Annotated in this window: 80 protein-coding genes and 1 pseudogene (2 of these 81 cut by a window edge); 79 read left to right on the plus strand and 2 right to left on the minus strand. The window is 66.5% G+C overall.

The features are described from left to right. The 14 genes and pseudogenes from EJK15_RS03385 to EJK15_RS03450 form a co-directional block, all read left to right on the plus strand. Positions 1–91, plus strand: the 3' end of a protein-coding gene (locus tag EJK15_RS03385; protein WP_138708863.1) for a DNA cytosine methyltransferase. Its footprint begins 1,067 nt before the window's first position; only the last 91 of its 1,158 coding nucleotides appear in the window; the start codon falls outside the window, past its left edge; it ends in the stop codon at positions 89–91. Further along, on the plus strand, positions 88–531 hold the full coding sequence (locus EJK15_RS03390; protein WP_138708864.1) for a hypothetical protein: 444 nt from the start codon (positions 88–90) through the stop codon (positions 529–531). Before EJK15_RS03385 ends, EJK15_RS03390 begins: the two co-directional genes overlap by 4 nt. 8 nt (positions 532–539) lie before the next feature. Then, the gene (locus EJK15_RS03395) at positions 540–752 is read left to right on the plus strand and encodes a hypothetical protein (protein ID WP_138708865.1); all 213 of its coding nucleotides are present in this window, start codon (positions 540–542) and stop codon (positions 750–752) included. Continuing rightward, positions 745–1,521 (plus strand): DNA-methyltransferase, encoded by a 777-nt coding sequence (locus EJK15_RS03400; RefSeq protein WP_138708866.1) that lies wholly within the window; start codon positions 745–747, stop codon positions 1,519–1,521. Before EJK15_RS03395 ends, EJK15_RS03400 begins: the two co-directional genes overlap by 8 nt. A gap of 53 nt (positions 1,522–1,574) precedes the next feature. Then, positions 1,575–1,841 (plus strand): annotated as a pseudogene (locus tag EJK15_RS77095) (WhiB family transcriptional regulator); the annotation flags it as partial. A 301-nt stretch (positions 1,842–2,142) separates the two neighbouring features. Then, positions 2,143–3,294, plus strand: coding sequence for an HNH endonuclease (locus EJK15_RS03410; protein ID WP_138708868.1), 1,152 nt, complete (start codon positions 2,143–2,145; stop codon positions 3,292–3,294). 66 nt (positions 3,295–3,360) lie between these two features. Further along, positions 3,361–4,278: a hypothetical protein gene (locus tag EJK15_RS03415; protein WP_138708869.1), complete on the plus strand. Its 918-nt coding sequence runs from the start codon at positions 3,361–3,363 to the stop codon at positions 4,276–4,278. Then, a complete protein-coding gene (locus EJK15_RS03420; protein ID WP_138708870.1) occupies positions 4,275–4,583 on the plus strand; it encodes a hypothetical protein in 309 nt (102 codons plus the stop codon). Before EJK15_RS03415 ends, EJK15_RS03420 begins: the two co-directional genes overlap by 4 nt. Next, on the plus strand, positions 4,580–4,882 hold the full coding sequence (locus EJK15_RS03425; protein ID WP_138708871.1) for a hypothetical protein: 303 nt from the start codon (positions 4,580–4,582) through the stop codon (positions 4,880–4,882). The genes EJK15_RS03420 and EJK15_RS03425 overlap by 4 nt, the downstream gene beginning before the upstream one ends. A gap of 172 nt (positions 4,883–5,054) precedes the next feature. Next, complete coding sequence (locus tag EJK15_RS03430) at positions 5,055–5,558, plus strand: hypothetical protein (protein WP_138708872.1); 504 nt, start codon at positions 5,055–5,057, stop codon at positions 5,556–5,558. Continuing rightward, a complete protein-coding gene (locus EJK15_RS03435; protein WP_138708873.1) occupies positions 5,555–7,024 on the plus strand; it encodes a DUF5131 family protein in 1,470 nt (489 codons plus the stop codon). The genes EJK15_RS03430 and EJK15_RS03435 overlap by 4 nt, the downstream gene beginning before the upstream one ends. Then, positions 7,017–7,313 (plus strand): hypothetical protein, encoded by a 297-nt coding sequence (locus tag EJK15_RS03440; protein ID WP_138708874.1) that lies wholly within the window; start codon positions 7,017–7,019, stop codon positions 7,311–7,313. The genes EJK15_RS03435 and EJK15_RS03440 overlap by 8 nt, the downstream gene beginning before the upstream one ends. Further along, positions 7,310–7,726, plus strand: coding sequence for a DUF397 domain-containing protein (locus EJK15_RS03445; RefSeq protein WP_138708875.1), 417 nt, complete (start codon positions 7,310–7,312; stop codon positions 7,724–7,726). The genes EJK15_RS03440 and EJK15_RS03445 overlap by 4 nt, the downstream gene beginning before the upstream one ends. A 124-nt stretch (positions 7,727–7,850) precedes the next feature. Then, positions 7,851–8,216, plus strand: a complete 366-nt coding sequence (locus tag EJK15_RS03450) for a hypothetical protein (RefSeq protein ID WP_138708876.1) — start codon at positions 7,851–7,853, stop codon at positions 8,214–8,216. A gap of 18 nt (positions 8,217–8,234) precedes the next feature. Here the strand turns inward: EJK15_RS03450 and EJK15_RS03455 are convergent, their stop codons facing one another. After that, positions 8,235–8,546 carry a hypothetical protein gene (locus tag EJK15_RS03455; RefSeq protein WP_138708877.1) on the minus strand — a complete coding sequence of 104 codons (312 nt, stop codon included), beginning with the start codon at positions 8,544–8,546 and terminating at the stop codon, positions 8,235–8,237. Positions 8,547–8,655: 109 nt separating this feature from the next. Here EJK15_RS03455 and EJK15_RS03460 point away from each other — a divergent pair, with 109 nt between their 5' ends. The 61 genes from EJK15_RS03460 (at position 8,656) to EJK15_RS03725 (ending at position 46,151) form a co-directional block, all read left to right on the plus strand. Then, a complete protein-coding gene (locus EJK15_RS03460; RefSeq protein ID WP_138708878.1) occupies positions 8,656–8,835 on the plus strand; it encodes a hypothetical protein in 180 nt (59 codons plus the stop codon). A gap of 112 nt (positions 8,836–8,947) precedes the next feature. Further along, complete coding sequence (locus EJK15_RS03465; RefSeq protein ID WP_138708879.1) at positions 8,948–9,475, plus strand: hypothetical protein; 528 nt, start codon at positions 8,948–8,950, stop codon at positions 9,473–9,475. Between the two features lie 69 nt (positions 9,476–9,544). Further along, complete coding sequence (locus tag EJK15_RS03470) at positions 9,545–10,120, plus strand: hypothetical protein (protein WP_138708880.1); 576 nt, start codon at positions 9,545–9,547, stop codon at positions 10,118–10,120. A 59-nt stretch (positions 10,121–10,179) separates the two neighbouring features. Further along, a complete protein-coding gene (locus EJK15_RS03475) occupies positions 10,180–10,386 on the plus strand; it encodes a DUF7167 family protein (RefSeq protein ID WP_138708881.1) in 207 nt (68 codons plus the stop codon). Between the two features lie 98 nt (positions 10,387–10,484). Beyond that, complete coding sequence (locus EJK15_RS76140; RefSeq protein WP_276615355.1) at positions 10,485–10,613, plus strand: hypothetical protein; 129 nt, start codon at positions 10,485–10,487, stop codon at positions 10,611–10,613. Between the two features lies 1 nt (position 10,614). Next, positions 10,615–10,839 (plus strand): hypothetical protein, encoded by a 225-nt coding sequence (locus EJK15_RS03480; RefSeq protein WP_138708882.1) that lies wholly within the window; start codon positions 10,615–10,617, stop codon positions 10,837–10,839. A gap of 2 nt (positions 10,840–10,841) precedes the next feature. After that, complete coding sequence (locus EJK15_RS03485) at positions 10,842–11,147, plus strand: hypothetical protein (RefSeq protein WP_138708883.1); 306 nt, start codon at positions 10,842–10,844, stop codon at positions 11,145–11,147. A gap of 3 nt (positions 11,148–11,150) precedes the next feature. Beyond that, on the plus strand, positions 11,151–11,492 hold the full coding sequence (locus EJK15_RS03490; protein WP_138708884.1) for a hypothetical protein: 342 nt from the start codon (positions 11,151–11,153) through the stop codon (positions 11,490–11,492). Further along, complete coding sequence (locus tag EJK15_RS03495; RefSeq protein WP_138708885.1) at positions 11,485–11,823, plus strand: hypothetical protein; 339 nt, start codon at positions 11,485–11,487, stop codon at positions 11,821–11,823. The genes EJK15_RS03490 and EJK15_RS03495 overlap by 8 nt, the downstream gene beginning before the upstream one ends. Positions 11,824–11,964: 141 nt before the next feature. Next, entirely contained in the window at positions 11,965–12,186 is a 222-nt protein-coding gene (locus tag EJK15_RS03500) for a hypothetical protein (RefSeq protein WP_138708886.1), read from the plus strand. Further along, positions 12,179–12,520: a hypothetical protein gene (locus tag EJK15_RS03505; protein WP_138708887.1), complete on the plus strand. Its 342-nt coding sequence runs from the start codon at positions 12,179–12,181 to the stop codon at positions 12,518–12,520. Before EJK15_RS03500 ends, EJK15_RS03505 begins: the two co-directional genes overlap by 8 nt. Then, positions 12,513–12,896 carry a hypothetical protein gene (locus EJK15_RS03510; protein WP_138708888.1) on the plus strand — a complete coding sequence of 128 codons (384 nt, stop codon included), beginning with the start codon at positions 12,513–12,515 and terminating at the stop codon, positions 12,894–12,896. Before EJK15_RS03505 ends, EJK15_RS03510 begins: the two co-directional genes overlap by 8 nt. Then, positions 12,883–13,185, plus strand: coding sequence for a hypothetical protein (locus EJK15_RS03515; protein ID WP_138708889.1), 303 nt, complete (start codon positions 12,883–12,885; stop codon positions 13,183–13,185). The genes EJK15_RS03510 and EJK15_RS03515 overlap by 14 nt, the downstream gene beginning before the upstream one ends. Further along, positions 13,175–13,456 carry a hypothetical protein gene (locus tag EJK15_RS03520; protein WP_138708890.1) on the plus strand — a complete coding sequence of 94 codons (282 nt, stop codon included), beginning with the start codon at positions 13,175–13,177 and terminating at the stop codon, positions 13,454–13,456. Before EJK15_RS03515 ends, EJK15_RS03520 begins: the two co-directional genes overlap by 11 nt. After that, positions 13,446–13,934, plus strand: a complete 489-nt coding sequence (locus EJK15_RS03525) for a hypothetical protein (RefSeq protein WP_138708891.1) — start codon at positions 13,446–13,448, stop codon at positions 13,932–13,934. The genes EJK15_RS03520 and EJK15_RS03525 overlap by 11 nt, the downstream gene beginning before the upstream one ends. Then, positions 13,927–14,214 (plus strand): hypothetical protein, encoded by a 288-nt coding sequence (locus EJK15_RS03530; RefSeq protein WP_138708892.1) that lies wholly within the window; start codon positions 13,927–13,929, stop codon positions 14,212–14,214. The genes EJK15_RS03525 and EJK15_RS03530 overlap by 8 nt, the downstream gene beginning before the upstream one ends. Further along, positions 14,211–14,471: a hypothetical protein gene (locus tag EJK15_RS03535; RefSeq protein WP_138708893.1), complete on the plus strand. Its 261-nt coding sequence runs from the start codon at positions 14,211–14,213 to the stop codon at positions 14,469–14,471. The genes EJK15_RS03530 and EJK15_RS03535 overlap by 4 nt, the downstream gene beginning before the upstream one ends. Continuing rightward, the gene (locus tag EJK15_RS70105) at positions 14,468–14,644 is read left to right on the plus strand and encodes a hypothetical protein (protein WP_171074085.1); all 177 of its coding nucleotides are present in this window, start codon (positions 14,468–14,470) and stop codon (positions 14,642–14,644) included. The genes EJK15_RS03535 and EJK15_RS70105 overlap by 4 nt, the downstream gene beginning before the upstream one ends. A 181-nt stretch (positions 14,645–14,825) precedes the next feature. Further along, positions 14,826–15,581: a hypothetical protein gene (locus EJK15_RS03540; protein ID WP_138708894.1), complete on the plus strand. Its 756-nt coding sequence runs from the start codon at positions 14,826–14,828 to the stop codon at positions 15,579–15,581. Positions 15,582–15,628: 47 nt separating this feature from the next. Further along, positions 15,629–15,775 (plus strand): hypothetical protein, encoded by a 147-nt coding sequence (locus EJK15_RS70110; protein ID WP_171074086.1) that lies wholly within the window; start codon positions 15,629–15,631, stop codon positions 15,773–15,775. Next, positions 15,772–16,266: a hypothetical protein gene (locus tag EJK15_RS03545; RefSeq protein WP_138708895.1), complete on the plus strand. Its 495-nt coding sequence runs from the start codon at positions 15,772–15,774 to the stop codon at positions 16,264–16,266. Before EJK15_RS70110 ends, EJK15_RS03545 begins: the two co-directional genes overlap by 4 nt. Further along, the gene (locus EJK15_RS03550) at positions 16,253–16,822 is read left to right on the plus strand and encodes an RNA ligase 1 family protein (protein WP_206060635.1); all 570 of its coding nucleotides are present in this window, start codon (positions 16,253–16,255) and stop codon (positions 16,820–16,822) included. The genes EJK15_RS03545 and EJK15_RS03550 overlap by 14 nt, the downstream gene beginning before the upstream one ends. Next, on the plus strand, positions 16,819–16,992 hold the full coding sequence (locus EJK15_RS70115; protein ID WP_171074087.1) for a hypothetical protein: 174 nt from the start codon (positions 16,819–16,821) through the stop codon (positions 16,990–16,992). Before EJK15_RS03550 ends, EJK15_RS70115 begins: the two co-directional genes overlap by 4 nt. Positions 16,993–17,130: 138 nt before the next feature. Then, complete coding sequence (locus EJK15_RS03555; protein WP_138708896.1) at positions 17,131–17,385, plus strand: MerR family transcriptional regulator; 255 nt, start codon at positions 17,131–17,133, stop codon at positions 17,383–17,385. Positions 17,386–17,675: 290 nt separating this feature from the next. Further along, positions 17,676–18,083, plus strand: a complete 408-nt coding sequence (locus EJK15_RS03560; protein ID WP_138708897.1) for a hypothetical protein — start codon at positions 17,676–17,678, stop codon at positions 18,081–18,083. Between the two features lie 3 nt (positions 18,084–18,086). Continuing rightward, complete coding sequence (locus tag EJK15_RS03565; RefSeq protein ID WP_138708898.1) at positions 18,087–18,794, plus strand: hypothetical protein; 708 nt, start codon at positions 18,087–18,089, stop codon at positions 18,792–18,794. Positions 18,795–18,817: 23 nt separating this feature from the next. After that, positions 18,818–19,474, plus strand: coding sequence for a hypothetical protein (locus EJK15_RS03570; protein WP_138708899.1), 657 nt, complete (start codon positions 18,818–18,820; stop codon positions 19,472–19,474). Positions 19,475–19,480: 6 nt separating this feature from the next. After that, complete coding sequence (locus EJK15_RS03575) at positions 19,481–20,497, plus strand: hypothetical protein (protein WP_138708900.1); 1,017 nt, start codon at positions 19,481–19,483, stop codon at positions 20,495–20,497. Positions 20,498–20,522: 25 nt separating this feature from the next. Then, entirely contained in the window at positions 20,523–21,014 is a 492-nt protein-coding gene (locus EJK15_RS03580) for a hypothetical protein (protein ID WP_138708901.1), read from the plus strand. A 646-nt stretch (positions 21,015–21,660) separates the two neighbouring features. Then, positions 21,661–22,272, plus strand: coding sequence for a hypothetical protein (locus EJK15_RS03585; protein WP_171074088.1), 612 nt, complete (start codon positions 21,661–21,663; stop codon positions 22,270–22,272). After that, a complete protein-coding gene (locus tag EJK15_RS03590) occupies positions 22,273–22,551 on the plus strand; it encodes a hypothetical protein (protein ID WP_138708903.1) in 279 nt (92 codons plus the stop codon). It abuts the gene before it with no gap. Continuing rightward, positions 22,551–23,069, plus strand: a complete 519-nt coding sequence (locus EJK15_RS70120; RefSeq protein WP_171074089.1) for a hypothetical protein — start codon at positions 22,551–22,553, stop codon at positions 23,067–23,069. Before EJK15_RS03590 ends, EJK15_RS70120 begins: the two co-directional genes overlap by 1 nt. 8 nt (positions 23,070–23,077) lie before the next feature. Next, complete coding sequence (locus EJK15_RS03595) at positions 23,078–24,244, plus strand: LamG domain-containing protein (RefSeq protein WP_171074090.1); 1,167 nt, start codon at positions 23,078–23,080, stop codon at positions 24,242–24,244. A 10-nt stretch (positions 24,245–24,254) separates the two neighbouring features. Beyond that, complete coding sequence (locus EJK15_RS03600) at positions 24,255–24,542, plus strand: hypothetical protein (RefSeq protein ID WP_138708905.1); 288 nt, start codon at positions 24,255–24,257, stop codon at positions 24,540–24,542. Between the two features lie 40 nt (positions 24,543–24,582). Continuing rightward, complete coding sequence (locus EJK15_RS03605) at positions 24,583–25,266, plus strand: hypothetical protein (protein ID WP_138708906.1); 684 nt, start codon at positions 24,583–24,585, stop codon at positions 25,264–25,266. Beyond that, entirely contained in the window at positions 25,263–25,817 is a 555-nt protein-coding gene (locus EJK15_RS03610; RefSeq protein WP_138708907.1) for a class I SAM-dependent methyltransferase, read from the plus strand. The genes EJK15_RS03605 and EJK15_RS03610 overlap by 4 nt, the downstream gene beginning before the upstream one ends. Further along, entirely contained in the window at positions 25,808–26,389 is a 582-nt protein-coding gene (locus tag EJK15_RS72590) for a methyltransferase domain-containing protein (RefSeq protein WP_206060636.1), read from the plus strand. The genes EJK15_RS03610 and EJK15_RS72590 overlap by 10 nt, the downstream gene beginning before the upstream one ends. After that, the gene (locus EJK15_RS03615; RefSeq protein WP_206060637.1) at positions 26,386–27,267 is read left to right on the plus strand and encodes an NAD-dependent epimerase/dehydratase family protein; all 882 of its coding nucleotides are present in this window, start codon (positions 26,386–26,388) and stop codon (positions 27,265–27,267) included. Before EJK15_RS72590 ends, EJK15_RS03615 begins: the two co-directional genes overlap by 4 nt. Then, positions 27,267–27,632 carry a hypothetical protein gene (locus EJK15_RS03620; RefSeq protein WP_138708909.1) on the plus strand — a complete coding sequence of 122 codons (366 nt, stop codon included), beginning with the start codon at positions 27,267–27,269 and terminating at the stop codon, positions 27,630–27,632. The genes EJK15_RS03615 and EJK15_RS03620 overlap by 1 nt, the downstream gene beginning before the upstream one ends. 3 nt (positions 27,633–27,635) lie before the next feature. Then, a complete protein-coding gene (locus tag EJK15_RS03625) occupies positions 27,636–27,863 on the plus strand; it encodes a hypothetical protein (RefSeq protein WP_206060638.1) in 228 nt (75 codons plus the stop codon). Positions 27,864–27,969: 106 nt separating this feature from the next. Further along, a complete protein-coding gene (locus EJK15_RS03630; protein ID WP_138708911.1) occupies positions 27,970–28,440 on the plus strand; it encodes a DUF6221 family protein in 471 nt (156 codons plus the stop codon). Continuing rightward, positions 28,440–29,081 (plus strand): hypothetical protein, encoded by a 642-nt coding sequence (locus EJK15_RS03635; RefSeq protein WP_138708912.1) that lies wholly within the window; start codon positions 28,440–28,442, stop codon positions 29,079–29,081. The genes EJK15_RS03630 and EJK15_RS03635 overlap by 1 nt, the downstream gene beginning before the upstream one ends. Continuing rightward, complete coding sequence (locus EJK15_RS70125) at positions 29,078–29,254, plus strand: hypothetical protein (protein ID WP_171074091.1); 177 nt, start codon at positions 29,078–29,080, stop codon at positions 29,252–29,254. Before EJK15_RS03635 ends, EJK15_RS70125 begins: the two co-directional genes overlap by 4 nt. Before the next feature lie 427 nt (positions 29,255–29,681). Continuing rightward, positions 29,682–29,825 (plus strand): hypothetical protein, encoded by a 144-nt coding sequence (locus EJK15_RS70130; protein ID WP_171074092.1) that lies wholly within the window; start codon positions 29,682–29,684, stop codon positions 29,823–29,825. Positions 29,826–30,359: 534 nt separating this feature from the next. Next, positions 30,360–30,764, plus strand: a complete 405-nt coding sequence (locus EJK15_RS03645) for a phage terminase small subunit (protein ID WP_138708914.1) — start codon at positions 30,360–30,362, stop codon at positions 30,762–30,764. Continuing rightward, a complete protein-coding gene (locus EJK15_RS03650) occupies positions 30,736–32,385 on the plus strand; it encodes a terminase (RefSeq protein WP_138708915.1) in 1,650 nt (549 codons plus the stop codon). Before EJK15_RS03645 ends, EJK15_RS03650 begins: the two co-directional genes overlap by 29 nt. Positions 32,386–32,395: 10 nt before the next feature. Next, entirely contained in the window at positions 32,396–33,799 is a 1,404-nt protein-coding gene (locus EJK15_RS03655) for a phage portal protein (protein ID WP_138708916.1), read from the plus strand. Next, a complete protein-coding gene (locus tag EJK15_RS03660) occupies positions 33,780–34,520 on the plus strand; it encodes a VG15 protein (protein WP_138708917.1) in 741 nt (246 codons plus the stop codon). Before EJK15_RS03655 ends, EJK15_RS03660 begins: the two co-directional genes overlap by 20 nt. Before the next feature lie 2 nt (positions 34,521–34,522). Next, positions 34,523–34,792, plus strand: a complete 270-nt coding sequence (locus EJK15_RS03665) for a polysaccharide biosynthesis/export family protein (RefSeq protein ID WP_138708918.1) — start codon at positions 34,523–34,525, stop codon at positions 34,790–34,792. 99 nt (positions 34,793–34,891) lie between these two features. Next, the gene (locus EJK15_RS03670; RefSeq protein ID WP_138708919.1) at positions 34,892–35,449 is read left to right on the plus strand and encodes a capsid assembly scaffolding protein Gp46 family protein; all 558 of its coding nucleotides are present in this window, start codon (positions 34,892–34,894) and stop codon (positions 35,447–35,449) included. Between the two features lie 75 nt (positions 35,450–35,524). Continuing rightward, positions 35,525–36,469, plus strand: coding sequence for a phage major capsid protein (locus EJK15_RS03675; RefSeq protein ID WP_138708920.1), 945 nt, complete (start codon positions 35,525–35,527; stop codon positions 36,467–36,469). Between the two features lie 55 nt (positions 36,470–36,524). Beyond that, positions 36,525–37,520, plus strand: a complete 996-nt coding sequence (locus EJK15_RS03680; protein ID WP_138708921.1) for a glycosyltransferase family 4 protein — start codon at positions 36,525–36,527, stop codon at positions 37,518–37,520. A 3-nt stretch (positions 37,521–37,523) separates the two neighbouring features. Next, complete coding sequence (locus EJK15_RS03685) at positions 37,524–38,144, plus strand: hypothetical protein (protein WP_138708922.1); 621 nt, start codon at positions 37,524–37,526, stop codon at positions 38,142–38,144. Beyond that, the gene (locus EJK15_RS03690; RefSeq protein ID WP_138708923.1) at positions 38,141–38,479 is read left to right on the plus strand and encodes a hypothetical protein; all 339 of its coding nucleotides are present in this window, start codon (positions 38,141–38,143) and stop codon (positions 38,477–38,479) included. The genes EJK15_RS03685 and EJK15_RS03690 overlap by 4 nt, the downstream gene beginning before the upstream one ends. Further along, positions 38,479–38,754 (plus strand): hypothetical protein, encoded by a 276-nt coding sequence (locus EJK15_RS03695; RefSeq protein WP_138708924.1) that lies wholly within the window; start codon positions 38,479–38,481, stop codon positions 38,752–38,754. The genes EJK15_RS03690 and EJK15_RS03695 overlap by 1 nt, the downstream gene beginning before the upstream one ends. After that, complete coding sequence (locus tag EJK15_RS03700) at positions 38,754–39,128, plus strand: hypothetical protein (protein ID WP_138708925.1); 375 nt, start codon at positions 38,754–38,756, stop codon at positions 39,126–39,128. The genes EJK15_RS03695 and EJK15_RS03700 overlap by 1 nt, the downstream gene beginning before the upstream one ends. A 67-nt stretch (positions 39,129–39,195) precedes the next feature. After that, positions 39,196–39,747 (plus strand): phage tail tube protein, encoded by a 552-nt coding sequence (locus EJK15_RS03705; protein WP_138708926.1) that lies wholly within the window; start codon positions 39,196–39,198, stop codon positions 39,745–39,747. 97 nt (positions 39,748–39,844) lie between these two features. Next, entirely contained in the window at positions 39,845–40,189 is a 345-nt protein-coding gene (locus EJK15_RS03710; RefSeq protein ID WP_138708927.1) for a hypothetical protein, read from the plus strand. Beyond that, positions 40,132–40,566: a hypothetical protein gene (locus EJK15_RS03715; RefSeq protein ID WP_138708928.1), complete on the plus strand. Its 435-nt coding sequence runs from the start codon at positions 40,132–40,134 to the stop codon at positions 40,564–40,566. Before EJK15_RS03710 ends, EJK15_RS03715 begins: the two co-directional genes overlap by 58 nt. 24 nt (positions 40,567–40,590) lie before the next feature. Then, positions 40,591–44,976, plus strand: coding sequence for a phage tail protein (locus EJK15_RS03720; protein WP_138708929.1), 4,386 nt, complete (start codon positions 40,591–40,593; stop codon positions 44,974–44,976). Beyond that, the gene (locus EJK15_RS03725; RefSeq protein WP_138708930.1) at positions 44,973–46,151 is read left to right on the plus strand and encodes a hypothetical protein; all 1,179 of its coding nucleotides are present in this window, start codon (positions 44,973–44,975) and stop codon (positions 46,149–46,151) included. Before EJK15_RS03720 ends, EJK15_RS03725 begins: the two co-directional genes overlap by 4 nt. Here EJK15_RS03725 and EJK15_RS03730 read toward each other — a convergent pair. Next, on the minus strand, positions 46,148–46,642 hold the full coding sequence (locus EJK15_RS03730) for a hypothetical protein (protein WP_138708931.1): 495 nt from the start codon (positions 46,640–46,642) through the stop codon (positions 46,148–46,150). The two genes, EJK15_RS03725 and EJK15_RS03730, sit on opposite strands and share 4 nt — an antisense overlap. 101 nt (positions 46,643–46,743) lie before the next feature. On the opposite strand from EJK15_RS03730, the gene EJK15_RS03735 reads away from it, so the two are divergent. The 4 genes from EJK15_RS03735 to EJK15_RS03750 form a co-directional block, all read left to right on the plus strand. After that, on the plus strand, positions 46,744–49,803 hold the full coding sequence (locus EJK15_RS03735) for a phage tail protein (protein WP_138708932.1): 3,060 nt from the start codon (positions 46,744–46,746) through the stop codon (positions 49,801–49,803). Beyond that, entirely contained in the window at positions 49,796–49,987 is a 192-nt protein-coding gene (locus EJK15_RS03740; RefSeq protein WP_138708933.1) for a hypothetical protein, read from the plus strand. The genes EJK15_RS03735 and EJK15_RS03740 overlap by 8 nt, the downstream gene beginning before the upstream one ends. Positions 49,988–50,373: 386 nt before the next feature. Further along, on the plus strand, positions 50,374–50,649 hold the full coding sequence (locus EJK15_RS03745) for a hypothetical protein (protein WP_138708934.1): 276 nt from the start codon (positions 50,374–50,376) through the stop codon (positions 50,647–50,649). Then, positions 50,649–51,299, plus strand: partial view of a hypothetical protein gene (locus EJK15_RS03750; protein WP_138708935.1) — the 5' portion only. 3 nt of this gene lie beyond the right edge of the window; only the first 651 of its 654 coding nucleotides appear in the window; the start codon lies at positions 50,649–50,651; its stop codon lies off the right edge, out of view. The genes EJK15_RS03745 and EJK15_RS03750 overlap by 1 nt, the downstream gene beginning before the upstream one ends.

Here is a 51,299-nt window from a genome sequence, read left to right on the forward strand (position 1 = left end):
CGCCGTCCCGCCTCTCCTGGCCGCTCACGTCGTGGCCGCTGCCACCGGTCTTCCCCTGCCTGCCCACATCCGTCAGGAGGCAGCGGCATGACCTCTCCCACCCCGCGCACGTGGACCATCACCCTGCCCGCCGGCGTCAAGCTGCTCAACGCCAACGACCGGCTGCATTGGGCCGCCGAAGCGCGGATCACGAAGGACCTGCGGACGCTCGGCCACGTGCTCGCCCTGAAGGCGAAGATCCCGCACCTGGAACGCGCCCACATCGTGTGCGTCTACCAGCCGCCCGACCGGCGGGCGCGAGACTCCGCGAACCTGCACCCCACGGTGAAAGCGCTGGTCGACGGCATGGTGTCGGACGCCAAAATCCTGCCCGACGATTCCAGCCGCTACCTGTCGGGGCCGCTAGTGGAGATCGGCGAGGTGTACCCGAAGGGCCGCATGGTCCTTCACATCGCCGAGGTTCTCCCGCCTGAGCCGGACGGCCTGTTTCCCGCCCCTGACCAGACCCACGAGAGAGGGCCGCTGCTGTGAAGCTCCGATTGAGCTCTACCGAGTGGACGGAGATCCGCCTCATCGGCTCCCAGAGGGCCGTTGAGGGCGCGGTGCGGATCCTCGCCGAGTGCGGTGCTGAGATCCGCTCCGACACGGGCACCAAGCCCGCTCAGAAGGGCAAGGACGGCAAGGTCCGCCGGTATCTCGTGGCTCGCCTCGCCGCGGCTCTTCCCGTACAGGAGGAGACCCGCGATGCCTGAACCGTATTTCAAGAGCGACGGCGTTGAGCTGTACCTCGGCGACTGCCGCGAGGTGCTGCCCGCGCTCGGCGTCAAGGCCGATCTAGTGCTGGCGGATCCTCCGTACGAGGAAACCTCGTTGAAGTGGGATCGCTGGCCGGACGGCTGGCTCGAGGTAGCCGCGAGCGTCAGCAAGAGCCTCTGGTGCTTCGGTTCCATCCGCATGTTCCTCGAGCACCATGGCGAGTTCGACGCCGCGTGCTGGCGACTGGCACAAGACATCGTGTGGGAGAAGCACAACGGAAGCGGCTTCCAAACGGACCGGTTCAAACGCGTCCATGAACACGCGCTCCACTGGTATCGGGGCGAGTGGCGCGACCAGCACCTGGACGTTCCCCGCATCGCCTCAGCCGACCCTAGCGACCTGCGCACCCGCAAGCCGCGTGTCAGCAACGCCCCACACATGGGGGCGATCACCTCCACCGAGCACACCCGCCGGGACGGCACCCGGTTGATGCGGTCGGTCATTCAGGTGAAGTCGATGAAGGGAAAGGCCCTGCACCCCACCGAGAAGCCGCTGGGGATCTTGGAGCCGCTACTCCGGTATTCCTGCCCGCTTGGCGGTCTCGTTGTCGATCCGTTCGCCGGGTCCGCCTCCACGTTGGTCGCTGCTCGCCTGTCGGGCCGTCGCGCGATCGGCGTGGAGGGCTGGGAGCCCTACGCCGAGAAGGCCGCTCTCCGCCTGTCTCAAGCCCCTTTGGACCTGTTCTCGGAGGTCTCCGATGCCTAACCCGACGATCTTGGTTCCCTCCCGGAGAGGAGCAGACCATGGCGAGTAGCCGTATGAAGCTTGCCCGCCCACGCCCGAGCTGGGCGTGGCAGGACGACAGCGCGTGCAGGGGCGAGGACCTTGTCCTGTTCTTCGGCCCCGACGGCGAACGCCAGCCTGAACGTGACGTGCGAGAGCGCAAGGCCAAGGCGGTCTGCTCCCAGTGCCCGGTCCGCGCTGCTTGCTTGGACTACGCGCTGTCCCGCAACGAGAAGACAGGTCTTTGGGGAGGACTCTCTGAGGACGAGCGGGCATCTGAGCGGCGCCGGCGGATGCGCCGCGGCGCCTCGCTGGCGGAGGTTTCCGTCCTTCCCGGGTTCAAGCGGTGCCGCGCCTGCCGTGAGACCAAGTCCGTGAAGGAGTTCAGCCGCAACGCCAAGCACTTCGACGGGCTGAGCATGCGGTGCCGTGCGTGCATCCAGAAGTCACGCAAGCCGACGTGGGCGCGATCGGATGAGCAAGAGCTGGAGGCGTCATGAGGACGTCACCTCGCAAAAGCCGCAATGGATCTGCCGCCAAACCTGATGAACAGAGCGGTAGGACCGTTTGGTCCTGCTTTCGCCTGCTCACTCAGGAGTCCCCATGGCCGTAAGCAAGCGCCTCCGTGCCGAGATCTTCCGCCGCGACAACCACACTTGTCAGAGTTGCGGGGCTACGGCCCCAGACGTGAAGCTCGAGCCCGACCACGTCATTCCCGTGACGCTAGGCGGCTCCGACGACCCGTCCAACCTGCAGACCCTCTGCGAGAGCTGCAACGCGGGCAAGTCGGCCACGCCGCCCGACGCGGCTGTTGTGGCACAGGTCTCCGAGCAGGCACTTCGATGGGTGGCGGCTCAATCGCAGGCCGCCAAGACGATGCTCGCAGACCTGCAGACTGTCAAAGCGAGGCGCAAGCGGTTCCGCGAGGAGTGGAACCTGTGGACCTGTGGCGACGAACACCGGCAATTCGACCTTCCGCCTGCGTGGGAGGACAGCGTAGACCGCCTGTTCGCGGCTGGTGTGCCTGAGGAAATTCTCTATGAGTGCATGGCCGCCGCCATGCGCAGCGACATGGTCAAGGCGGAAAACAAGTTCCGCTACATGGCGGGCGCCGCCTGGAAACGGGTCGAGGCTCTTCAAGAGCACACGTACGGACTGCTGGGGACTTCCGCGCCACAAGGGGGCCAGGATGCCCCGGACCAGAGCTGTGATGTCCGGTGGGCGCTCACGTACCTCTTGAAGGCCGAGCCGGACAACACGTACGAGCACTACAGGGTCATCGCGACGGAATATCTCGACGTCATGCATCAGGAGTATTCCGAGGACCACGTGTTGGTTCACATGGCGCTCTTCCTCGTTCAGACGCGCGAGGCCGAGGCGTATCTGGCATCGCTTGATTCAGAGGAAGCCGCGGAGTGGACACGGGTCGCCAGGGCTGCGTACAGCCGCACCTGTCCGCCAGAAAAGAAGATCGTGCTTGCGGCCGGCGGGTGGGCTAAGGCGTGGAAAGAGCATCGGGTTGTCCAGCCCGGTATGTGCAGCTCGGCGGGTGACCACGGCGCGTCCTGTCCACGGCGCCGAAGCTTCGAGGTGACCTACGAGAACTGTCCTGGCTGTACGGAGAAGGGCCACGCCTGTGCGGGCGGTCATCCCCTCTGTGAAGAGCACATGGAACTGCTTCTCGCGGGCGATCTTCGCAGCCTGCGGAACGGTGAACTCCTTGTGGCCAGCGACTTCTCCCCAATGGAGGGCTAATGGCTCAAAGACCTACGCGCTTCTCCTCGTCCTTCTAATCCCCGCTCCAAGGAAAGGCACGCTCTCGTGGCACGAATCCGCAGCATCAAGCCGGAGTTCTGGTCGGACCGGTCGATGGCCCGTGTCTCCCGTGATGCTCGGCTGCTCTATATCGCGCTGTGGAACCAGGCCGACGAGCACGGCCGGCTTCATGGCGATGCTCGCTGGATAAAAGGGCATTGCCTGCCGTACGAGGATGACCTCGATTTGGCGGATATCGACCGCCTGCTTGATGAGTTGGCCAAGGCGGGCAAGGTCCAGCGGTACATCACGGAGGAGGACCCTTACGTCTTCCTGCCGAACTTGAGCAAGCATCAGCGTCTCGAAGCTGGCAAGGTGCCAAGCCGTCTCCCGGACCCGCCCGAGCCGGACGACGATCCGTCTGCGCGCGGCGCGGACAAGTCTGCGCGAGACTCGGATATCCACAACGGTGGAGAACTCGATTCTGATGCATCGAAGCACGTCAGACCTAGTGCGCAGATCGGCGCGGACAAGTCTGCGCGAGACTCGGACGAATCGGAGCCGATTGTCGCTCTGCATGTAGCAGGTAGCAGGTTGCATGCAGCAGGCAGCAGCGACGCGCGTGCCCGCGCACGCGAAGAGCCGCCGCCGCTGCCGCATGAACTTTCAGAACCCGTCCGCCGCCTTCGGCGTCAACTCGAAGACGCCCGGCTCCTCGTCCGCTGGGACAAGCTCGACAGCGATCAGGTTGCTGAGATCACCGTCCTCGTGGAAATCCACGGCATGGAGCGCCTGGTCAAGGCGGCTCTGGCGGCGTACCAGCCCAACCGGCCGCCCGCATTCGCTCAGGCATGGCTCGCTACGTGGCGGGCCTTGCCATCTCCGACCGAGCGCCTCCGTGTGGTCGCGGATACCTGCTCGGCTCATTTCCTTCCGACGCCGTGCCGTGGCTGCGCGGCGGATGTTCTGGCAGGTGAAGCGTGACCAGCACCGATTTGGACCAGGCCACCCGCGAGGCGGTGGCCGCCCTCGTACACCGGATCCGGGAGCGCGACTTCGCCTCGGAGGAGGACAAGCCCGACGCGGAGCCGTTCGCGCTGGAGTTCGTGATGGCGATGAGGTTCCGCGGCTGGCGCCCGACGCCGGCGCAGGCCGCGGTGTCGTGGCCTCCGCCCGTGGGCCGCGGCGCCGACCCGGCCAAGCACGCCGACGCGCTGGCCGAAGCCCGTATCGACTGCGCCAACGCCGCGGCCAAGTTGCGGTCCGACGAGAGCGAGAGGACTCCATGAGCGCCGACCTAGACGAGCTCGTCGACCAGATGCTTGGCCCGGCCACCCGGCTGGTGTGCGCGGTTCAGGACTTCGACCCCGAGGAGTCCCACGCGATCCTCGAACCGCTCGACGCGGTCGAGCTTCGCAGCTTGGCTGTGGCTTTGGCCGCGCTGGTTCCGGACGACATGGCCCTTGAGGTGCTGCTCGCCTGGTCCCGCAACGAGGGGCCGATATCGCCGCGAAAGGCGCGCGTGAACCGCCGGCGGCTTGAGTCCGAGGTTGCCGAGCACGAGCAGCGCAAGCGGAGCGCCGCTTGACCCGGCTCTCCGACCCGATCGGGGAGGAGCCGGCGCTCCTCCCAGGACCCGACACGAGCGGGGAGCGCGGATGAATCGGACACATCGTCCACAACCTGTGCAAATAGCTGTGGACGGGGGCGCATGAGTTGTTCACCGGACAGACATGACAACGACCCGAAGGAGAACCGTAATGGCTGACACCAAGATCGACACCCGCATCCCATGCGGCAACGAGGACCACGAGGAGCGCACGCCTGCCGTCGCTCGGCTGTCGTGGCCGGACGGCCGGTTCCGCCCGACGACGGCCTGCCGGGAGGACCTGGAGGACACGTTCTTGGAGGCAATCGATGAGCGGCTGACGCTGCTGATCGAGCCGATCAAGCCCGAAGGCGAGCGCAAGGGCTCGAAGGACTACACCGAGGCGATCCGCGAAGTGGAGAGGGCTTACCGCAACTCCTACTCGGAGCCGGTGCGGGCGATCCTCCTGGAGGCGCAGGACATGCCGGGCTACGACATGCTGCCCGACACGCTGGAGGAGCGGCAGCAACTCCCGGCCCGCTTCCACGTCCCCAGGTGGGACGGCGTGGGAGAGCCGAACCTGTGGCTGTGTGCGGTCTGCTGGGACGAGGGCACCGTGACGCAGTGGCCGTGCAAGGCCGCTTCGGAGCACGGGGGCGAGGTGTTCGCCCGATGAGCGACAAGACGGGCATCTCCTGGAGCGATGCCACGTGGAACCCGATCATCGGCTGCACGAAGGTCAGCCCCGGCTGCGATCACTGCTACCCGATCCCGCTGTCCCGCATCCGGGAGAAGAACCCCAACCCGAAGGTGGCCGCCGCGTTCGCTGGGGTCGTCGAGCAGACCGAGAGCGGGCTGGACTGGACTGGTCGCGTCAACCTTCTGCCGGAGCGTCTGGACCAGCCGTTGCGGTGGCGCAAGCCGCGCCGCGTCTTCGTCAACAGCCTCGCCGATCTCTTCCATGAGGCCGTGCCAGACCAGTTCATCGCCAAGGTGTTCGCGGTCATGGCGCTGGCTCCGCAGCATTCCTTCCAGGTCCTCAGCAAGCGGCATGCCCGGATGCGCAGCCTCCTGGCCAACCCCGAGTTCCCTCACGCGGTGGCGCGGGCAATGGACGCCGTGCAGGTCGATCTGGAGCACGACCCTGCGGAGTTGTGGAAACCCATCCCGGGCTTAGAGGGGTACGAGGCGTCCTCTCACGGGCGCGTGCGGGGCGAGACCGGTTTATTGGCAACCTGCATAAATCCACGGTCCGGACGGGAGACAGTGACGCTGTGGAACCGAGGAGAGCCGAAGACCCTTACGGTTCACCGCCTGGTTCTCACGGCTCACTCTGCTGATGACCAGCCAGGCGCAGAAGTGTGTCACCGCAACGGAGACAAGCGAGACAACAGACTCGCCAACCTCCGGTGGGGAACCCGGTCGGAGAACCAGCGGGAGAAGGTCCGACACGGATCACGAGGAGGTCCCCAGAAACTCACGCCCGCAGAGGTCGAGGAGATCCGGGCGGCACGTCGAACCGGGCTCACTCAGCAGGCGCTAGCAGACCGGTTCGGCATTTCCAGGTCCCTCGTGAGCCTGATCGAGAGCGGCCGGGTTTGGAGCGGCCCCGACATCCCATGGCCGCTCCCGAACGTCTGGATCGGCGTATCTTGCGAGAACCAGCAGTGGGCGGACATCCGAATCCCGGCACTCTTGGAGACGCCCGCTGCCGTCCGGTGGATCTCCGCTGAGCCTCTACTTGGACCTATCATCCTGCGCGATGACTGGCTCGGCGCTGACCCGTACCGGCGTGACGAGCCGTCGCTCAACTGGGTCGTGGCCGGGGGTGAGTCCGGACCTGGAGCGCGGCCGATGCACCCGAAATGGGTCAAGGACCTGCGCGACCAATGCCAGCAGGCAGGCGTCGCCTATCACTTCAAACAGTGGGGCGAGTGGCGTCCACAGCCCCGCTACTCGACCGACGACCGCCATCACCTGGTGATGCTGAACGGCATGGACCGGGGCACGCCGTGGCCCGGGTGGGGACTCGACCAGCCCGAGGCAGAGGTGATGGAGCGCGTCGGTAAGAAGCGCGCCGGCCGCGAGCTGGATGGGCGGACTTGGGACGAGTTCCCGCAGGAGGTGGCCGTCCATGGCTGACACCAAGACAGAGAAGACCGTCGCCTCCGAGCTCCTCACCGCCGCCACTCGGCTCCGCTGCACCACCCACTCTTTCCCGCGCAACGCGATCAGCGAGAGTCCCTGCGAGCGCTGCGGCATCTCGGCCCACAACGCGTGGATCACCGTCGTCAATCCAGCCCTGGCTGAGCCTCTCGCCTCCTGGCTGGAGTCCTGGGACGGGGTCGAACTCCGCGAGGACGGCCCGCTACCGGCTGATTTCGAGTTCGCCCTGAGGATCGCCCGGGTCTTGAACGGGACCACCTCGTGAGCGGCCCGTGGCGTAAGTCGACCTTCTGCAACGGCGCTGACGCCTGCGTCCTGGTGGCGCACGTCGATGGCCTGGTGATGGTGCGGGACTCCAAAGAGCAGGACGGCCCGGTGCTCAAGGTGACGGCCGAGGACTGGCAGGCGTTCGTTGAGGCGATCGCGTTCCGTTCGCGCGGCGACGTCGGCCCGCTCCGGCTCTCTCGCGAAGGCGACAACGTGTGGGCGATGACCTACCAGGACTCGCCTGGGGCGCTGCTGTTCGGGGACTCGGAGGTCGCGGCGTTCGTCGCTGGCGTCAAGGACGGCGAGTTCGACTTGGCCGCGCTCGCATCCGGGTCGCTCGGTTCGGACGGGGATGACCGCAGCGGGCCCCACAATGCGCCTACGGCTGGCGTTGGGGTCAAGAACGGGTAATGCCTAGGGCGGCCCGCCGGTCGGGTCTCAGGGGCCTCTACAGCCTCGCGGGTCGCTCACCAGTCCGAGAAAGATCACAGATCAAGCTCGTCAAGATCGATATTCGACTTAGAAAGGGAACGCCATGGGCGTCAGCATGTACCCCGGTAGGGCCTCGTGGAGCTACTCCGGGTTCGGTTCCTTCAGGGATCGGCTCGCGCAAGCCGAGGGCTTCGACCTGCGTGAGATGGCAGGCTTCGCGCCGTTCGATGCACCCGAGGACTGGACGGGCAAGCCCTGGGACACCGTGCACACCACGCTGGAGCCGCTACTCAACCACTCCGACTGTGACGGCTACCTCGACGCCTACGAGTGCGAGCAAGTCATCCCGCGCCTACGCCAGATCATCGCGACCTGGCCGGAGTCCGACTACGACCGGCAGCACGGCGAGGCCCTGATTAAAGGCATGGAGCACTGCGTAGAGCACGGCTGCTCCATGCGGTTCGCGTAGTGGAGTCCGGGTGAACGGCTACTCGCCGGCGGGCTGCTGCACCTCCCGGCCGACAGTGGGCGGACGCAGGCGTTCGACACCCTCAGCGCGAGCGATGCGGCGGAACACCTCGTCGGTGAGCCCGGTCAGCTTGGCGAGTTGGCCGACGCTGGCGCCCTCCTTCAGTGCGTGGGCGGCCAAATCCTTGACCTCGGGCAGCAATGCCTTCTGTGCCTCGTAATGGCGCTTGAAGCGGGCGAAGGTCTGCGCCTCGCGGTCGTCGGGAGTGTAGTCGCTCTTGCTCATGGCACCCATGGTCGCATACATGGTGGCCACCGTGAAGGCCACCATGTTGGGCTCACGGAAGAATCATGAAGAACAACACGTTGGCCTATTGACGGCCAACGCATAGGCCAATAGATTGGGTTCATCAGCAAGAGCGAGACACAGGGAGAACGAGATGACCGCCACCGAGATCGCCACCCTCACCGACGAGGCCCGCGCGCAGCTCCGCAAGACCCAGCAGCGTGTCGGCGCTCCCTGCGCCCACACCAGCTACACGGCGTGCCGCTGCGCCGACGGGCTGCGCGAGGACATCGCGTACTGGGAGTCGCGTCTCGACGCGTTGGCGGCTTGCTGACCTTCTCGGCCCCGGGTTACCCGGGGCCATCACCCAGTCCGACCAGCAGTCACCCGGTGTGCGAGACCCGGGACGGACACAAGATCACAGCCCTTCAACGAAGGAGATACACGTGACCATGACCGCCACCCGTAGCAGCCTGACCGGCCACACCCTCACCGTCGAGCGGATCCTCGACGTCCCCGAACTGGAGGGCACCCGGCTCCGCGAGCGCGCCGAGTCCAACACGTTCGACGCCCCCGTCTGGGTGTTCGTGGAGCGCCGCGACGGCGCGTTCGTCTGCGACCACGGCACCAACGACCGCCGCGACCTGAACCCGAACAACCACGTGTGGGACAACGCCCGATTCCTCGCCGAGCGCCTGTCGGGGCGGGCGGGCGAGCATGAGGACCTGCGCTACGTCGGCCCTGGCCGTGACGGCGACTGGCAGGCCGCCTACGTCCGCGAGGGCTGGCACGTCCGCCTCACCCCGCGCGGCGAGTGGCTGCGCGTCGTCGAGGTCGTCCAGCACGTCAACCTGGCGACGCTGCGCCGCACCGGCCAGGTCCGCTACCGGACCGTGACCCTCGTGCTGGAGGACGGCAGGACCGTCGTCCGCAAGAACGCCGCCTACCTGACCGCCCGCCCCACCTGCCGCTGACCTTCCTCCGTCCCCGGGAGAGACACCTCCCGGGGCATCCCAACCCCCTCGACGACCAAGGAGCCCAGCGTGACCCTCACCACCGACGTCTACGTGTTAGACGAGATCGCGCACAAGGACGTGTTCCTCAAGTGCAACCAACTCGTTGGCGCGACGGAGGCGACCCGCTTCCGCGACGAGCAGCTCACCTCCTGGCGTAAGGGCGCCCGCACCCCGGACCCCGGCAAGCCGTGGAACATCGGCAACCAGGTCGATCAGGGCCTGTGTGCCCTGCTGGACATCTACTACCGGCCAGGTGGGCCACTCAGAGCCGAGGACAACGGCTGTGAGTGGTACTGCGACTCGGGCTGCGACAACGGCGAGCACGAGAACCCTGCCTGCTGGCTGGAAGTGTCGTTCGACACGGCGTACGGCTACCGGGATGAGCAGGGTCGACGCTGTGGCGACCTGCACGCGTCTCTCGTGGCCGACCTTGGTCGTTGGCTCGACGAGCGTGGCGTGCGCTGGCTCTGGTATGCCGACACCTTGGCGGAGGTCTACTCCGGGTACGAGCCGCTGACCCGCCTGTGTACGGCTGGGGCTGAGGCTGCTGACTGGTTCCGCACGAGCGTGCTGCCTGCGATCGAGGCCCACGCCCACACCTGATCTTGTGGTCCGGTCTTCCCTGCCGGGCCACCCACCTACCCCCTGAACGGAGAACCGAGATGAGCGACGGAGAGACGATCCAACTCAAGGTCGACCTGAGCATCGGCCTCGCCAACGCCAAGCAGGAAGACGTCATCGACAGCGGCATCCTCAAAGCCGACTGGGATGCCATGACCGCCGAAAAGCGCGACGAAGCCGCCCGCGAGGTCTGGGAGGAGTGGGCCTGGGAGTACATCGAAGGCGGCTGGGACGTCGTCGAAGAGTGACCCGCGCCCGGCCCTCTTCCTCCCGGTACTGGCCGGGACACCGCTTCGGAAGCAGGAGAGGGCGCTACCCAAGACCCCATCAACGACAAGGACCCGACATGGACTTGACCACCATGAAGACCGGCGCGCTCATCCTGGCGATAGACGGCCATGACGAGACCGTCTGCGACTGCGAGCACTGCGCCGAGTGGAACCGGCGACGCTCGCTCGACTCCGAGGAGGGCTGACATGGACAAGCCGCCCACGAACAAGTGGCGGGTCTATGTGGGCCGCGTAGCCCCGGACCTACACAAGGGCTTCCGTAGCCAGAACAAGGCGTACGAGTACGTCCGGGAGCGGATCTCGCTCGGCCACCGGATCACCGTGCAGTGCTGGGAGAACGGACACTGGCGACTGTTCGAAGTGCTCAACGAGGAGCAGGCCGCATCCCCAGACTCCGCCGAGGAGGACTAGCGATGGCCTCGATCAAGGTCCGCTTAGCCGTCCGGGATGTGTTCCTCGCACGTCTCGCCGAGGTCGGCAAGCACCGTGACGAACGCTGGGACGAGGTGCCTGGCCTGTACGGCCCCGAGCCCGGCTGGGTCATCTACGAGGCGGAGCAGATGTTGGCGCTCGTCAACGAGATCCGCTCTGGGGACGGTCTGCCACTGGCGACTCTGGAGCAGGTCCTGCGGATTGAACGCTCAGCGTCTGGCCACTCTGACTACCCCGACAAGTACGCCCTACGCTGCGCCTTCCTGGCGCTCGGAGAGGAGGACTGACCCATGGCTGACATCGACCGCGAGCAGATCGGATGGCAGTTACGTGCCGTCCGCCTGATCGAGAAGCTCCTCCTAGCCCAACTCAAAGACGCCTCCCTGCCGGTGCTGCGGTGGACGCTGGACTCGGCAGGGTGCGGCATCGTCGCCGAACCTGGAGCAACCGGCAGGGACGCCCGCGAGCATGCGGTACGAGCGTGGGCCGACCACCTGAACCTGCCCGTCAAGGAGGGCCGGCCAGCCGAAGGCGTCACCAATCTGGTAGCTCACGGCCCTGTGGGAGACGTGTACCGGGTCGTCATCCACACCACCCTGTACGACGACGAGGAGGAGGGCGAGCGTGGCTAAGATCCCGGCGCAGGCTGTGCAAGCAGCGGCCGAGGCGCTCGCGGCGCACTTCAATCCAACCTGCGCGAAGTCGTGGGAGGCGGAGACCCGGGCTGATTTGGCCGAGTCTTGGGAGACGGAAGCCCGCGTCGCACTGATGGCCGCGCTGCCGCACCTCCAGCCCGTCCGCAAGCCGCGCATGGCCTGTCCCGTCTGCCGTAAGGACGTAGTCCGCCGCGACGACGGCAAGCCGATCACCCACTACGCGAAGAACAACAACCCGAAGTTCACCTGCAAGGGCGACATGTTCAGCCACTGCCGAGGAGGGTGCAGATGCGCGAAGCACCGCTGATCTCAGAGAAGACACAGAACCCGACGACGTACATCCATTTCATCCTCGCCTGCGCTGTCCCTGACCCGTCGAGGCATGACGGTATCTGCGGGGAGTTCATCGAGTCCGAAGATTGCGTCTATCACGGAACGAGCGCAGCCGATGCCTGACCCCATCCCGGCAGAAGCCGCCCCGCTCACCTGCCAGTGGTGCCGCAACAGGCCTGCCGCTCAACTGATCGTCGTCGATTGGTCAGCAATCGGGCGGCACACCTCGCTCGTCTGTGACCCGTGCGGAGATGAGCGTGTGCCCGGCACGCGCCAGATCGATGCGATGGTGTGGCGCTACCGCCTCGCTCCGATCAAGGAGTCCGCCGATGCCTGACCTTCCCGAGGAAGCCGTACAAGCCGCAGCCGACGACTTGGAGGAGGCGTTCAAGAACACCCCGTACCGGTTCTGGACGTGCATCAACAAGACGCACAAGTACGTCACCTGGACTGGCGACGTAGCGTCCTGCGACACATGCGGGCTCACGTCGGAGATGACCGGAAAGCGGGATGTGCTGGTCCGTGCCGACGAACGCCGCAAGACCGCCGAGGAGATCGCCGCCGCGATCGAGGCTCGCCGCTGCCCTATGGACCGGAAGTTCTGCACCGACTGCGTGTGCCGTCCTGAGGACGCTGCTCTCGCCCGCCAGCTAGGAGAAGCCCGTGCCTGACTACGAGTCCGCTATGAGGAGGCTCGCCAAACTCTGCCAAGCGAACCCGTACCACCGGGTGTACGAGTGGCGGCAGATCCTCGACAAGATCTGGCGGGAAGGGTTCGACGCCGGATACACCGCAGGCCGCAGGGACGCGGAGATCTCCGAGCAGATGGCCGAGCAGGAGAAGGACCTCGCGGCGCCGCCCGAGGAGGTCGCCGATGCTGAGCGGACCCGGATCGCCGCCGTCTTCGGCGACATGGTGGTCATCCGTGAGCAGAGGAGACGCTTCGAGGACCGCCACGCGCAACACCTGAGCAACGGCGTCACGGTCCACGGCCTGCTGTCTGCCGTCGTTGACGAGATCAAGGGGATGGCCCGTGACTCCCGCTGAGGTGCTCGCCAAGGCTCGTCTAGCCGCTCACGAGTCCCGATGGGGTGAGGGATCGGGCAGCTTGGACACGTTCCGGGAGCAGGCCGCCCGGGATGTCGCTGCTCTCGCCGAACAGGGACAGGTCATCGTCTCAGCTGAGGACGTGCAGCTTCTGGAACGGGACGTACGCCGCCTCCTGTCCATCAATCGACGCTTGGAGGTGCGCCTGGCCTCGGCGCGCAACCTGTGCGCTCGGTCCCCGCTCTGCGTCCCCGCCGCCCTTCCCGAGGAGACCACCGATGAGCACTGAGCCCGCCGCCGTTTACATCGCTGAAGTGATCTGGTTCAGCGAGAACCCTGTAGATGGACGCAAGCGCATCGCAGTGGGTGCCAGCCTAGAAGCGGCCCTGAACGCCCTCCGTAGCGACGACATCCATGGTGGCGACCTGGTTGCCACGGAGACCACGAGCGCTCTCGGCACCGACGACGCGCGCACCTGGGCGGTGCACGAGCGAGGCGAAGAGCCTTCCGACGAGGGCTGCCTGTGGATCACCAGCGAGCAGGTGCGCCATGCCGGATGACCTCCGCCACTACTACACCTTCGAGGGCTCTCACTGCGGCACCTGCTGCATGCCTCGCAGTACGCCTGTTACGGAATGCGATGAGCACGACGCGCTGGCCTCAGCGACTGCCGAGCGCGACCGCGAGCAGCAGCGTCTCGCCTACAACGCCGCCAACGCCATGGCAGGCGTCCACAAGCTCCACGCCGACCGGCTGAAGGCCGAGCTGGAGCACGCGAAAGGCGCCCTCGCAGGCGACAGCGAGGCCATGGCAGCGTTCATGGCCGACCACGCCAAGGTGGTGGAACGCCTCCGCGAACGGAACAGCATGTCCCAGCGAGCGGTCGATAGGGCAGAAGCGGCTATAGATCGGGTCCACGCCCTAGCGGAGCGCTTGGGCCGTGAACCGCACCCCACCCACGACCACCTCTGTCCTGACGACCTTCGCCGGGAGCTCCTCGCCGCTCTCGACGACTCCCAGGAGGCCGACCGTGGATGAGGGAATCCTCGTCATCGACCTCGACGCCCATTTCGCCGGCTACGAGAGCGTCAATGAGTGGTATTTCGGCGAGCGAGACGATCACATCTACAGGACATGCCCCGCATTGACCCGGTCCCGGCCGCCGATCAATCGCGGGCAGGGCAGGCTGTACCCGGAGGCTGGCGATGTGTGCGGCTGGTGCGTCCGAGTGTGGAGAGCGCGCAAGGCCAAGAGCGACTCCCAGAGCCCTACCTTGGAGCCTGAGGTGTCAGCCCTATCAGAGCAGGAGACAGGGTGAGAGCGTTCGTCAAGGACTATGCCTGGGGTGAGCCGTACCACATCAATGTCGAAGGTGAAGCGGACTTCCACATCGAAGCGGACCAGGCGGTCTATGATCTGCCGCCTGCCCTGGTGGAGCGGTTCCGGGCAGCGCAACGTGAGATGCGAGCTGCCGCCGATGCGATCACCGCCCATCTGAAGCGGACAGGACAGCCCAAGCCGTGGGGAATGCCTGAGGACGACTGGGCAGCCCTACCCCAGGAGGAGACGCAGTGATCACTGTCGAGTTGAGGCTGAAGGACGACGACGACGGCAGCCAGACCCTGAACCACGCTCCCATCAAGTCCTCCAAGGAGACCGAGGTGGAAGTCGTCGTCTCAGGAGGCGACAGGGACGCGTTCCTGGCCCTGTGCGGGCAGGTGTGGGACCGGCATCACAACCAGATGTGACAGCATGTGATCGGACGAACAGGCGATATCACGCGTTGTGCACGTACCCGCTCGTGGCCGACGTCCATAATGTCCTGAAACGCGAAGAGCGGCCCTCCACCGTCCATGGAGGACCGCCCCGGAATCCAACCCTCGACCCGTCACTGGTCTCCCACAGCGTACGACTCTCGGGGGAGACACCGTGCCCATCAGCTCCGACTCGTGCAATGGTCCCTGCAACACAGGCGCGAGGCGCGCTATCGCCGCCTATGAGCAGGCACTGGACGCCCACATCATCGAAGTGGACGCCTGGATCGCCGCCGGCCAGCAGGGCGAATGCCCGCCCGCTCCCGCAGAACCGGTCATCGAGAGCATTCCGGGAGACCCGTTGTGGTGCTCCCGCTGTAAGTCCCTGGTCCGGGCGGCACTCTTGGACCTCGACGTCCTCGCTTCCGAACTCGCAGCTCGGGCCGACGGCCACCGCGGGGTGGTTGCGGAAGGGCGTGTGAGCGGCTCCAAGGGGGCGCCGAGCCCTTCCCCTATCGGTGACGCCCTCGACAAGTTGTACGGGTTCCTATCCGATCTGGAGGACGAGTGGCGGCAAACCTGCGGGTACGCGCAGCGCGTCAACCGCACCCACCGCGGCGCCCACCCGAGATCCCGCACGATCGGCTGGCTGTCGGAGCATCTGGGCAACCTGCTCGCCGATGACGACCACATCAAGTCCGGGCTGGACATCCTCCGCTGGGAGATCGTCCTCCGCGCGCTGGCGGACGAGGAGCCGATCGGCAGCGTGTCCCCGATCCGCTGCCCACGCTGCGCCATCTACAAGCAGGTGATGCGCGAGCAGGAACACCACTGGGCGTGCAAAGCGTGCGGCAGGCTCATCCCGGACTGGGAGGAGCGGGAACTTCGAGACAAGCAAGGGCGCGAACTGGATCTCGTGGAGGCGTCCTGACATGGAACAATGGACGCACTGTGATTTCGTCTCCTCCCCGTCCAACAGTGGCCGGACACGTGACCCAATGCCCCGGCGGCAACGCCAAAGTAATCCCGTACTTCCTCCCGCTGGACGTGGCCAAGGAATCGATGACCATGACCGTGCAGGAATGGCTACGGCTCACCGTCGATGAGGAACGCGCATCATCATGAAGAAGATTCCTGGTGGGGGTCCAACGGAATCCAAGCCGCTCACCAGGGCAGAGATCAATCGTCGCTACCGGGAGCGCCACAAGGAGCGTTTGTGCGAACCGGAACGTCTGCGCGTCCGGGCTTACTACGAGGCGAACCGCGAGGTCCTTCTCGCTCGCGCCAAGGAACGCTATGCGAGCAATCCGGAGCGAGGCAGGGAGCGCGCACGGCGGGACTACCAGCGGCTGCGCCAAGAGATGTTCGTGGCCTACGGGGATCGCTGTGCTTGTTGCGGCGAGTCCGAGCAAGAGTTCTTGTGTCTTGACCATGTGGGCGGCGGCGGCAACGCCGATCGGGCGAGGACGGGTGGCAAAAACTCCGGCGTGCTGCGCCGCTTGAGCAAGGAGGGGTGGCCGCAGGAGGGATATCGCGTTCTGTGCGCCAACTGCAATACCGCGACCATGCGCGGGCGTGTGTGTCCACATCAGAAGGAGAGTGATGGCGATGCGTAAGGTGCCCACCATCTTCGTCCGGGACTGGAACAGCAACCCGAAGTACGTCACCGAAGAGCCGAACCCCGAATGCGCCTGGGTGTTCGCGGGGGAGGGCGTCCCGACGGTCAAGTGGGACGGCACCTGCGTAAAGCTCGACGAAGCAGGCCGCTGGTGGGCGCGCCGAGAGGTGAAGTCCGGCAAGGCTGATCCTCCTGACTTCGTGCTCATCGAGGAGGACCTGGAGACGGGCAAGCGGATGGGCTGGGAACCGGTCGAGCGGTCCGGGTTCGCCAAGTACCACGCCGAAGCGCTCCAGACGACGTTGCGACCGGGCACGTACGAGCTGCTGGGCCCGAAGATCAACGGCAACCCGGACGGGTTCGAGGCGCACGTCCTGATGGAGCACGGCTGGGCGCCGCTCCGCATCCGCGAGGACGTCAAGTCCGCGCCGCGCGACTACGACGGGCTGCGGGAGTGGCTGCATGCCCGGCCGTACGAGGGCATCGTCTGGCACGGGCCGGATGGACGCATGGCCAAGATCAAAGCTCGGGACTTCCCTCAGGAGACGTCGTGATCACCCGCACAGTCAAAGCCGAAGCAGCCGACCCCAAGCACGGCATGACTCTGGACGAACTCGCCGCCTACGTGGAGGAAGCCCGCTGCGCCGAAGTGCCAGGCGGAGCACACATCCACGTGCGGGTGAACGTGCGAGGCGGCATCAAGAGGGTGGAGACCAAGCCGTAGGCCGTAACTGTCGGCTGCCCGTGACACGATCCGGGCGCGTCGAATTGGCTTTCGGGCCTCTGACCTGTTATAAATCGAGTTGATCGTGCACCATCAGGCCCTCAGGCGGACGCCCGGGGGCTTTCTGCTTGTCTGGGGGTGGCCGAAGTGCAGGCCGCTTACGACCCGGTCACCATCGCTGTGGCAGCCGAACGACTGGAAGTACCACAGCCCACACTCAGGGTGTGGGCATCACGCCACAACGCCCGCAAGCTGGCCAGAACCGGCAAAACGGTCTGGTACGACTACAACGACCTGGCCACGATCGAGGCGCACCTCCATCTGGGCAAGCGGGTCCCCATCACACCCGAGCTGAGAGACGCCTACCGCGCCCAGCTCCGCGCCGCCGCATAGCGGCCCACGAACGCTCTCTGGTGCCGGTGGAGAGCCGGGCTCCGCTGCTTCCGCCCCCGTGGATGCCGAGTGGAGCCCACCGGGTGGCGGTCTGTTCTGCTCTCGCGTGATCTGAGGGGGTCCGCGAGACCTCGGGGTCCAGACCGCCACCCCCCTTGCTCCGGGCGGATGGTTTCAGCCGCACGCCGCAACGCTTGCCATCCGCCCAGTACTACACGTGACGGCTCCATCCGTACATTCTCGCGACGCGCACACGCTTTGTCCGCTGAGACGCTCTCCCGGAGGTCAGCATGACGCTTCGCGTCTCGAACGCCGCCCGGTCCGCCGCTGCGGACGCGGTTCGTCTCCTCATTGATGCGGGAGCAGGAGCTGGGAAAATCCGCGTCTACAACGGTTCTCAACCCGCTGGCCCGGACACGGCTCTGTCCGGTCAGACCCTGCTCGCCGAGTTCACCCTCGCGGACCCCAGCTTTGGCGCAGCCAGCAACGGCGTGACGACGCTACTGGGCACACCCCGGACGACGACCGGTGTCGCAGCAGGTACCGCCTCATGGTTCCGGGCGCTCGACAGCAACAACGTGGCCATACTGGACGGCGCGGTCAGCACCTCGAGTGCGGAGTTGAATCTCAACACGACCACGATCTCGATCGGAGTCAACGTCGAGATCACGGCTGGCACCATCACCATGCCGGCATAACCCATGGCCACTCCCATCGTCCGTGAGGTCCTGCAGAACTCTGTCGGCGGCGGCCCTGTGACCGTCGTCACTGGCGTTGGCACCCAGGTCGACGACGTCCTGTGCACGATTCACGGCTGCGACTACGGCACCCTCGCCGGGATGACCACCCCGACCGGCACGTCGGGTACGTGGGCTGAGGATGCCTTCGCCGACCTGGGCGTCAACACGATCCACCTGAAACTGTGGACCAGGCCGGTCACCGTGAGCGGGCCGCAAACGGTCACTGTGCCCGACCAGGGTTTCGGCGAGGAAAACTTTCAGTTCACCTACGTTGTGGCGGGCGTGGCAGCCGTTGGTGGCATCGACGGAGCGGCAGGCGCGACGGATGGAGCGGGAACCAGCGCCACCGCGCCGTCCGTCCCCCCAACCGGCACAGATGATCTGTTGATCGCTGCCTGGTTCAGCGCCAACAATGTCGTGAACTTCTCCTTCCCCGCGGGGATGACGAACGGCCTCGAGGAGGAGACGGCCGGTTTCGTCACCCTCGCCACGGCCCGCGAGGTGTTGACCGCGAGCGGCGCGACTGGAACCCGCGTGGCCACGGCCAGCGTCTCCTGCTCGGGTTTCACCGGGGTTTCCATCGCGCTCAAAGGTGCGGCCACTGCGGCCGGCGCAGGCCCTCCACTCTCTCCGTATGCGGGCGCCCGTAGGCGTCTACTTGTCCGTTAGCGCTCGTCATTTAGGGGTTCGTCATGGCTGTGACCGTATTCGTGTACGGCAAGCTGCAGCAGAGCTTGTTCGAGGGCAGGATCAACTTCGGCACCGACACGATCAAGGCGATGCTGCTGAGCAGCTACACGGTCGGCGCCACGCAGGACACCGCCCAGTTCCTTTCGGACGTTGTGACTGGCGGCGTCGGAGTGGAGACCACCGGGTCGGGTTACACGGCTGGTGGTGCCACGTTGGCATCCAAGACGGTCACCTACACTGCGGCGAACTCCTGGTCCGTGCAGCGCGCCAACAGCACGGCTTACGCGGTCGGCGACGTGGTGCGCCCTGTGTCGGCGAACGGCTTCGTGTACCAAGCCGTGGTGGCCGGCACTAGCGGCGGCACTCTTCCGACCTACACCACCACCGTGGGCGATGACTTCACCGACGGCACCGTCACGTGGGTGTGCGCGGGCCGGGGCGCCCTGGTCGTGGACGCTGCGGATCCGTCGTGGACCACCGTCAACCCGGGAACCCTGTCCGCGTCGCACGTCCTGTTCTACAAGGACACTGGCACCCCCTCGACGTCGCCGGTGATGCTGTACTGGGATCTCGGCGGCACCCAGACCGCCAGCAACGGCGGCGCTTTCACACCGCAGCTCGACTCCACCGAGGGCCTCGTCGTCTCGTTCACGAGCTGAGCTGATGTGAGCCGCGTCCTCGTCACGCGGGTCGCCCGCCCGTCAGATGCCGAGGCGATTGCCGCACTCCTTGCGGGCCGCGGCGGGCGGCTGGTGCTGCAACCGGGCACCGGGACGTTCGGAGCGTTCCCGGACGCCACCAACACCGGGTACACGGCGTGGCCCAGCTACACCGGCAGCCTCACCACCTACAGCGGCGCCGACCCGATCCCGATTGGGCAGTCGGGCGCCACCTTCGAGGGGCTGCGGTTCGACGGTGGGGTGGCCATCGGCACCGCCGGATCCAGGCCCACGGGCGTCACCTTCCGGGGCTGCTTGTTCGAAAGCACCGCGCCGAATTTCATGAACGTCCAGGACTACGGGACCGGGACGACGTTCGAGTACTGCACGTTCCGCCCGGCTGCCGTGTCGTCGCCGCCAGTGAGTTTTGCCCAGAGCTTCCAGTTCGGGATCAACCACAGTGGTGTCGGGCTCGTCGCCCGCCGGTGCGAATTCTGGGGCTTCGGCAACGCCATTCAGTTGGACGCCTCATCGACCGCGGCGAACCCCGTGACTGTCGAGTACTGCTACATGCACGACGCGGCTGACCAGGCGAACGACACCTATCACCACGACGGCATCCTGAGCAGCAACGGCGGCCCGAACGTCAGCCACATCACGATCCGCGGTAACACGATCGTCAGCGGGGGCAACACCAACGCGATCGCGTTGCAAGTGGATCCGGGTAGCCCCGCGTATTACTCGAACATCACGGCTGTCGGGAACCTCCTGGGCGGGTTCGGGGCGACCGTCAACATCGGCGGCAACGGCACCGGCAACACCAACGTGATCTTCACGGACAACACCTTTACGACCTTGATCGAGCCACTGTTTTTCCCTCTGTACGGCTGGTCGGACGGGTCGGGCAACCTGTGGCGGCGCAACCGCTGGTACGTGCCGCCCGGCGCGGAGTACGGCAGCCCTGCCGACAGCGGCAAGTTCTGGACGCCGAGCGGCGTAAGCACCACCGACTGGACCGGCTGAAGCCCGGCGGAGCGGAGAGATAACTGTGATCCAGTTCCGGGTCTACACCGTCAGTTTCACGGCCTCCGCTCAGGGTGGGGCGGTGGACTGGTTCGAGCTGGTCGCGCCGTCCTCGTGCGGCCTGTCGATCTTCTATCTGGACATCGGCCAGTCCACGGACTACGGCGATACGCAGGACGAGGGCATCCGTTACTACATCAAGCGGGCGTCCGGCGCCTACACCAGCGGTAGTGGCGGCAACACCGGTGTGGCCCGGGTCCCGGTCCGTTCCGGGGACGTGTCTGCCACCTTCACGGCGGAGACGCTGAACACGACGCAGGCCGCCGCAGGGTCGGGCGCTCTCGCCACGGTTCACCAGTCCACGTTCAACGTCCGTGTCGGGCTGGACAAGCTGTGGACCCCGGAGACGGCGATCTCGTGCAAGGCGTCGGAGGCGCTCGTCGTGGGCATGAGTGCGGCGCCGACGGATGCGGTGACCTGGGAGGGCACCGCGTACGTAGCCGAGATCATGGGCTGATCCAATGGGCCGGGCGATCTTCCGGCGTCGCTGGCGGGATCGTCCGCGTCCTCGCCGGAGAGTCCCCACCGCCGCCGCGGCACCAACCAGCGTCACTCAGCAGGGCGGCGCGGCAGCTGTACGGCTGCGCGCGTCCGCAGGCTCGGTCTCCGTCACCGACATCCTGCCCGCCAGCAACGTCGCCGCCATCAGACTCAGGGCATCCGCCGGGGCAGTACTTGCCGTTCAGGCCTCACCCGTGTCCGGCCGCGGCGGCAGCCTCATGCTCCGTGCCGGTCTGGGCGCAGCCCAGACCGCCCTGGTTGCAGCTCACGCAGGCGAGGCAGGCTCGGTCCGCCTGCGCCCAAGCGCGGCCGACATCACCGCTGTGCAGGCATCCCCTGTGTCGGGCAGGGCAGGGGCGATCCTGCTCCGCGCGTCCACGGGGACGCTCACCGCCGTCAGGGCTGTCGCAGAGCAGGGGCCCCCCGGTTCCCTCCGCATGCGGGCTGGCTCCGGCGAGTTCACCTCCGCAGCCAACGTCACACTCACCAGCGGCGCCGGCGCACTTCGACTCCACGCGTCCGCAGGGCAGACCGAAGCCGTTCAGATCGCGGCTACGGCTGGTTCGGCCGGCTCGGTCCGTCTGCGCGCGAGCAGCGGCACCGTGTCCACCGGGGCCGTCCACGTCAGCGTCGGCACGACAGGCGTGATCGCTGTGCGGGCCGGATCTGCCGCCCTGTCCACGGTGCGGCAAGCGCCCGTCCAGGGCGCGGCGGGTGCTGTCGCGATGCGGGCGTCGACGGGTGCGGCTCAAGCTGTTCAACAGCAGACCCTCGCAGGGGCTGCTGCCGCACTACACCTGTCCGGCCAAACAGGCGCCGTGGTGCTGGGCGGCGGCTCATCCGCACCAGCGGGCGCGAGCGGGCATCTCCACATCGCAGGCGCCGCCGGCACGGTGACACCCGTCCAACACGCCTACAGCGCCGCAAGGGCGGCACTCCTGCGGTTGTCTCCCGGATCCGCGACGGTCCTGGTCGACGAAGGTGACAACGTCTACCTGATCGGCGACGCCGGCGTCCTCCGGATCACCGCAGCCTCGGCCGCGGTCACGAACGTCCAGCATCCCGCCCCAAGCGGCAGGGCCGGCAAGCTCCTGCTCGCCGGTGCGGTTGGGGGCGCTGCGGTGGTGGACGGTTCTCTCGACATCGACGGTGTCGTCTCCGCCCCCTATGTCAGGTGGCGTGTGGGCGCACCGACTCTGCGCGTGGGAGTGTGAATGGTCATCGTCCCCGCCTCCAGTAAGGAATTCCTGCACATTCCCGTCGCGGACGGCTCGGCCGGCATCCCTGGGGAGATCGCCGTGATCGCTTCCTGTAACGAGCCGGCCGAATCCGACTGGAAGACCGCTACCTGGGACAGCGGAAACTACAAGGTGCTGATCGGCCCTGCGACCAGCCTTCCGCTGACGGTCGGCACGTACACGGCGTGGGTTCGGCTGACCGCTGCTCCCGAAGTCATCGTCCGCCGCTCTGGTCCGGTCCGGGTGGGTGCCTGATGGCCATAGTGGAGCTGTACTTCGCCCCCGAAGAGCCGTCATTCCTGCCCGCCGCCGGATACCCCCAATACCTCAACACTCCCGGCTCCACGTTCGGGCTGACCGGACTCGCCTACGACGGTGTAGGCGCAAGCGTCGAAGAGGCCGCCTGGAAGTTCAACCCGGCCAAATACGGGTCAGGCGCGATCACCGTCGACATCATCTGGTACGGGCTCGGCGCCACCAGCGGCGCCGTCGTCTGGGGAGCCGGACTCGCCGCGATCACCCCGAACACCGACACACAGGATCCGACCACGAAAACGTTCGCGGCCAGCGGGAGCGTCACCACCTCGCACCTGGGCACGACGGCGAAGCGGCTGCACAAGTCGACGATCACATTGTCGGGTGCGAGCCTGGACAGCATCGCGGCCGGCGACGAAGCGTGGCTGCGAGTCTTCCGCACACCTGGCGCGGCCGGCGACACGCTGGCAGCGGACGCGGTCGTCACCTCGGTCCGTCTCTCCTACAGCGACACGTAGGAGGCGGCGTGGCGGTCCGCTTCGACGCCGACGGCGAGAGTTACACCAGATCGACCGGGCTGGGCGCGGTCACGGTCTTCTCGTTCGCCTGCTGGGTCAAACTGGCCGTCGACCGCGCGACCACTACGGTCATCCTGCAGATCGACAACGGCTCAGGGGCGAACAGGCTGAGGCTGAACGCCTGGAACGGCACCGCCTTGACGTTCCAGTCGGATGGCGGCGGCTGGTTCGGCACCATCGGCCACACGCTGGTCGTCGGCGAATGGACATACGTCGCGCTCAGCGCCACATCCAACCCCGGCCAAGCCCGCACCGCCATACGAGCCGCCGGCTCCACCACATTCGCCGGCGGATCCCCCAGCCAGGCCAACATCACCGTCAACGCCGCGACCCTGCGCATCGGCGACGGGCAGGCCGCCTCCGAGTGGCTCAACGGGTCCATCGCCGCCGTCAAAGTGTGGGACCAGGAACTCACCGCCGACGAGCTGCAGCAGGAATCCTGGACGTACATGCCGCAGCGGACCGCCGGGCTGCGCGGCTGGTATCCCCTGCTCACCAACACCACCACGGACCTCAGCGGCTCAGGCCAAACCCTGACCGGCGGCACTGACGCAGCTCTCGATGACGGGCCGCCGATCTCGTGGCGGACGGGCCGCCACAGGACCGTTTTCCCCGCCAGCGGCGTCTCGGGGACTCTGGCGGGCGTCCTCCCGGCGCTGACCGCGACTTCGTCCGGCATCGTTGAGACGTCCGGGACGCTCGCCGGCGCTCTGCCTGCCCTGACGGCAAACGCAGCCGGCGTTGTTGAGTCCGCGGGTGCCCTGGATGCCACACTCCCGGCACTCACAGCATCCCTGACGGGCGAGTCGGACATGCCCGCCGGTGAACTCCTGGCGACGCTACCGGCACTGTCGGCGTCCCTCACAGGCGACGTCACCGTTACCGGGACGCTCGACGCCGCTCTGCCCGCGCTGACCGGCGGCTTCACCGACGTCAAAACGGGCGACTTCGACTTCATCGCGGCAGGCCTGAGCCGCGGCTGGACCAGCCCGGCCCTCGACCCAGCCTGGGCAGGGCTCGACGTCGCAGCCGCGTGGGCCGCCCGCGACATCACCCGCGGGTGGACAGAAGACGACACCAGCCGCGAATGGACCGCACGCACGCCCACCCTGTGAGGAGGCGAGGATGCCGCTGCAGATGCCGAGCCTCTCCCTGGAGTACGTACACGCCACCATCGACGGACCGCCGAACAAGACGTCGTTCGCCGTCGAGATGGCGATCCTCCCCGAAGGCCAAGACCCCGGAGTCAGCGACTGGGAAACCGCGGCATGGGATGGCGACGATGTCATCTGCCTCGTCGGTCCCGGCGGTCTGATCGCGCTGACGAAGGGCGTCCAGTACGAGGTGTGGGTGCGCATCACCGCCTCGCCGGAGATCCCCGTCCTCCGCCCCGGATTCATCCACGCCACTTAAGGACCCCGCGCATGCCCAGCTCAGACCCGCGCAGGCAGCCATGAACGATCTCCTCGTGATCGTCCCGAGCCGTGGCCGCCCCCACAACATCGCTGACCTGTATGTCGCGTGGAGCGAGACCGCACACAGAGACGCCGGCCTGCTGGTCGCGGTCGATGACGACGACCCGGCCCTGCCCGAATATCAGCGGGTGTGCTCCCTGATCGGTGTCGAGTTGGAGGTCGGCCCGAGGCTCCGTCTCACGGGCACGCTCAACAAGGTCGCCACCGAACGGGCTCCACATCACAAGGCGATCGCGTTCATGGGCGACGACCACCGCCCCCGCACCATTGGCTGGGACACGCAACTCCTGGCCGAGCTGAACCGGCTCGGCACCGGGATCGTCTACGGCAATGACCTGCTGCAGGGCGAGAAGATGGCGACCGCCGTCGCCATAACATCCGACATCGTGGCAGCGCTCGGCTACATGGCCCCACCCTCGATGGTGCACCTCTGCCTCGACCTGGTGTGGGTGGAATGGGGGCGGTCGATCGCCCGGCTCACCTACCTGCCGGGCACGGTCATCGAGCACATGCACCCAGCCGCCGGCAAAGCCGCCAACGACGCCGGTTATGAGGAAGCCAACAGCCCTCACCAGACCGCCGCCGACCATGCTGCCTACCACGCGTACAGGAACGGCCCGCAGTTCGCTGCGGACGTGGAGAAGCTGAAGGCGCTCCTATGAGAGTCCGCCTCCGCCCCGCGCACACCCGGGAACGGCTCGCCAAGATCTACGCCAAGCCTCACGACCACACCCAGTGGATCGACCACCACCTGCGAGTCGGAGTCACGGTCGAGTTCGCCCGCTGGTTCCTCGCCTGCGGTGTCCAAACCGTCGCTGACCTGTCCTGCGGGGACGCGACGATTGCCCGCGCCCTTGGCCTCAACGAGGAGAGCCTGTTCCTTGGCGACTTCGCGCCCGGCTACAAGCTGACCGGCCCTATCGAGGACACCGTCCACCAGATCCGCAACGTGGACCTGTTCATCTGCTCCGAAACGCTCGAGCACCTCGACAACCCCGACACGGTCCTCAAAGAGATCAGGGCGAAGACTCGCTACCTGGTGCTGTCCACGCCCGAGGGCGAGACCAGCACCGGCAACCCCGAGCACTACTGGGGCTGGGACTCGGCAGAGGTCGAACGCATGCTCACCGCCGCCGGCTTCACCCCGGAGATTCACACCGTGCTCGGGCTGCGCGAGTACGGCTACGACTTCCAGATCTGGGGATGCCGGTGACCGAATGGCGGCTGTTCGAAAGCGACAGCCCCGCAGTGGCTACGTTCGCCTTCCACGAGCACAGGCCCCGGGCCGCGCACCTCGAACAGTCCGACCACCACGCCCGACTGCACACCACAGCACAACTCATCCGGGACCTCGCGCCAGCCAGCGTGGTGGACCTCGGCTGCGGCGACGGTGGTCTCCTCAGCCTGATCAAAGACATCCCGTCGTGGGGCTATGACTTCCACCCTGCCAGCGCCCAAGGCTGGGCCGAACGCGGCGTCACCGCCGAACACCGAGACGTGTTCGGCGCCCGCGACGTCCCCAAGTGGGGTCAGGTCGCGGTGATGACCGAAGTGCTCGAACATCTCGCAGACCCGCACGGGACCGTCGAATGGGTCAGCCGCCACGCCGAATGGGTCGTCGCCTCCTCACCCAAGGACGAGACCGGCGACAGGCACGGCGACTGCCACGCGTGGGCTTGGGACATCGACGGCTACCGAGCTCTGTTCGAACCCCACTACCAGGTGACCAGCCACACCACAGTCGACTGGTCTCAGATCATCGTGGGACGGAGCCGGCGCACGTGAAGGTCCTCATCACCGGTTCGTCGGGGTTCGTTGGCCGGCACTTCGTCCGAGCGTTGGACGGCCACGACCTTCACCTGGTGGACGTGGCCGCAGGGACGGACGCCCGGGATTTCTTCCGCCTGAACCACACCCGGTTCGACCTCGTCATCCACCTTGCCGCAGTGGTGGGCGGGCGAGCCCAGATTGAGGGCGCTCCGCTATCCCTCGCGGTGGATCTGGCGATCGACGCCGACATGTTCGCGTGGGCTTGGCGCACCCGTCCGTACCGAATCGTCTACTTCTCCTCGTCAGCCGCGTACCCGATCGACCTGCAGAACGACCTGTCTCGCCCGTATCGGCTACACGAGTCGGATCTGAAACTGACGGGCAACATCGGCAACCCGGACATGACGTACGGGTGGGCGAAACTCACCGGCGAGCAGCTCGCCCAGCACGCCGAGAACGAAGGGCTGCGCGTCCACGTGTTCAGGCCGTTCTCCGGCTTTGGCGAAGACCAGGACCTGGCGTATCCGTTCCCGTCGTTCATCCGCCGCGCCGCCACCAGGCAGGACCCGTTCACCGTATGGGGCGACGGCGAACAAGTCAGAGACTGGGTTCACATCGACGACATCGTGAACGCGACGCTGACAGCGGTGGAGGAGGACGTGCCCGGACCGGTCAACCTGTGCACCGGCCGGGACACCTCATTCAACGAGCTGGCCGCCCTCGTGTGCGAGCAGGCCGGGTACAAGCCCGAGTTGCGTCACATCCTGGACGCCCCTCAAGGGGTTGCCTACCGCGTTGGGGACCCGACCAAGCTCAACAGCTTCTACACGCCGAAGGTCGCTCTGGAAGACGGCATAGCCAGCGCTCTGGCCGCCACACGGGGGAGGGCGTAGTGGCTGCACAGCAGTGGAGACACGGCTGGATCCCGCTCACGCCGACAGCCGCCCGGGAGAAGAACCATGGCACGACGCCAGGCCCCGGCAGCAAGCTCGGTAAGTCCCTCGCCCGCAGCCGAGAGACGTCGCAGGCGATGGACACGGAGATCCGCCGCGCCGCCCGCAGCAGGAACAAGACCGTTCAGCCTGACCGGCCCGAACCCGCTGACGACGTGGCCGAGGCGACGAAGGCCATCAAGAGCGGTGACCACGCCCGCGCGGTGAACCTCCTCACCCGGGCGATGAACAACGCCAAGGGCGCAGACAAGAAGGCGATCAAGGCGAAGCGGGACGAACTCGCCCGCCGCCTGATGGGCCGATAGGCCGTGGCCAACGCAAGGCTCGCCCACGTTGGCGACCCCGACAGCTTGCGCCGCGTTCTGGCCGAGATCCGCGCTGCCTACCAAGGCGATCCAGAAGCGGCTCACAGCCTCGAAGACGACACGATGCGCCACGTACTCCGGCTCACCGCCGAAGGACACCCACAAGCCCGTCAGCTCGCCACAGAGATGCTGACGATCGCCGACTTGGACCTCAAGCGCTGGTGCGCCTGAACGTCCACGGCTGACCCCAGAAGATCCTCCAGGTAGCTCCTGGAGGCCAGAGAGCCCGGCGTCCTCATGCGCCGGGCTCTCGCCACACCATGAGGAGATCAACCAGATGCGCATCAAGATGCAGGCCGCCCTTACCTCGCTTCAAGAGCAGGGGCGTCTGGCCATAGCCGCGAACGCCGCGTCCCGCCCCAGCCCGTCTCTTTCCGATTCGTTGAGCCCACCGCGTCAGGAGGCGCAGGCGCCTGAGCACGAGAGCGTGATATGGCTCCGCGCCGTGATCGAATGCGACAGGGCGCTCGACTCCGCACTGATAGGCATGGCGGGGCGCGACGGCGGTAGCGAGCAGGCTTCCGCTCACGTCAACCGTCACGATTTCGAGGACGCTGTCGCTCGCTGTGAAGCGGAGTTGAAGCTTCTCGACCTGCACGTGCCCAATCGCTACGGCTACTGTCTCACCTGCGACCCGGACTCATGCGGATGCGTCGGTAGTGGCGACTACCCGTGCTACACGATCAAGGCGCTCCTGTCCGGCTACCGCCACCGCGGAGGCTTCAAGCCCGAGTGGGTGAACGCCTGATGCGCATCCAGATCCTCACTCTCCCGTCCGTCATGGTCGGTGACGACATGGATGAGCCGTTCGCGCTCATCGTGGACCAGCACGACTCGGACCTGGATCAGCAGACCGCCGAGGAGTGGCAGCGGTTCAAGACCAGCGCTGGGGCACGCGCCCTCCTGATCACCCCGGACACGGTCGAGGTCGTAGGCCGGTACGCAGAGCCTGCGCACAAGGTCGCCGAAATGGCCGGCTGCGTCCACTGCGACAACGGCGAGCTGAGCGTCGTCGTTGCCTGCGCATGCGCGACACCTTGTTGGAACCCGGACTGCCCCAAGGCTCGACCAGCAGCCACAGATGGCACGCTCTTCGACAAGCCGGTCCGCCTCGAATGGCCCGAGGGTCCACCTCTCGGACTCTCCCGGCAGACGCTCACGGAGAAGCTACGCGTGTTCGGCGCCACCCTGCTGGAGCCAAACCCGACCGTCCTGAGTGACCGCAACGGCAGCCCGATGAACATCTTGGCGACGTGCTCGTGCGGAAAGGCGATGGGACGAGCCTGGAACACGATTGACTCAGACCCTCGCCAGGAACGAACCGAGATCGCCTGCAACGGCTGCGGCAACCGCCTGACCGTCACGGTTCCTCTCGGGGACCAGACATGAGGCGCATCCTCGGAGCGGCACTGATCGCGCTCCCCGTCGTCGTCTTCCTGGCGTCCATGGCCATCAACAAGGGCTGGTTGTACGTCGTCACGATGCTCGCCATAGCGTCGCTGTCCCTCGGCTGCGTTCTAGGCGGCATGCACCTGCTCGCGCCCAAGGACAACGGCCGCTAGACAGCCCTAGATTTCCTGATGAAGGGGTGGGGGTAGTCCATGCCGTACGGCCCCACATCTGCCCGCACCGTCCCACTCCCCAAGGGGTGGGGGGTCATACGTAAGCGCATCCTGAAGCGGGACGGATTCGTCTGCACCTGGATAGACGGCGGGATGCGCTGCTCGGTGCCGGCCACGGACGTGGACCACATCGGAGACCCGGCAGACCACAGCGAAGCGAATTTGAGAAGCCTCTGCCAGCCACATCACCGCAGACGCAGCTCAGCTCAGGGTGGACGCGCCGCGCAGGCCAAGAAGATCCCGCGCAAGAGACGCCAGGAAGCCCACCCCGGACTCCTCTGAAACGGTCACACAGAGTCGCATCTGTCTCCAGATCGCCGGGCCTAGCAACTACCCGCTGTGATAACCGCAGGACGGGAGAGAACCCATGGACGCCGTACTCCTCCTCGCAGCTCTAGCGTTCCTCGCCTCCGCCATCTGGTCCGCCATCCAACGCGCATGGCCGATCGCTCTACTCGGACTCGGCGCCTTCCTGCTCGCCATCCACGCGAGCGGACTCATCACGCCGTGAGCCTGCATGTCGTGCCCATCGGTGATCTCATAGACCACACGACCACAGACGAGTGTCCGTGCGGTCCACGAGACCAGTCAGTGACGAGAGACGACGGCACCATCCGATGGCTTGTCGTCCATCACAGCCTCGACGGTAGAGAGCTGACCGAGTGATCAGCGTTCTATCATGAAGCCGTGATCATGAAGAGCGAATACGGCAAACCGGACAAACGGCGTCCATGCGGGTCGCAGAGTTCCCGCAGGTCGCAGCCATAGGGTGGGGAATGCCCCCTTTGTCCGTTTTTCCCGCGCCCGCTTCGGCATAGCGCCTCTGATCTTGTACGGGCCGTAACGAGTTCCGCCTAGCGATCTTGGCGGCCACCACAGACCACCTCCGACGTGACGACCCTGCGCCGACATGGCCTTTCGTCCATTCGGAGGTTCGCGCTCGACCTCGAGTGCATGCTTTCACGCCCCCGCGGCTGTGTCCCCGCCATGGGGGTTGGCCGCCTTCCCGACATGGGAGATTCTGATGGCTCGTACTGGTGGGCCTGTGCCCAAGAGAAGTGATCAGCGGCGTCGCCGCAACAAGGTGGACATCGACTCGGCCCCGGTCGCGGTCGCGTCCGGAGTGGTCCGCGGGCCTGAGTGCCCGGAGGACTTCGGCGGGTTGGCGAAGCAATGGTATGAGTCGTTGCGCACATCGGGCCAGTCGGAGTTCTACGCGGATTCGGACTGGACGTCGGCGCTGATCATCGCGCGTGCGATCGAGCGGTTCGAGGAGCGTCCGTCTGCGCACATGCTGACCGCGATCCTGTCCGGGTTCGGCTCCCTGGCAGCGACTGAGGGGGACCGGCGCAGGCTGCGGATTGAGTTGGAACGCGACGTGGCCAGCGACGAGGACGAGGACGCCGCCGTGCTCGCCATCGATGAATACCAGCGTCGCGTCTCCGGCTGATCGGCTCGTCACTCTCCCTGAAGGTCTGCCTGATCTGACGCTCGGCTGGGAGGTCGTCCGGTGGGCGACCAAGTACTTGAAGCAGCCGAACGGGCCCCGGGCCGGGCAGCGGTTCGAGTTCACCGACTCGCAGATCCGGTTTCTGCTGTGGTTCTACGCGGTCAACGAGTCGGGCGACTGGCTGTTTCATCATGCGGTGCGCCGGCTGGCGAAGGGCTCGGGCAAGTCGCCGTTCGCCGCGTTGTGGGCGCTCGCGGAACTGACGGCGCCGGTACGGCTGAAGGACTTCGATCGCAAGGCGCCTGGCGGGTGTGTGGGCAAACCGGTCGACATGCCGTGGGTGCAGATCGTGGCCACGGCGGAGAGCCAAACAAAGAACACAATGCGCATGGTGCGCGCGTTCGCACCCAAGGGTTCCCGGCTGGTCCACGAGTTCGCCTTGGATCCCGGCAAGACGCAGTACTTCAAGGCGCCTGAGGGGACGCTGGAGCAGATCACCTCGTCGTACACCGCGGCGGAAGGCGCAGAGGCTACGGCGATCGTCGGTGACGAGTTGGAGCACTGGAAGCCGAACAACGGCGGCACGGACTTGTCCTCGACGCTGGCGGACAACCTGGCCAAGTCGGGGTCGCGGATGCTCGGCACCTGCAACTCGTGGATCCCCGGCGCAGGCTGCGTCGCAGAAGCCGACTGGGACGCGTGGGTGGCTCAGGAAGAGGGCCGCACCCGGAATGAGTCCCGGATCCTTTACGACGCTCGGATTGCCCCTCCGGACACGGACATGACGGACGAAGCCTCGCTGCGCCGCGCCTTGCAGATCGTCTATGACGACTGCTGGTGGGTGAATCCGCAGGCCATCATCACCCGGATCTGGGACCCGAGGTCGAAGCCGGATGACAGCCGCCGCAAGTACCTCAACCAGCCGACCGCGGCGGAGGACGCGTGGATCACGCCACAGCAGTGGAGCGCACTCGCGGACCCGACACAGGTTGTGGCCGACGGCGAAGAGATCGTCGCGTTCTTTGACGGATCCAAGTCCCGCGACGCAACCGCGCTGGTTGGCTGCCGGGTGTCGGACGGGCACGTGTTCACGATCGGCGTGTGGGAGCCGGACACCGCGCATGACACCGACTCGGTCGTCCCCGTCCATGAGATCGACGCCGCGGTTGAGCAGATGTTCGGCCGCTGGCAGGTGCTCGGGTTCTTCTCGGACGTGAAGGAGTGGGAAGGCTTCGCGAAGGTCACCTGGCCGGAGCGATACGCCGACCGGCTGCTCGTCAAGGCCGTCCCGACCGGCAAGGATCCGCAACCGATCGCGTGGGACATGCGCAGCCGGGTGTACGACTTCACGCAGGCGTGCGAGCTGACTGAGACCGAGATAGCAGATACGCGGTTCACGCATGACGGCGATGCCCGTGTTGCCCGGCATATGGGAAACGCGCGCCGCCGGCCGAACCGGTACGGGGTGTCGATCGGCAAGGAATCTCCTGACTCTCCAAAGAAAATCGATGCCGCTGTGTGCGTGATCGGCGCCCGGATGGTGCGGCGGCTGCTGCTTGCGGCGCCCGGCTACAAGAACCGCAAAACGACCCGCTCGGGCCGCGTGTACGGATTCGCTTAGGAGGCATTGGGTGGCGCTCGACCAAGAACAGGCTGAGGCCACCGTGCGGACTCTGCTGGAGCTGCGGAAGCCGGAACAGGCCAGGCTGGATCGGATCGCGGCGTACGTCCGGGGCGAGCACAACAGCGTGTACGTGCCCAGGTCGGCGCGGGACGAGTACACATGGCTGCGCAACCGCGCCAAGGTCAACATGCTGCGGCTGGTGGTGACGGTCGTCGCCCAGAACCTGTACGTGGACGGCTACCGGCCGGCTGGGATGGCGGACAACGCGGATCCGTGGAAGGTGTGGCAGGCGAACCGGATGGACGCCCGCCAGCACGGCATTCACCGGTCAGCGTTGAAGTACGGCATCTCGTACGCCAGCGTGCTGCCTGGGGAGCCGGTCCCGGTGATCACGCCGATGTCGCCGCGCAGGCTCACCGCCTTCTACAGCGACCCGGCCAACGATGAATGGCCTCTGTTCGCGGTCGAGGTGACGTCAGAGAAGGTGAAGGGCGAGGGTGGCCGTCTGGTGGCGCGGCGGCTGGTCCGCCTGTACGACGAGACGTCCACGTACCGTTTCACCGGTGACGCCGAAGGTAGGCGACTTGTGGCCGGCCCGGTGGACGACCACGACATGGGCGTCTGCCCGGTGGTGCGCTACCTGAACGAGATCGACCTGGACGAGGACGAGGCCGTCGCCGGCGAGGTCGAACCGCTGATCGAGATTCAAGACCAGGTTAACTCCACCACGTTTAACCTGCTCATGGCGCAGCAGTACGCGGCGTTCAGGCAGCGCTGGGTGACGGGGATGGCGCCGGCGCAGGACACGGACGGCAACCCGATCGAGCCGTTCCGGGCGGGTGTGGACAGGCTGTTCGTGGCTGAGGACGCGGACACGAAGTTCGGAGAGTTTTCCGAGAGCAGCCTTGAGGGGTACCTGCGGTCGCGGGAGGAGTCGATCCGTGAGATGGCGACCATCAGCCAGACGCCGCCCTACTACCTGCTCGGGCAGATGGCCAACCTCAGCGCCGAGAGCCTGGTAGCCGCGAGGGACGGCCTTGACCGCAAGGTAGAGGAGCGTAAGTCGTCGTTCGGTGAGGCGCACGAGCAGACGCTGAGACTGGCGGCGCTGGCCAGCGGCGACAAGGACGCCTGGCAGGACGAGTCCGCACAGGTGGTGTGGCGGGACACCTCGAGCCGGGCGCTGGCGGCGACGGTGGACGCCCTCGGCAAGCTCAGCCAGATGCTCGGGGTGCCGCAGCAGGAGCTGTGGGAGAAGATCCCGGGTGTCACCCAGACGGACGTGGCCAGGTGGAGGTCGTCAGCCGCGGAGGCGGACGCGTTCACCCAGTTGAACCATATGCTGGAACGGCAGATGGCGCCCGCCGCGGACGATGTGCCGGAGTCGGTGAATGGCCAGCCCGCAGGCTGAACGGCTCGCCGAACAGCACCGCGTCCAGCAGGTCGCTCTCCGCGCCGGGGTGAGCCGGGACGTCGTCGCGTTGCTGCGGGACCTGTTCGACGTCGAGAACGCCGACCGGACGTGGCCCGCCATCCGCTCCATACTCGCGGCCATTGCCGTACAGCAGCGCGGCACATCGGCGACGCTGGCGAACACCTACTACGGCCAGGCCCGCGCGGAAGCGGACGTCAGCGGCGCGTTCCTGCCGATCAACCCGGCCGCCCTGGCGGAGGAACTGCTGAAGGTTGTGCTGGACGCCACCGGGATAGCCGCGTTCAAACGGGCTATCGCGCTCGGGAGAACCCCAGAGGAAGCGCTGCAGATCGCCGGCGTCACCCTGTCCGGGTCGGTCTCCCGTCTGGTGTTGTCCGGCGGCCGGGATCAGATTCTCGGCAACGTGCGTGAGGACCGTCAGGCGGTCGGCTGGGCTCGGCTGACGGACGCCGACCCGTGCGCCTTCTGCTCGATGCTCGCGTCGCGCGGGCCGGTCTACCGGTCCAAGCAGACGGCGAAGTTCGAAGCTCACGACCACTGTGCCTGCATGCCCGTCGCCGCCTGGAGCCGTGACGAGGCGTGGCTGAATCACAGCCGCGACCTGTATGAGCAGTGGCAGGACATCACCCAGGGGCAGAGCGGCGCGGACGCGCGCAGAGCGTGGCGCAGGCACTGGGACAACCGCAAGGGAGCGTGAAGATGGGTCAGCCCGATGCCGACAAGATGCGGAACCTCGTCAAGCAGGGCAAGGCCATGCCGACTCCTGCCGAGGACGACCGCCCTGGCCGGTTCCCCATCGCTAACCGTGCCGATCTGGAGAACGCGATCCGCGCAGTGGGCCGAGTCCGGCCGGACACCGAGGAGGCGCGGGCCGCGGTGCGCCGTTTCATCCTGAAGCGGGCGCGCGAACTCAATCTCGGCGATCTCATCCCGCCCACGTGGGCCGGAGACGGTTCTCTCAAGAGCTAACTGACCTTTACCAGGGGCCGGAGCCGGCATGGCGCTGGCCCTTTCGTATGCCCCTAGCCCCGCCGACACGGCGGGCTGTCCCGACATGGGAGTCACCGAATGTCCGAACCGACACCAGCGGTCGACGTCGAGCAGATGCTTGCCGAGGCTGTTTCCACGCCAGAACTGTCCGCGCCCGAGTCTCAGGCGCAGGAGCCCGACACGGGCACCGCACCGAAGGACTGGCAGGCCGAGGCCACCAAGTGGAAGTCCCTGGCCAGAAAGCACGAGTCAACGGCCAAGACCCACGCCGACGCGGCGAAGCGTCTCGCAGAGATTGAAGACGCGCAGAAGACCGAGCAGCAGCGCCTCCAAGAACAGGCGACGGCCGCTGAGCAGCGAGCAACGAAGCTGCAAGCGGCGAACGCGCGTCTTCTGGCTGCCGCGACGTACGGCATCCCGGCCGATCTGATCGACCTGCTCGGCGACGGAGACGAAGAGCAGATCAACGAGCGGGCCCGCCTGCTCGCCGAGAGGCTCGCCGCCGCTGTCCCGCCGCCGGCATCCACGGCGCCGGTCAACAGCCGGCCGGTGGAGTCGCTCAAGCCGGGTGCGGCTCCTGCCGCGTCCGAGCCTGACCCGGACGCGTGGCTGCGCCGCATGGCCGGCCGCACCTAACCATCCATTCATCGCAGCAACCGGATTCCTGCACGGGGCCCGGGGCCGCTGCATGCCTGAAAGTGAGGTTGCCCCGTGCCCTACAACTCCATCATCAGCAGGGACGCCAGCAACGACCCGCTCGTCCCGACGCCAGTGTCGGCGCAGATCATTCAGGAGATGCCCGCCAGTTCGGTGATGCTGCAGCGGGCCCTCCAGCGGCGCCTGTCCAGCAAGACCCAGCGTCAGCCCGTTCTCGATGTGCTGCCGACCGCGTACTTCGTGTCCGGTGATACCGGATTGAAGCAGTCCGGCACCCAGGACTGGAAGAACGTGGAGCTCGTGGTCGAGGAGCTCGCCGTGATCGTGCCGATCCCGGAGGCGTACCTGGACGACGCTCAGGTGCCGATCTGGGACGAGGTCCGGCCGCGCATCGTGGAGGCGTTCGGCAACAAGATCGACGCAGCGTGCCTGTTCGGGACGGACAAGCCGTCCACGTGGGGCGCCCCGATCTACCAGAGCGCCGTCGCCGCGGGCAACGTGGTGACCGCTGGAGCCGACCTGTCGAAGAACGTCGCCGAGCTGGGTGAACTGCTGGCCAAGGACGGCTTCCCTGTGAACGGGTTCGCGTCCCGCCCGGGGCTGAACTGGAAGCTCGTCGGCCTTCGGACGACTGACGGGCAGGCGATCTACCAGCCGGACCTGCAGGGCCGTCCTGGCGGCACCCTGTACGGCTACCCGCTGAACGAGGTGTCCAACGGCTCGTGGGACGCGACCGAGGCTGAGCTGATCGCGGGCGACTGGTCCAAGGCGATCATCGGTCTGCGGCAGGACATCAGCTTCAAGATGTTCACCGAGGGTGTCATCACCGACGGCTCCAACGCCGTCGTGCTGAACCTGATGCAGCAGGACGCGGTCGCGCTCCGCGCCGTCATGCGGATCGCCTACGCCACCGCAAACCCGGTGACGCGGCTCAACGCCAGCGCGTCCACCCGCTACCCGTTCGGCGTCCTCCGAGCGGCTTCCTACACCTACTCCTGATCCCGCGCGCCACCCCAGAGCCCCGCTCTGGGGTGGCATCCATGGAGGCTCTTTGATGCGTGTCCTCGCCATGCTCCACCTGTATCCGCCGGCCGGGAACGCCGGCGCCGAGTGGGCGATGCACACCCTGCTCGCCGCTCTGGTGACGGCGGGCCACGACGTGGACGTCCTGATGATCGAACCGCATCGGGAGATGAGCGAGCCGTACACGCTGGACGGGGTGCGTGTGCACCCCCGCCGCGGCAAGGGCGACCCGTTCGAGTGGCTGCTGTCGGACCGGGCGCCACACGTGATCGTCACACATCTGATGAACACGCCCAGGGCAACCGTGCTGGGGGAGATGTACGGCATCCCCGTCGTGCACGTCCTGCACAACGACCACGACCACGAACGGTCCTGGCTGGTCCGAGGCCCCGACCTGGTCGTCTACAACAGCGAGTGGGTGCAACGTTCCTGCCTGGACTGGTGGAAGGACACCCAGACCGGCACGCCTCCGCCCGGGGTCGTGGTTCGCCCGCCGGTCATCGCGGAGGACTACGCCACCGAGCCGGGCGACCGCGTCACGTTGATCAACATGTGTGAGAACAAGGGCGCTCGCCTGTTCTGGGCGCTCGCCAAGCGCATGCCCAAGATGAGGTTCCTCGCAGTCAAAGGCGCCTACGGAGCCCAGATCGTCCAGGACCTCCCCAACGTCGATGTGCAGGAGCACGTGCCCGGCGGCCAGATGCGCGAGCAGGTGTACGCACGCACGCGGGTGCTGTTGGTGCCGTCGTCGTACGAGTCGTGGGGCAGGGTCGCGGCCGAGGCGATGGCATCCGGCATCCCGGTGGTGGCTCACCCGACTCCGGGCCTGCTGGAGTCGTGCGGCGACGCCGGCATCTTCTGCGACCGCGACGACATCGACGCCTGGGAACGGCAGATCCGCCGCCTGTCCAAGCACCTGGCGTGGAAGAGCGCTTCGGCGAAAGCGCTGGCCCGCTCACGAGAACTCGACCCGTCCGCAGACCTGGACCGGTGGGTGTCCGCCATCCAAACCGTCGCAAAGGGGTGACCGGTGGCAACCCTGGCCAGCAAATGCGCCCTCGAAACCCGACTGGGGCGTGTCCTGTCCGCTGAGGAGGGGGCCCGCGCTGACGCGCTACTGGAGGACGCGTCCGCGCTGGTGCGGTCCTACACGCGCCAGGACTTCGCGCCGCCCGCCTCCGAAACCGTAGTCCTGCGCGCATCATCGGGCGTGGTCAGGTTGCCGAAAACACCGGTCACAGCCGTGACCGCGGTGGTCGCGGTAGGAGTCGGCGGAGGCCCAGATCTCGCGCTGGCCGGGTGGGTGTTCGACGGCATCGACGTCATCGACGTGGCCGGCTGGGACTCGCTCATCATCAACCTGCCCGAAACCCTGCACGACACCTGCCTTCCGCCCACCTACCGCGTCACCTACGCGCCCGGCTACGCCGCTGTGCCCGCGGACGTGGTGGCGGTGGTGTGCGCGATGGCCATGCGCACCCTGACCGCGCCCACCATGGCCGCCGGCGTCACGTCGGAGACCATCGGGTCGTACTCCTACCGGCTCGATTCCGGCGGCATCGGCACGTCCGTGCAGATGGGCGCGTCCGAGAAGATGGTGCTGGACCGGTACCGGCGCAAGGCCGACACGATCACCGTGCGGATGCGATGATCCCCGCCAGGCTGCTGCCGCTGACCGTCATCAAGGTCCGGCCGGCGACATCAACGGACCGATACGGCAACACCGAGCTCGACTACGGGGCCGCAGCCAGCCGCATCGCCGTCGCGGCGTGGATCGATCAGGCGTCCGCGTCGGAGGACACCCCGAACGGGCGTGACGTGATCGTCGGCGTGTGGAAACTCATCACCAACCACACCGACCTCGACGCCGCCGACCGCATCGAATGGGGCAGCAGCATCTACGAACTCGACGGCCCTGCCTGGCCCGTCCACACCCCGGCCGGACTGCACCACCTCGAGGCCAGACTGCGCAGAGTGGAGGGCTGATGGCTGTCCGCGTCGTGCTCAACCCCGTGGGAATGCGGGAGATGCTCCGCTCAAAGGAGGTAGAGCGGGACTTGCTGCGCCGCGGTAAGCAGGTCGCCTCCACCGCCGAGGCGATCGGTCATCTCCCACACGAAGGTGACGTCGAGTACTACGCGGAATCCTCCGTCGGCTCAACCAGGGCACGCTGTGTCGTGGTCGCCGATCACCCGGGCGCGCTCGGCCAGGAAGAGGAGTACCGCACGCTTGGCACGGCGATCGATGCGGCGAGGCTGTAGTGACTTCCTATCCGGATGCCGAAGACCTGCTCATCGACTACCTGCAGCCGATCGTCGGCGTGCCCGTCCGCACCCGCGTGCCGCGCACCAGGCCCGATGTGTGGCTGCATGTGAGGCGCAGCGGCGGCGTCGATGACGTTGTCCGCGACCGGCCCCGCCTGGACGTGTTCGCCTGGGCTCCAGACGACGGCGCCACTCGAGACCTGCTGACGACCGCCCGCTCCGCCATCCACGACCTGAAGGGGACAACCCTGCTCGGGGTCACCTGCTACCAGGTCGAAGAGTTCCTTGGCCCCACACGCGCCGACGACCGCGAGACCGGCACCCCGCGCATGTGGATGACCGTGCAGCTCAGTCTGCGAACCACCAGCTAGACCCGCGCATCCAACTGATCCGGCCGTCCGCGCCGGTGTTTCTGCTGCTCACCGAAGGGTTAACACCATGACGCTTGACGCACAGAAGGTGCGCGTTGCCGTCACAGGCGCGGTTTACGCTGGCCCGACCTCCTCCACCGCCCCCACGTCGGCCGTATCGGCCGTCCCAGCCGGGTACAACGATCTCGGCTATATCTCTGAGGACGGCGTCACCGAGGCGTACGACGAGGACGTCCAGGACATCCAGGCGTGGCAGGGCGGCGCGATCGTCCGCACGCTGATCTCTTCGTCGAAGGCGTCGCTGTCCTTCACGATGATCGAGTCGAAGGCCAGCACGCTGGAGCTGTACCACAAGGGCTCCACGATGGAGGCCGTCTCCGGCGGCTACAAGATCGACGTGAAGTTGCCCAACGTCGTGAGGAAGAAGTTCATCCTCGACGTCCTCGACGGCTCCACTCACCTGCGCATCTACGTGCCGGACGGTGAGGTCACCGAGCGCGGCGAGATCACCTACATCAACGACGAGACCATCTCGTACAACGTCACGATCACCTGCTACCCCGTCGCCGACGTCGTCATGACCAAGTACTCCGATGACGCCTACTGGGGATATTCGTGATCGTTTTCTGAGACTCCGGGGTGGGAGCGAATCGCGCGGGTCCGCACCCACCCCGGTATCACCATGCACCCGCGCGACCGCATGAAAGGACCCGCGCATGACCACGAGAAGTCCCCGCTCCGTCAAGCCTGCGAAGCCGGCCAAGGCGTTCGACCTGGACGCCGTCGAAGCCGAAGAAGCGGGCGAACGGTTCGAATTCATCTTCGGCGGACGCACCTACAGCCTCCCGCATCTGCAGGACATCGACCGTAGCCTGCTCAACACCGCAGACCAAGGCGACATCGCGGCCATGCAGGAAGCGTTCCGGACCGGTCTCGGCGACGACTATGAGGAGTTCAACTCCCAGCCGATGAAACTGCGATCCCTCGAGGCCCTCTTCAAGGCGTGGACGGAGCACTCCGGTCTGAAGCCGGGGGAATCTCAGGCCTCCACGCGCTCCTAGAAGAGCACGGGGAGGCGATCGAGTGGGACCTGTCCCACTACCACCATCGCAGCCTGCACGACCTGTTCAACGGCATCCTGACGTGGCGTCAGCTACGCAGCTACCTCTCCCATCTGCCGCGCGAGTCGGCTCTGGCCCGCGCTCTGCTTGGTGACGACACCATGTGGGGCCTGAACGAGCAGCTCCTCGCCATGGCCATTGACGTGCTACGGCAGGGCAATTACCAACGCGGCAACGGCAAAGGGCCAAAACCGAAGCCCCTGCCGCGCCCCGGGGTCAAGAAAGCCGCCGAGCCACTCCGGCACGGCCGCACCGACCGCGACCCGGACGAGGTCATCGCCTACCTGGACCGGTTCCGCCCACAGCAGTCCGCCTGACTCAACCACGCTCGGGGGTGAGGCATGGCGGCCGAGGTCGGCTCTGCGTACGTCACGATCCTTCCCAGCGCCCGCGGTTTCCGCCGGGCGTTGGAGAAGGAGCTCGACACCCCTCTCCGGGACTCGGGGCAGGACGCGGGCAAGACGCTCGGCGACGCCATCGCTTCCGAGGGGAGCCCCGCTGGCGAGAAGTTCGGCAAGAACTTCGCCAAGTCACTGATCCCCAGCCTGTCCGGCGCTACCGACGTGGTCGGCCGGTTCGGCGTCAGCATGACCGCGGCACTGCTGCCGAGCCTCGGCCAGGTCACTGCCGGCATCGCCAAAATCGGGGCCGGCGCCGGGGCGTTCGCAACCCTTGCGGCGGGAGCAGGAGCAGCGGCGGTCCAGGTGGGCGCTTTGGCTGCTGCCTTGGCCCCGGCTGCGGGTGCTTTGGCGGCTCTACCGGGTGCTGCGCTGCTCGGCGCCGCCGGCATGGGCACGCTCAAGCTCGCTCTCCAGGGCGTCAGCGAGGGGTTCGCTGCTGCTCTATCGGGCGACTACCTCAAGTTCATCGCAAAGACCAAGGACCTCTCCCGGAACGCACAGCTCGTCTCCTACGAGTTGTTCCAGATGGCGGGCGCCTTTCAGGGCATCCAGAACGCCGCCCAGAACAGCTTCTTCGCGCCGTTCATCGGCCAGATGGAGTCGCTTCGGCCACTGCTGAACGCGCTGCGAGAAGGCGTTCGCGGCGCAGCAGGAGCGTTCGGCGAAGCCGCGTTCGAGGTCTTGCGGTTCGCCCGGTCAACGGACTCCATTTTCGCGGTCGAAGAGGTCTTCCGGATCCTCAAGAAGTCCGTGGAAGAGGTCACCCCGGCGATCCGGCCGCTCCTCGACGGGTTCCGCGACCTCGGGGTGCTCGGATCCTCGTTCCTGGGCAGCTTCGCCCCCGGGATCGCCGACGCCGCAGCCAAGTTCGGCAACTTCCTGTCGCATGCAGTGGCGACCGGCCAGGCGCTGCAGTGGATGGAAGGCGCCGTCGTCGTCTTCCGGCAACTCGGCGCGATCATCGCCGACGTCGGCGGCATCATCCGTGGCGTCTTCGGTGCGCTGGAGACCGCGGGCACAGGGGCACTCGGTGTTCTTGGGCAGCTCGTGGACGCGGCCAACGCCTGGGTGAACTCTGCCCGCGGCCAGGAAGCCCTGATCTCGGTCTTCCGATCGCTGGCTCAGGCCGGCCAGGCGCTCGTCCCCGTCATCACTGCGATCGCCACGGGGATCGGCCAACTGGCGCCGTTCGTGGCTGATCTGGCGACTGCGTTCGGGCCGGTCCTGACCGGCGCGGTCCAGGCGGTCGTGCCCGCTCTGGCGGCGCTCGCCCCGGGGATTATCGCGGTCATCAACGGCCTCGGTGGGGCCGTGCAGGCGCTGGGCCCTGCCCTGTTGCCGCTCGGGCAGACCATCTCGGGGCTGTTCCAGGTCGTCGCGCCTGTGTTCACTCAGATCGGGCAGGCTGTTGCTGCGCTTCTGCCCGGCGTCCAGGCGCTCGTGGCTGCGGTCGGGCAGACCATCTCCGCCCTGGGGCCTGCGTTGGGGCCGCTCGCCGCCGCGTTCTCCGCCCTCGTGGCCGCCGTGTCGCCGCTCCTGCCGGTGCTGGGACAGGTGATCGCCGTACTCGCCGGTGCACTGTCGCAGCACATCCAAAACCTGGTGCCGTTGCTGGGGCCGCTCGTGGCCGTCGTCGGGCAGTTGGTGACCGCGCTCGGCTCCGGCCTGGCGACCACTATCACGACGCTGTCGCCCCTCTTCGGGCCGGTGGTGCAAGCCGTCACACAGTTGCTCGCCTCGTTCGCGCCGCTCATCTCGCAGGTGCTGCAGCTCGTCGCCGCGTTCGCGTCGGCTCTGCTGCCCGCGGTCGCTCAGCTTGTGCCCGTGATCGGCGGCGCGATCGTGGGCGCCCTCGGACAGCTCCTGACCGCTGTGCAGCCGCTCATCCCGGTGTTCGGCCAGATCGTCGGCATCCTGGGCGGAGCCCTGGCCACGGCGATCAACGCGTTGGCGCCGCTGATCGCGCCGATCATTGCCGGGTTCGGGCAGCTCGTGGCTGCGGTTGGCCCGTTGCTCAACCAGGTCGTTCAGCTCGCGGCGTCGCTTCTTTCGGCGCTGCTGCCTGCGCTCGCCCCGCTGATCCCGATCGTGGTCCAGATCGTCTCGGTGCTCGGCGGCGCGTTCGTCCAAGCGATCTCAACGGTCGTGCAGGCTGCGACGCCGCTCATCACCGTGCTGGGGCAGGCGCTGCAGGCCATCGGCGGCGCACTCCTGACTGCGGTCCAGTCGATCACTCCGTATATCGCCCAGTTCGGTCAGGCGATAGCCGGGCTCGCGCCGATCCTCGGCCAGATAGTGGCAGCGGCGCTGCCGGTGATGGTGCAGCTCTTCCAGACTGCGGCGCCCATCATCGGCCAGTTGGTGACCGCGTTCGGCACGCTGCTGCAGGCTCTCGCGCCGCTGCTGCCCATCGTGGTCCAGATCGCCGGCGTGATCGGCCAGACCCTGCTGTCGGTCATCTCCAGTCTGCTCCAGGCGGTCACACCGCTGCTGGGGCCGCTCGGCGAGCTGGCGGTGACGATCGGGCAGGTCCTACTGAAGGCGGTGCAGGCGGTAGCGCCGTTCGTGGTCGCCTTGGCGAAGTCGATCGCCCAGCTTGTGCCGGTGTTCGTGCCGCTGATCGAACTTGCGTCGCAGATCGCGGCGCAACTCGGCGGGATCCTCGTGCAAGCCATCACGATCCTGGTGCAGGCGCTGACGCCGGTCCTGCCGATCATCGTGGAACTGGTGTCGCAGATCGGCACGGCCCTCGTGACAGCGCTGCAAGCGGTCGCGCCGGCGTTCCTGGCGATCGTCCAGGCCGTGGTCGGGCTGCTGCCGTCGCTCACCCCGTTGATCGGGCTGGTGGCTCAGCTGCTGCAGGCGATCGTCCCGTTGGTCGTCCAGTTCCTGCCGATCTTTGTGCAGCTGATTCAGACGCTCGCTCCGGTCATCGCCGCCGTGGCCGGCGTGGTGGGTCAGCTCTTGGCGGCGCTCCTGCCGGTGGCGGCCATCCTGATCGACCTCGCGTTGAAGATCCTCACCCCGTTGATCGGGATCGTCCTGCAGGTCGTTCAGGCGCTGATGCCGCTCATCCAGGCGGTGCTGCCGGTCCTGGTGACGCTGGTGCAGGCGATCGCGCCGATCCTCGGGCTCGTCGCCAACGTGTTCGGGCAGATCTTGCAGGCGGTCTCGCCGCTGATCGACGTGCTGCTGCAGCTCGTGATGGCGGTGTTGTCGCCGCTCCTTCCGCTGATCGAGGCGATCGCGCCGATCCTCACCTCGCTGATCGGCATCTTCGCCCAGCTGGTGACCGCGGTCATGCCTCTGATCGAGATCCTGCTGAACTTGATCGTGTCGGTGCTCACGCCGCTGATCGAGATCATCGCGACGGTCATCTCGTGGCTCGTCGACAAACTCGCGGTCGCCATCGAATGGGTGGCCGGCATCATCGAAGTCGCGATCACGGCGATCGCCGACGTCTTCCAGTGGCTGTATGACCTGCTGGTCGGCAACAGCATCATCCCCGACCTGATCCAAGGCATCAGGGATTGGTTCCAGAAGGGCGTCGACTGGGTCAAGGGAATCATCGCTTGGTTCGGCGAGTTGCCGGGCATGATCGGCGCCTGGCTGGGCCAGGTCGTGACCTGGGTCCAGACCAAATGGGCTTTGATCAGGGAATACATCGCCGACAAGATCAACGACATTCGGGAGACGATCTCCCGCATCCTGGCCCAGATCGGCGAGCGCTGGAACACCTTCTGGGACACCGTCCGCACCTTCGTCTCCGGCAAGTTCAACGAGATCAAGACAGCGATCAGCGGAAAGATCGACGAGGTTCTCCAGTTCTTCAGAGACCTGCCTGGTCGAATCGGCGCCGCGCTCGGCAACCTGGGCTCGACTCTCTATAACGCCGGACGCGACTTGATCGTGGGCCTGTGGAACGGCCTCGTGTCCATGTGGGAGTGGTTCAAGACCGCGATCTACAACTTCTTCGCGGGGATCATGCCGCAGTGGGTGAAGGACGCTCTCGGCATCGCGAGCCCCAGCAAGGTGTTCATGGCGATGGGCCGGGAGCTGCCCGCGGGCATGGCACTCGGCATCGAGAAGGCGTCCGGGCTGGTCGAGAATGCCGTCGCTGGGCTCGCGGGTACAGCGTCGATCGCCGCGACAACCGATGTGTCCGTCGCTTCGCCCAACGCTGGCGGCATCACCGTGGCGGGTGACCTGGTGCTGCCGGTGGACGGGCTGATCCTCGATCTGCGCAAGCCGGACCAGGCCGTCCGCCAGTTCCTGGAGCAGGTCCGTGAGGGCCTGCGCGGTCTGGAGAAGGAGGCGTTTGCGTGAGCGATCTGACCATCGGCCGGTACGTCGTCCGGGAAACGTGGTCCGTCTCCGAGACCGGCGCCGGCGTGCTGCAGGTGGCTGGCCGTGAGGTGATGCCTCCGCTGACCCGCGCCGATGTGGTGTACCGGTATGAGAGCGCGCTCGGCTCACAAAGGCTGCTGGTACCGGTCGTGTGGGAGGACAAGCCCGAGAGAAGCGGCTACTACACGGTGACGTCAGCATCCGGCGACATCATGGACCGGGCCGCCGAGGGCGTGGTGGTCGCCGAGTGGAAGCTCTCGCTCGCCAGGCACGGCAGCGACACGGACGTCGACCTGGAGTCCAGGCTTACGGGTGCGGTGCGCGCCAACGACTTCTCGCTGACGGGTGAGCGCTGGCATGCGCCGCCCATCGGCCACCACAGCTACTACACCGGCTCGACGATCCCCTCGACGATGACCCGCACGGGATCGGACGGGGCGGTGACCGTCTACCGCGGGGTTCCCGCTAACGTGTCCCCGCGGTGGGGCTGCGCAGTCGATGACTACCTCCGTGGCTGCGTGCGGATTCTGTCGGTCGGCTATGAGCGGGTCGGGGTTGGCCAGGCTGTGGACGCCGACGATTGGGAGCTGTCCAACACGCTAGTCCGGGTGCGTCCGCTGCTGTCCGGTGGCACGCTGGAGATCGCCGCCTACACGGGCGGTGCCTGGCGTACCAAGGCGTGGTGGGCGGATATTGGCGGGGTGCAGATCGCCCGGTTCGAGGCGGCGACGATCCTCCGCAACGACCCCGAGATGTGCGTCCTACGCCTCACAGAGCACCGTGCGACCGTTGGGCGGGCGGTGCTGGATTTGACGCTCAGACGCGGATCCAGGGTCGTCGAGGGCTACCTGCAGAGAGGCGACTCCGGGACGCTCAGCGTCTACCTGGCCAGCGCCGAGACGATGACCGACAGCACCTCGTACGTGGTGAAGACCACCAACGACGCCGACGGCAACAGGGCGATAGCGGGCTCGGCACGAAACTTTGACCCACACGCGTCGGGCGGGATCACCAAGACCGCGAGCACTGCACTGGACTTCTTCGTCGGCGTGGTCGCGGGAGGCGGCTCAGCGGTGTCGGGGGACCAGGCAACCAACATCAGGGACCAGTACATTGGCGCACTCCCCGAGGCGGTCGTCGCCGTGCGGCGCTAGCTCGCGAGCTTCTTGCCTCGGACGTTGCGGATGACGGTTGCCACAGCTTGAACGTCACCCTCCTCGTTGGTCAGATGGGGGTTGGCTTCCATGATCTGTCCGGCGAGTTCCTTCAGGGCTGCGTCGTCCACGTTGTAGGTGGCGGCGATGTGCCGTAGAGCGCGGACTTCGTGATGCCATTCGGTCGTGTCGTGCGGGTGTTCTCTGTGAGAGGCATCCCGGGCTGCGCGGTACTCCTCGCGGGCCCTCTCGATGGGGAGAGGGCCGCCCCCCGCTCCGCGTCCGGGGAGCGCGAGCTTCCACGCCTTCCAGTCGGTCGGGTTGTCCCATCCGGGGGTGCCGCCGTCGTCGGGGTCGCCGATCCAGACAGTCGGCTCGGGGCAGGGGTGGTTGGTTCCGGCGTAGCGGGTGCGCCACTTGGAGACGGTGGCGGCGGAGACGCCGAAGAGTCCACTGATGTCCTTCATGCTCAGGTGCCGCTTCGCTTCCATGGGGATCCTCCGGAGTCGTTGTCGAGCTTCTAGACAAAGATTAGACCATCACAGAAACCTTGTCTATATCTTCGACAAAGACATCGGGGGGGTGGTGGCAGATGACGGTCAACGAGCAACTCATGGGGCTCGGTTCCTGGGGCATCACCCTGCGCGAGGAGACCCCGCGCGAGGTCCTCGACCGGCTCGGCTACTTCGGCCACGTCGCCATCGTCCCGGGCAGGGTGAACCCGGCCGAGTACAACGACACCCTGTTGACGATGGCCAGGTACGTCGGCGTGCTGACGAAGCGGGACTTCGACGACGATAAGCGCATCAGCGGCCAGGGCATGGCGCTGTGGCTCGGCGACTCGGACGACAAGGGCGAAGTGTTCGAGAGCCCCGTCTCGATCGTGGGGCAGACGTTCGCGACCACCATCACCACTCTCATGTCCGGCTCCACGGCCGTGGTGGTGGGCACCCTGTACTCGGTGGCCGGGAACTACTCAGGGACGCACGTGTGGCAGTCCCGGGGCAAGGCGATCGACTACGTGTGCCAGACGATGGGCGCCGAGTGGCGGGTCAACGGCAACGCCGCCTTGGACGCCGGGCCGATCGCGAACCTGTACGTCACCAGCCCGACGTGTGTGGTGGTGCGGAAGGATGCGGGCAAGGACCTGACGTTGACCGGCATCACCGGCGACATGCAGTTGAGCAGGGATGTGGAGGACTTCACAACCCGCGTGGTGCTGCTGGCCGAGGGCGAGGGCGAGTCCACCGCTACGGGGTCGGCGAACATCGCGAGCAACCCCTACCTAGACATTCGCGGGAATCCAGTGAAGCGAGTGCGGCTCGTCTCGGAGTCGTCGACTTCGACGGGGAACGCGCAGGTTAGGGCGCAACTTCAGCTCAACCGGTTCACGGGTACTCGGAATGCGCTCGGCTTGTCGGCGGATGTCTACGAGGTCCGCGGCTCGTTCCAGTGCGGTGACTACGTGTGGGTGTATGACCCGGACAGCGGGTTGTACGACACGACCCAGGAGATCACATTCCGGGGTCAGCGCATCAACCCGACCAAGCTCCGGGTTGTGGGCGCGTCGTGGCCGGTCACAGACCAGATGACGGTCGCGTACCGGCACCAGGACGGGACGTGGATCGACCTCACCGACTACGTGAATTCGGAGACGGGCTCGACGAAGCTGACCGTGGGGGAGCTGAACCGCAGCCTCACGAACGCGGGGACCGAGCCGGTCGGGCCGCGACCGATCCCGGACACGACGATCCCGGGTGTCGTGAGCTGGGATCTCCCGTTCACCACGGGCGTCTACCTCGACGGGTTGGGGAACACGCGGGCGCGGATCCTTGCGTCGTGGCTGCTGCCGTTGAACGCCGACGGGTCCACGATCCTGGATGGTTCGCACTACGAGATCAGATACGGGATCAGCCCCGCCACGGACTGGCAGACCGAGTTCGCGCCATGGGGCAGCTTCCAGGCGAACATCCTGGACTTGTCGCCGGGCGTGGACTACGACTTCCAAATCAGGGCCGTTGATCTCTCCGCCAATCAGGGCGCCTGGTCGGCGACGGAGACTGCGACTGCGAACCCGGACACGATCGCGCCCAGCACCCCGGCACCGCCCACGGTGGCGGGCAGCCGGTTGGCGATCCAGGTCACGCACACGCTCGGCAAGGCCTCCGGCGGAACCTACAACCTCGAACTCGACCTCGACCATCTTGAGGTGCACGTCGGCTCGGTCGGGAGCTTCACGCCGGACAGCACCACGCTCAAGGGCGAGGTGCTCGCCAACTCGGGCATGATCCGCGCGCTGATTCCTGCGGTGGGTACGGTCGACGTGGAGGAGACGACGACCCGGCACGTCAAGGTGATCGCCGTGGACGAGGCGGGCAACAAGAGCAGCCCGTCTACAGCAGCGACCGCGACGGCATTGCTGATCGACAACGCGCACATCAGCGATCTGACTGTCACCAAGGTCACGGCCGGGACGGTTAGCGCGAACTGGCTGCTCGGCGCGTCGATCAGGACAGCGTCCAGCGGGCAGCGGGTGGAGCTCAACGCAACCGGCCTGCACGGTTTCAACGGTGCCGGGACGGAGCTGGTGACTCTGTCGAACACCGGCTCATTCACGCTGCGGAGCGCGTCCAGTGGCGCTCGTATCAACCTGGACGGCACGGGCTTCCGGGTGTTCAACTCAAGCGCGGTTGAGACAGTAAGTCTTCTCGCAACCGGATCGTTTGTAATAAAATCTGCTTCTTCCGGGGCAAGAATAGAACTTGACACTACTGGGTTTGCCGCTTTTAACTCAAGCGGCACACAAACAGTAGACATCGATGCAGCGACTGGCGATGTTACGATAACTGGTATTTTCCGTTCAGGGCTGACAGGGAAAAGAATCGAAGTCATCACAACGTCAGGTGATCCATTCATCAAGTTTTATGGAAGTTCGTCGGGTACCGACTTCGCCTACATGGCTTATGCTCAATCCATTGTCAATGCAAATCATCCCGCTGTCGTCATGGGCTCATCGACTGGGCTATCTAATCCCGGCGCTGTTATTGTTGATAGCGGAAAAGTTCACGCGATTATTAATCCAGGGGTGAGCGGGTCAGAGGCTGGATTGATTGCATTGACGGGCTATGCAGAACTCAGGACGCCGACTTCAACAATTCAGGTTGGAGATCCAAATATATTTCTTAATGCTCCTAACGGAAATGTTAGAGTTGTCTCGTCAACTGGTTTTGAGGTCAATGGCGTAACGAAGAACTTTATTATTGATCACCCGGCAGAAGGGGATCGTTATCTTATTCACGGTTGCACAGAGTCTCCGCACAACGGCGTCGAGTACTGGGGCACCGCCACCCTCGACGACCTCGGCGTGGCCGAGGTGGAACTGCCGCGATACTTTGAGGCGCTCACCGCTTATGAAGGCCGCGCCGTCCTGCTCACCGGTATTGGTGAGCACCTGCTGCTGGCGTCCGCCACGTACCCGAAGGATGGCCGGTTCTGCGTGCACGGTGTCGCTGGCCAGCGGGTCGCCTGGCTCGTCAAGGCCATCCGCAAGGATGTGCCGCCAGTGCTGGTCGAACCGCGCCGCGATGAGGTGATCGTGCGCGGTGACGGACCTTACCGCTACTACACGATCAAGGAAGCCGCGCATGACTGACCAACCGCTTTCCGTCCCCTTCGAGCCCTACGCCCAAGCCCTCGCAGAGCAGCGCAACCAGGCGCTCGACCAGGTGGCCCAGTTGCAGGCCGTTGTCCACCAACTCCAGGTGGACAACGAGCGGCTTACGGCTGAGAACAAGAAGCTCCGCGCAGAGAAAGACGGCCCATTCGGCGACTCCTGACCTCTCACCGATGCTTGGTGATTGTGGTCCGCTTGCGGCGCCGGTTCCAGATCCACGGCCAAGCCATCCCCATGGTGAACGTCATCCACATGATGTCGCCGAGCGTCCACGCAGGTTTCGTCGTCGACCTGCCGACGTTCCGCACCTCTAGCGGCTTGTCCTGTCCCATCTGGTGTGGCCTCCTGCCGTAGCGCCCGGGAATGGTGTGACGCCTCAAGCATGCTCCCGGTTGACGCGCTTCGCCTGTCCACATCCGGACACCCACGATCGGTGCCGCCCGTCTTGTTGAGGGTGCTCGGCGGGCGGCACCCACTACCTACACCACGGCGAGGAGCGATGTGGCTGATGAGCCGTCTCTGGGTGAGCTGTCTCGCCGGATTGACCACATGACGGCGATGCTGGGGCAGCTCGTGCAGCGGGCGGAGTACACCGCGGACCGGCGCTACGACGACCGAAGGTTCGCTGAGATCGAGGCCGACCTCGCCGAGCTGCGCCGCACGTGGACGGACGAGCTGAAGGCGTTGAAGGCTAGCATCGACGCCGCCACCGAGAAGCGCGGCACCAACGTCAGGCAGGCCGTCTACGCAGGTCTCATCCCTGCCGTGCTGGTGTTGATCGGCATCATTGTGCAGGTCTGGCTCGCCTCGAAAGGCGGGTCCTGATGGGTGAGCACGTACGGCTCGCGCGCCGCAACTGGCTGGTCATCGCTACCGCCGTTGTGGTCGCTCTGCTCGGACTATGGGCTTCGGTCCAGATCGGCGCTCTCGGCGAGCAGCTGCGCAAGTCAGAGGAGAACCAGGAGGTGCTTTCCGACCAGGTGGAGCGCCTCGGTGGGGAGCCTCTCGTGTCGCCATCTGTTGGCCCTCCCGGTGAGCGCGGTGAACCAGGCCGGGCCCCGACTGCTGCGGAAATCTCCGCCGCGGTGTCCGCCTACCTGGCCGCGCATCCGCCGGCGGGTGGCAGGGCGCCCACATCGAGCGAGATCGCCGCGGCGGTAACGGCGTACCTGAAGGACCATCCGCCCGCCCGCGGGCCTGCTGGCTTTGCGGGGAGCCCGGGGCCTCGCGGTGAGCCCGGAGAGACCGTTACTGGCCCGCCGGGGGCCAAGGGCGAAGACGGCGTCGACGGTAAAGACGGCAAGGACTCGACCGTTCCCGGACCTCAGGGTGAGCGCGGCCCGCCGCCGTCCGCCGAACAGATCTCCGACGCCGTCGACGCGTGGCTGAAGGCCAACCCCATCTACTGCTACCCGCCCGACCCGCCTGGCCAGGTCACAGGCAAGCCATGGCGATGCACAGCCGTCGCACCGTCT

The organism is Nonomuraea basaltis, assembly GCF_005893125.1.
GTDB classification, from domain to species: domain Bacteria; phylum Actinomycetota; class Actinomycetes; order Streptosporangiales; family Streptosporangiaceae; genus Nonomuraea; species Nonomuraea basaltis.

Bases quoted from the DNA above. Each gene is read 5' to 3' on its own strand.
- EJK15_RS03525 (WP_138708891.1), top strand. From the start codon at position 13,446: ATGCCGGATGACCTCCGCCACTACTACACCTTCGAGGGCTCTCACTGC.
- EJK15_RS03635 (WP_138708912.1), top strand. From the start codon at position 28,440: ATGCGCATCCAGATCCTCACTCTCCCGTCCGTCATGGTCGGTGACGAC.
- EJK15_RS70130 (WP_171074092.1), top strand. From the start codon at position 29,682: ATGGACGCCGTACTCCTCCTCGCAGCTCTAGCGTTCCTCGCCTCCGCC.
- EJK15_RS76140 (WP_276615355.1), top strand. From the start codon at position 10,485: ATGGACTTGACCACCATGAAGACCGGCGCGCTCATCCTGGCGATAGAC.
- EJK15_RS03690 (WP_138708923.1), top strand. From the start codon at position 38,141: ATGATCCCCGCCAGGCTGCTGCCGCTGACCGTCATCAAGGTCCGGCCG.
- EJK15_RS03720 (WP_138708929.1), top strand. From the start codon at position 40,591: ATGGCGGCCGAGGTCGGCTCTGCGTACGTCACGATCCTTCCCAGCGCC.
- EJK15_RS03735 (WP_138708932.1), top strand. From the start codon at position 46,744: ATGACGGTCAACGAGCAACTCATGGGGCTCGGTTCCTGGGGCATCACC.
- EJK15_RS03705 (WP_138708926.1), top strand. From the start codon at position 39,196: ATGACGCTTGACGCACAGAAGGTGCGCGTTGCCGTCACAGGCGCGGTT.
- EJK15_RS03520 (WP_138708890.1), top strand. From the start codon at position 13,175: ATGAGCACTGAGCCCGCCGCCGTTTACATCGCTGAAGTGATCTGGTTC.
- EJK15_RS70125 (WP_171074091.1), top strand. From the start codon at position 29,078: ATGAGGCGCATCCTCGGAGCGGCACTGATCGCGCTCCCCGTCGTCGTC.
- EJK15_RS03745 (WP_138708934.1), top strand. From the start codon at position 50,374: ATGACGGCGATGCTGGGGCAGCTCGTGCAGCGGGCGGAGTACACCGCG.
- EJK15_RS03425 (WP_138708871.1), top strand. From the start codon at position 4,580: ATGAGCGCCGACCTAGACGAGCTCGTCGACCAGATGCTTGGCCCGGCC.
- EJK15_RS03545 (WP_138708895.1), top strand. From the start codon at position 15,772: ATGAAGAAGATTCCTGGTGGGGGTCCAACGGAATCCAAGCCGCTCACC.
- EJK15_RS03480 (WP_138708882.1), top strand. From the start codon at position 10,615: ATGGACAAGCCGCCCACGAACAAGTGGCGGGTCTATGTGGGCCGCGTA.
- EJK15_RS03665 (WP_138708918.1), top strand. From the start codon at position 34,523: ATGGGTCAGCCCGATGCCGACAAGATGCGGAACCTCGTCAAGCAGGGC.
- EJK15_RS03410 (WP_138708868.1), top strand. From the start codon at position 2,143: ATGGCCGTAAGCAAGCGCCTCCGTGCCGAGATCTTCCGCCGCGACAAC.
- EJK15_RS03740 (WP_138708933.1), top strand. From the start codon at position 49,796: ATGACTGACCAACCGCTTTCCGTCCCCTTCGAGCCCTACGCCCAAGCC.
- EJK15_RS03680 (WP_138708921.1), top strand. From the start codon at position 36,525: ATGCGTGTCCTCGCCATGCTCCACCTGTATCCGCCGGCCGGGAACGCC.
- EJK15_RS72590 (WP_206060636.1), top strand. From the start codon at position 25,808: ATGCCGGTGACCGAATGGCGGCTGTTCGAAAGCGACAGCCCCGCAGTG.
- EJK15_RS03565 (WP_138708898.1), top strand. From the start codon at position 18,087: ATGGCCACTCCCATCGTCCGTGAGGTCCTGCAGAACTCTGTCGGCGGC.
- EJK15_RS03390 (WP_138708864.1), top strand. From the start codon at position 88: ATGACCTCTCCCACCCCGCGCACGTGGACCATCACCCTGCCCGCCGGC.
- EJK15_RS03660 (WP_138708917.1), top strand. From the start codon at position 33,780: ATGGCCAGCCCGCAGGCTGAACGGCTCGCCGAACAGCACCGCGTCCAG.
- EJK15_RS03505 (WP_138708887.1), top strand. From the start codon at position 12,179: ATGCCTGACCTTCCCGAGGAAGCCGTACAAGCCGCAGCCGACGACTTG.
- EJK15_RS03440 (WP_138708874.1), top strand. From the start codon at position 7,017: ATGGCTGACACCAAGACAGAGAAGACCGTCGCCTCCGAGCTCCTCACC.
- EJK15_RS03730 (WP_138708931.1), bottom strand. From the start codon at position 46,642: ATGGAAGCGAAGCGGCACCTGAGCATGAAGGACATCAGTGGACTCTTC.
- EJK15_RS03610 (WP_138708907.1), top strand. From the start codon at position 25,263: ATGAGAGTCCGCCTCCGCCCCGCGCACACCCGGGAACGGCTCGCCAAG.
- EJK15_RS03670 (WP_138708919.1), top strand. From the start codon at position 34,892: ATGTCCGAACCGACACCAGCGGTCGACGTCGAGCAGATGCTTGCCGAG.
- EJK15_RS03485 (WP_138708883.1), top strand. From the start codon at position 10,842: ATGGCCTCGATCAAGGTCCGCTTAGCCGTCCGGGATGTGTTCCTCGCA.
- EJK15_RS03600 (WP_138708905.1), top strand. From the start codon at position 24,255: ATGCCGCTGCAGATGCCGAGCCTCTCCCTGGAGTACGTACACGCCACC.
- EJK15_RS03430 (WP_138708872.1), top strand. From the start codon at position 5,055: ATGGCTGACACCAAGATCGACACCCGCATCCCATGCGGCAACGAGGAC.
- EJK15_RS03630 (WP_138708911.1), top strand. From the start codon at position 27,970: ATGCGCATCAAGATGCAGGCCGCCCTTACCTCGCTTCAAGAGCAGGGG.
- EJK15_RS03570 (WP_138708899.1), top strand. From the start codon at position 18,818: ATGGCTGTGACCGTATTCGTGTACGGCAAGCTGCAGCAGAGCTTGTTC.
- EJK15_RS03605 (WP_138708906.1), top strand. From the start codon at position 24,583: ATGAACGATCTCCTCGTGATCGTCCCGAGCCGTGGCCGCCCCCACAAC.
- EJK15_RS03475 (WP_138708881.1), top strand. From the start codon at position 10,180: ATGAGCGACGGAGAGACGATCCAACTCAAGGTCGACCTGAGCATCGGC.
- EJK15_RS03590 (WP_138708903.1), top strand. From the start codon at position 22,273: ATGGTCATCGTCCCCGCCTCCAGTAAGGAATTCCTGCACATTCCCGTC.
- EJK15_RS03490 (WP_138708884.1), top strand. From the start codon at position 11,151: ATGGCTGACATCGACCGCGAGCAGATCGGATGGCAGTTACGTGCCGTC.
- EJK15_RS03450 (WP_138708876.1), top strand. From the start codon at position 7,851: ATGGGCGTCAGCATGTACCCCGGTAGGGCCTCGTGGAGCTACTCCGGG.
- EJK15_RS03460 (WP_138708878.1), top strand. From the start codon at position 8,656: ATGACCGCCACCGAGATCGCCACCCTCACCGACGAGGCCCGCGCGCAG.
- EJK15_RS03550 (WP_206060635.1), top strand. From the start codon at position 16,253: ATGGCGATGCGTAAGGTGCCCACCATCTTCGTCCGGGACTGGAACAGC.
- EJK15_RS03500 (WP_138708886.1), top strand. From the start codon at position 11,965: ATGCCTGACCCCATCCCGGCAGAAGCCGCCCCGCTCACCTGCCAGTGG.
- EJK15_RS03695 (WP_138708924.1), top strand. From the start codon at position 38,479: ATGGCTGTCCGCGTCGTGCTCAACCCCGTGGGAATGCGGGAGATGCTC.
- EJK15_RS03455 (WP_138708877.1), bottom strand. From the start codon at position 8,546: ATGGTGGCCTTCACGGTGGCCACCATGTATGCGACCATGGGTGCCATG.
- EJK15_RS03435 (WP_138708873.1), top strand. From the start codon at position 5,555: ATGAGCGACAAGACGGGCATCTCCTGGAGCGATGCCACGTGGAACCCG.
- EJK15_RS03560 (WP_138708897.1), top strand. From the start codon at position 17,676: ATGACGCTTCGCGTCTCGAACGCCGCCCGGTCCGCCGCTGCGGACGCG.
- EJK15_RS03650 (WP_138708915.1), top strand. From the start codon at position 30,736: ATGAATACCAGCGTCGCGTCTCCGGCTGATCGGCTCGTCACTCTCCCT.
- EJK15_RS03400 (WP_138708866.1), top strand. From the start codon at position 745: ATGCCTGAACCGTATTTCAAGAGCGACGGCGTTGAGCTGTACCTCGGC.
- EJK15_RS70120 (WP_171074089.1), top strand. From the start codon at position 22,551: ATGGCCATAGTGGAGCTGTACTTCGCCCCCGAAGAGCCGTCATTCCTG.
- EJK15_RS03710 (WP_138708927.1), top strand. From the start codon at position 39,845: ATGACCACGAGAAGTCCCCGCTCCGTCAAGCCTGCGAAGCCGGCCAAG.